The organism is Photorhabdus noenieputensis, assembly GCF_018448935.1.
GTDB classification, from domain to species: domain Bacteria; phylum Pseudomonadota; class Gammaproteobacteria; order Enterobacterales; family Enterobacteriaceae; genus Photorhabdus; species Photorhabdus noenieputensis.
The window spans coordinates 1-57671 of sequence record NZ_RCWC01000002.1; the positions used below are offsets into that span (position 1 = coordinate 1).

Below are 57671 nucleotides of genomic sequence, written 5' to 3' on the forward strand. Positions count from 1 at the left end.
ACGTTTAAGACGAAGACGTGGATAGGCTGGGTGTGTAAGTGCAGCGATGCATTGAGCTGACCAGTACTAATGAACCGAGAGGCTTAACCTTACAACGCCAAAAGGGTTTTGGTGTTCGGAAGACAGCGGTCGGAAGACAGTAGACAGTGAGCTGCGGTCAGAAGACAGCAGAGAGAAGCATTTTCAGCTTGTTGAACAGATTGATTCGGGTGGTTGTGGATGAAAGCGCCACAACGGCCGGAATAAAACCGAATATGCCTGGCGGCGATAGCGCGGTGGTCCCACCTGACCCCATGCCGAACTCAGCAGTGAAACGCCGTAGCGCCGATGGTAGTGTGGGGTCTCCCCATGTGAGAGTAGGACACTGCCAGGCTTTAATTTTAGTGTTGTGTTGCGATAGCAAGGCAGCATAAGGCACAAATAGCAGTGAGTCGGGTGAATCCGTGGGAAACGGATTTGAACGTCGCGGGTAGCGATAGCCCGAAGAGCGAATGGTAAAATAGCCATTCGTAAAGAGCCCAGATTGATATTTAAGTTTTATGTCGTAACAGCGATATAAATCAAAAAGAATTCGGTGGTGCGGTAGTTCAGTTGGTTAGAATACCGGCCTGTCACGCCGGGGGTCGCGGGTTCGAGCCCCGTCCGCACCGCCACCTTAATTTAGGGGCGTAGTTCAATTGGTAGAGCACCGGTCTCCAAAACCGGGTGTTGGGAGTTCGAGTCTCTCCGCCCCTGCCAATTATAAACTAAGTAGCGACTAAGGTAGTTCATAGTATTGTTTGTCTGTATGTGCTGCTTAGGTAAGATTATTGATAAGGCGCTGGCTTTTTGGTCAGCGCCTTTTTTCGTGAAGCTTTGTAAGAAAAATGGATTTGCCGTTACACTAAAAATCCCTTTATGCGAGCTTTTTCTCCAGAAATGATCTCGCTTAGAGAATTTATTTCCAAATATCGTCTGGTTCGTAAAATCCATGCTACTATCGATTTGAATTCATCATCGATGCTGTTACACACTTTTAGTTGAATAGTTTTTACTCAATATTATTCGATCTTGTAGCAATAAAACCTTTCTTTCTGATTATCTATTATCGAAGTGAGTTCTTATAGATAACCTTTTAGGCTTTTTGACAATCCTCATACTAGTTAAAACCCTCCTGGACTAATTATCTGGAGGATATGTGTGAAAGAATTTTAGCTAATGTTTTGATTATGAGGTTTTTTTCTTAAAAAAAGCTCGAATTGAAGGAAAGGATACCTAAAACGATAAGGTAGGTACACCACGTTTGATTCAAGTTATAGTTTCAAGCTATACGTAAAGATTACTTGGTAAATAGAGAGCTATATGTGGGAAGATAGCAAAAGTAATCCCACCTTATGCTCGATCTAAAACTTCTTTCTCTCTTACTATTTCCATTCCTGTTTTCGTATAGTATTGCTATTCATAAATTTTTCAGAACATATATTTACTAATTAAATGATTTACATGAATGCCTCTTAATCTCTTGTAGAAGTGTGTATGATAGGTATTTTTAATAGTTGTTGAATGAGTGCTTGCTGATCATTTTTTTGTAGCCATATGGCATATAATGGACGTTCAATTAGTTCAGTATTTGGGTAAGAAACTAGTTCTGAATATTCATTTTGCCAATGTATTGGTAAGAAAGCGGCTCCTCTTACGCCATTGAGCAGTTGGCGGGCTATATGTGCTGAGGTGGTTGTAATGATGGGTAGTTGCTCACTTTTTAAAATCCGTTGTTCCTGATGATGGAAATCAGCCCCCCATTCTAGTTTGATGTAATTTTTAATTTGGCATTTCAGGTTTTCTTCTGTTGTTAATAACTTCAAGCAAATATTCCCTAATAATAGGCTTTGGAACTCATCCATTTTAGGTGGCTCGGTAGTGATTAACAGATCTAATTCACGTGAATGAAGTTGTTTAACTAGGGATTGTCGTGTAGAAACACGAGATTCTAATCTTAATTCCTGATGTTTTTTATAGAAATCTTGTAACCAGGGGGTTAAATATGCTTCCCATAGTGATGCGGTAGCACCAATTGTTAATTCAGTATGTTGAGAAGCATGCATTATCTCCTTTTTAGCCAACTGCCAGGTATTCATCAGTGATTCTGCATAGGGGACAAGGCGCTCGCCCGCTGCTGTAAGACGGATGTTATTGCGGTGGCGAGTGAAAAGATGGGTACCTAATTGATTTTCTAGTTGTCGTATGCGAAAGCTAACCGCTGATTGAGTCAGGTATAGTGATTCGGCTGCTCTCCCAAAGTGACGAGTTTTACTGACTTCCAAGAAGGTTTTCAGTAATTCAGTGTCCACATATGTCTCCAATAATATTTATCGTTAAGATTTAAATTTTTTGTTTTACAGAACGCCAGGCCTATCTAATACTCCGCGCCATAATTGGCATGATAGTAACAGTACTAGAATTAGGAGTGTGTCAGATGGCCGAAAGCTTCATCACGACTAATCGTTTTTTTGATAACAAAAATTACCCACGCGGGTTCTCCCGTCATGGGGATTTCACCATTAAAGAGGCGCAATTGCTAGAGCGCCATGGTTATGCGTTTAATGAGTTAGATCTTGGTAAACGCGAGCCTCAAACAGAAGTAGAAGAGCTGTTTGTCGCTGTTTGCCGGGGTGAACGGCAGCCTGTGACAATGGAAGAAAAAGTCTGGACCAAATATCTTGCAAGGATTAGTCGTCCAAAACGTTTTCATACTCTTTCAGGCGGTAAGCCCCAGATCGACGCTTCTGATGACTATACCGACACTGATGATTAATATTATCACAAATTGTGAATATAGGGGCTTTGCCCCTTTTTCATTTCTAACCCGATTGTTTTTGTAATTGTATTAATAGTCTGTCCATACTGCGGTAGCTTAAGGCTTCCATGATATGTGGTTTTTCTATCTCTTTTTTTTCTTCTAAGTCGGCAAGTGTCCGGGACGTTTTCAGAATTCGGTGCCATGCTCGGATTGAAAGTCCCAGTTTTATTAGCGTTTGTTCTAGAAATACAGCATCGTTAGGTTTGAGCTTACAAAATGCCTCTGTCTCTTTACTATTCAGATGAGCATTAATTTTTCCACTGCGTTTCAGTTGTATTTCTCGCGCTGCCAGCACTCTTAATCTTACATCTTTACTGCTTTCGCTTGATCTATTAGGGCTACTCAATGTTCCAATGGGTAACAGAGGCACTTCAATTGAGAGATCAAAACGATCCAAAAAAGGTCCAGAAAGTTTAGCTAGGTATCGAAGTATTTGCTGGGGGTTACTTCGATTGTGAATTCCCTGATGGTAGCCTGTCGGGCTAGGGTTCATTGCTGCGATCAATTGAACTTGAGCAGGAAAACAAACTTTTGCTCTGGCCCGGGAGATAATTATTTCCCCTGATTCCAGTGGTTCTCTGAGAGCATCAAGGACTCTGCGTTCAAATTCAGGTAGTTCATCTAGAAATAGCACCCCATTATGAGCAAGTGAAATTTCACCAGGTTTTGGAAGTCCACCACCGCCAACCAGTGCTGCCATTGAAGAGCTGTGATGAGGCGCTCTGAATGGGCGTGTATGCCATTGTTCAGGTGGAAGGTAGGTATCCACCAGGCTATTGATAGCGGCAACCTCAAGGGCTTCTTTGTTTGTTAATGGTGGTAATAAACTACATAGGCGGCTTGCCAACATTGTTTTTCCTGTCCCTGGTGGGCCAAGTAGTAAAAGATTATGTCCGCCTGCTGCGGTAATTTCCAGTGCGCGTTTTGCTTGTTCCTGACCGATAATATCCTGAAGATCTGGCTGTAATGGCTCTGTTGAAGGTTTATGTTGGCTCGTTGTTGTCAGTAGTTGTTTTTCTCCCTGAAGGAAGTGGCAGATATGTAAGAGGTGTTCTGCCATTAACGTCTCATTCTGAGATAAGATTGCCAGCTCTATTGCGTTTTCTGTTGGTAGAATAAGTTGCCTTCCTGCTTCTCCTGCGCTGAGTGCGGCGGAAATTGCGCCGTTAACTTTTCGTAAACCACCGGATAGAGCGAGTTCACCAAGAAATTCATAATGATTTAGTGTATTGGTAGGTATTTGTTCTGAGGCGGCTAGAATAGCGATAGCGATCGGCAAATCATAACGGCCACCTTCCTTGGGAAGATCTGCGGGCGCAAGATTGACGGTGATTCTTTTAGACGGATAGGTAAACCCGCTGTTGATCAACGCACTTCTGACACGATCTCTTGCTTCTTTTACAGCTGTTTCAGGCAAACCAACCAGAGTTAATCCAGGTAAGCCATTACTAATATGCGCTTCAACAGTAACAATTGGGGCATGAATACCTATAGTCGCTCTGGTATAAATAACAGCGAGGGCCATTCTATTCTCCTTCGTAAGAAAGGACATATGATGGGCTGAAATTAGATAATAAATAGTTTTCTATTATTTTTTTGCGAAGCGGCTCGAATAAATATTTTGTGAAGCAACGCTAAAGATTTTTTTAAGATTATTATTATGTAATTTTTATTTTATTTGATTGATTTTTATGATTTTATTTTTTCATTTAGATTATAAAATTGATTATTTTTATATTCACATTGTGATGTTTTATTTAATTCGTTTTTTTAGATTGGTTTTATTGAAATAGTTTGTTTGAAATTAAAATTTATATATTTTTCACAGTGAATAAATTTAGTGTGTTATATCATTCTGCTTTATTCTTAATGAGGAGTTTTTATCACCTAGGTGATTAATAATAAGATCTTTATTTTTGGTTATAGTTGAATGATTTGTTTTTTATGTTACTGCTTTATGTGTTGTTTTGTTTATATTTAATCAGTTAGTTTTTATCACTTAAATTGTAGTATTTAATGGATAAATAATCTAAATTACAGATATTTAATTGAAAATAAACAGTATTTTTTCATATTGAGTAATAAAACAAAATAAATGTTGTCAAGCTATGAAGAACGTGATAACTCTTAAATATAGATTAAACAAACGAATTAAACGACTAAGATTATGAACACATTTGTCCTAGTGATTAGCCTAATTATTGTCAGCGTGGTGGTGATTATTATCCCACCGTGCGGGGCTGCACTTGGACGAAGAAAGGCTTAGAAGAACAGCCAGATCTCTCGAAGACCCCCGCACCGAAAGGCGCGGGGGTTTTTTTTCGACAAGCAAAATCAGATTAGAGACGGAAACATACACCAGAACAAAATCTTGTCTCACAGGGTAAACACAGGGGATATGAAAAATGAACGGGGCGCAGTGGGTTGTAAAAGCATTACGAACGCAGGGTGTTGATAAGGTTTTCGGCTACCCTGGTGGTGCGATCATGCCGGTTTATGATGCTTTGTACGATGGTGGTGTGGAGCATTTGCTTTGTCGACATGAACAGGGTGCAGTTATGGCTGCAATCGGTTATGCGAGAGCCAGTGGTAAGCCGGGAGTTTGTATCGCTACATCGGGACCGGGAGCAACAAACTTAATCACTGGATTAGCCGATGCGTTGTTAGATTCTGTTCCTGTTGTTGCTATCACTGGTCAGGTTGGTTCTGAATTGATTGGAACTGATGCCTTTCAGGAAGTCGATGTTTTAGGTCTCTCACTTGCTTGTACCAAACACAGTTTCTTAGTGGATTCATTGGAAAATTTACCTCAAATTATGGCGGAAGCCTTTTCTATTGCCACTAGTGGTCGACCTGGCCCAGTTTTGATTGATATTCCTAAAGATATTCAGTTGAAAGAGGGGAATTTGGTACCGCATTTGGTACCCGTTGAGCAACAGGTTCCCTGCTCGGAAAGTGAATTAGAACAAGCCCGGAAGATGATTGCGGCAGCCGCAAAGCCAGTATTGTATGTCGGTGGTGGAGTAGGGATGTCTCAAGCAGTTTCTGTTCTGCGAGATTTTGTTGTGGAAACAAGTATGCCGGTTGTTTCTACGTTGAAAGGTTTGGGAGCTGCTGATTCAGAGCATCCATGTTATCTGGGAATGCTTGGGATGCATGGTTCGAAAGCGGCCAATCTTGCTGTTCAGTCATGTGATTTGTTGATTGCTGTAGGTGCTCGCTTTGATGATCGTGTGACTGGCAAACTTAATACTTTTGCTCCGCGTGCAAAAGTTATTCATTTGGATATCGATCCGGCAGAGTTGGGTAAATTACGTCAGGCTCATGTGTCGTTATTGGGGGATGTGAAGGCATTATTGCCCCGTTTGCAACAGCCATTGTCAATTATGCCCTGGCAACAGGAAGTGAAATATCTGAAAGCTGAATATCCTTGGTGTTATGACCATCAGGGGGAGAGTATCTATGCGCCTTGGTTATTGAAACAGGTTTCAGATCGTAAAGCATTTAATACGGTTATTACTACTGATGTTGGACAGCATCAAATGTGGACAGCTCAGCATATGACTTTTGATGGACCTGAAAATTTCATTACGTCTAGTGGTTTGGGTTCGATGGGATTTGGTATCCCCGCTGCGATTGGTGCTCAAATTGCTCGACCGGAAGATATGGTGATCTGTGTATCTGGTGATGGCTCTTTCATGATGAATGTTCAGGAATTGGGGACAATTAAACGCAAACAATTACCAGTAAAAATTTTATTGCTGGATAACCAGCGGTTGGGAATGGTGCGGCAATGGCAGGAGCTGTTTTTTGATAAGCGATATAGCGAAACGACATTAACAGATAACCCTGATTTTGTCACATTAGCGAAAGCTTTTGATATTCCGGGGCAACATATCACGGATAAATCACAGATTAATGAAGCGCTGAATGCATTATTTGCCAGTAAGGGCCCCTATTTATTACAGGTATCTATTGCGGAATTAGAGAACGTTTGGCCGTTGGTCCCTCCCGGTGCAAGCAATGAAACTATGTTGGAGAAATCATTATGATGCAGCATCAACTTGCAATCCATGCTCGTTTCCGTCCTGAAATATTAGAGCGTATCTTACGGGTAACGCGTCATCGTGGATTTCAGATCTGTTCCATGAATATGGATCAAACAATGGATGGCGATAATGTTAATATCGAATTAATTGTTGCCAGCCAAAAACCGGTTAATTTGTTGTCTTCACAACTGGCTAAATTAGTGGATGTCGCTGGCGTCAAGATCCTGCAACAAAAATCACAACTCATACGTGCATAACGTAGAAATAAAGGAATAAGAGAATGACGAAGCAATCCGATTACATTTGGTTCAATGGTGAGATGGTTCCTTGGGCAGATGCTAAAGTTCACGTAATGTCTCATGCTTTACATTACGGTACCTCTGTTTTTGAGGGAATTCGCTGCTATGACTCTCATAAAGGACCCGTGGTTTTCCGTCATCGTGAGCATATGCAGCGTTTACATGATTCTGCAAAGATTTATCGCATGCCATTGAGCCAGAGTGTCGATGAATTAATGGAAGCATGTCGGGCAACTCTTCGTAAAAATAATTTAGTCAGTGCTTATATACGCCCACTAGTCTTTATTGGTGATGTTGGCATGGGAGTTAATCCACCTGCTGGCTATAAAACGGATGTTATTATTGCCGCTTTTCCTTGGGGAGCTTATTTGGGAGAAGAAGCTCTGGATCAAGGGATTGATGCGATGGTTTCTTCATGGAATCGCGTGGCACCAAATACAATACCAACTGCGGCCAAAGCAGGTGGTAACTACCTGTCTTCACTTTTGGTGGGTAGTGAAGCCCGTCGTCGTGGATATCAAGAAGGTATTGCACTGGATGTTTATGGTTATATCTCTGAAGGTGCAGGTGAAAATCTGTTTGAAGTAAAAGATGGCATATTGTTCACTCCGCCATTTACTTCATCTGCACTACCAGGAATTACCCGTGATGCCATTGTTAAATTAGCGAAAGATTTGGGGCTGGAAGTACGTGAGCAGGTATTGTCGCGTGAATCTCTGTACTTGGCTGATGAAGTTTTTATGTCTGGTACAGCGGCTGAAATTACACCTGTTCGCAGTGTTGATGATATTCAGGTTGGTATCGGTAAGTGCGGGCCTGTTACTAAGAAAATTCAGCAAGCTTTCTTTGGCTTGTTTGATGGCACGACAGACGATAAATGGGGCTGGTTAGATCCAGTCAATCCTTAATAGAACTATATCTTTCATAGAACTATAAATAATTTAACAGGCGGTTCGTTCCCCGCCTGTTTTGATAACACGGGAGTGAAGATAATGCCTAAGTACCGTTCTGCCACTACGACTCATGGTCGCAATATGGCTGGAGCTCGCGCTTTATGGCGTGCGACAGGGATGACCGATGCAGATTTTGGTAAACCGATTATTGCGGTAGTTAACTCATTTACTCAGTTTGTTCCGGGGCATGTTCATTTACGGGACTTAGGTAAACTGGTTGCTGAACAGATTGAAGCATCAGGCGGTGTTGCAAAAGAGTTCAATACCATAGCGGTGGATGACGGTATCGCAATGGGGCATGGTGGTATGCTCTATTCTCTGCCGTCACGTGAATTAATTGCTGACTCTGTTGAATATATGGTGAATGCACATTGCGCGGACGCGATGGTGTGTATTTCCAATTGTGACAAAATTACCCCAGGTATGCTGATGGCAGCATTGCGTCTGAACATTCCGGTGATTTTTGTTTCCGGTGGGCCGATGGAGGCGGGTAAAACTAAATTGTCAGATCAGATTATCAAATTGGATCTGATCGACGCCATGATCCAAGGTGCAAACCCGAATGTCAGTGATGAGGATAGCAGTCAGATTGAACGCTCAGCTTGCCCAACCTGTGGTTCCTGCTCAGGAATGTTTACAGCTAACTCTATGAATTGTCTGACAGAAGCACTGGGTTTATCTCAACCGGGGAACGGCTCATTACTGGCGACTCATGCAGATCGCAAGGTGCTGTTTCTGAATGCAGGCAAACGCATTGTTGAGCTGACCAAGCGCTATTATGAACAAAATGATGAGAGTGTCTTGCCGCGTAGTATTGCAGCGAAAGCCGCATTTGAAAATGCGATGATGTTGGATATTGCAATGGGTGGCTCAACTAATACCGTGCTTCACTTACTGGCGGCAGCGCAGGAGGGAGAAGTTGATTTCACTATGGCGGATATTGATCGTTTGTCTCGTCAGATCCCTCATCTATGTAAGGTTGCACCAAGTACACAAAAGTACCATATGGAAGATGTTCATCGTGCTGGTGGTGTGATCGGTATTTTAGGTGAATTGGATAGAGCGGGTTTGTTGAATCGTCAGGTTAAAAATGTTTTGGGTCTGGATTTGTTACAAACACTTAATCAGTACGATGTGATGCAAACGGCGGATGAGTCAGTAAAAGAGATGTATTCGGCAGGCCCTGCGGGTATCCGTACTACCCAAGCATTTTCACAGGATTGTCGTTGGCCTTCGTTGGATACCGACCGTGTAGAAGGGTGTATTCGCGACATTGAACATGCCTATAGCCGGGATGGTGGTCTCGCTGTTCTATTTGGTAATTTGGCTATAGATGGTTGTATTGTAAAAACTGCGGGGGTTGATAAGGGTAGTTTGCTGTTTCGTGGGCCAGCCAAAGTTTACGAAAGCCAGGAAGATGCGGTTGATGCGATCTTGGGTGGAAAAGTTGTTGCTGGTGATGTGGTGGTCATTCGTTATGAAGGGCCAAAAGGTGGGCCTGGCATGCAGGAAATGTTGTATCCGACGACTTATCTAAAATCTATGGGGTTAGGTAAAAGTTGTGCATTGATTACTGATGGGCGGTTTTCGGGTGGTACCTCGGGTTTGTCGATTGGTCATGTTTCTCCGGAAGCAGCTAATGGTGGGCTAATCGGTTTGGTTCAAGATGGCGATATTATTGATATTGATATTCCACTGCGGAAAATTCGACTGGATGTGGATGAAAGGGTACTTGCTAGCCGTCAAGAAGCCGAATTTGCTCGTGGAGATAAAGCGTGGACACCGAAAGCTCGTGAACGTCAGGTATCGTTTGCCCTGAGAGCCTATGCGTCATTGGCGACTAGTGCGGATAAAGGTGCTGTTCGTGATAAATCTAAGTTAGGGGGATAATCGCATGGCTGCATTTCTTCCCTTAACTTCCACACCAAATGGTGCAGAGTATTTGAAGGCGGCATTAAGTGCGCCGGTTTATGAAGTTGCTCAGGTGACTCCCTTGCAGGAAATGGAGAAAATTTCTGCCCGCTTAGGAAATACTATTTTGGTAAAGCGGGAAGATCGGCAACCTGTGCACAGTTTTAAGCTTCGTGGTGCGTATGCCATGATTGCGGGTTTGTCTGAGGAACAAAAAAACCGGGGAGTGATTACCGCGTCAGCCGGTAACCATGCTCAGGGGGTTGCACTTTCTGCCAATCGTGTGGGAATAAAATCTCTGATTGTTATGCCGGTTACTACCGCGGATATTAAAGTCGATGCAGTCCGTAGTTTCGGTGGTAAAGCTCTGTTGTATGGCGCTAATTTTGATGAGGCTAAAGCTAAAGCAATAGAAATGGCACAACAGGAGGGCTATACCTTTATTCCTCCGTTTGATCATCCCGCTGTAATCGCAGGTCAGGCAACACTGGCGATGGAACTTTTGCAACAGGATGTGCGCTTGGATCGCATCTTTGTACCTGTTGGTGGCGGTGGCTTGATTGCTGGAGTGGCAGTGTTGATTAAGCAACTGATGCCAGAAATTAAAATCATTGGGGTGGAAGCGGAAGATTCAGCTTGCCTGAAAGCGGCAATGGAAGCTGGACATCCGGTAGATTTACCACGAGTTGGCTTATTTGCTGAAGGTGTAGCTGTTAAGCGTATAGGTGATGAGACATTTCGTTTGTGTCAGCAATATGTGGATGGTGTTATCACGGTAGACAGTGATGCCATTTGTGCGGCAGTAAAGGATCTGTTTGAAGATGTACGTGCGATTGCGGAGCCATCCGGTGCATTGGCGCTCGCTGGATTGAAAAAGTATGTTCAGCAGCATCAGCTTAAAGGTGAACGGCTAGCCCATATTCTTTCTGGCGCTAATGTGAGCTTTCACGGGTTACGTTATGTCTCTGAGCGTTGTGAATTGGGCGAGCAGCGGGAAGCATTGCTGGCAGTGACTATTCCTGAACATAAAGGGAGTTTCCTGAGTTTTTGCCAGAAATTGGGCGATCGGGTGGTAACCGAATTTAATTATCGTTATACGGATGCAGATCCTGATCAGGCTTGTCTTTTCGTTGGTGTTCGCTTGAGCCGTGGTGAGGTAGAGCGACGGGAAATTATCGAGGAATTGCGTACCGCAGGATATCAGGTTGCTGATCTTTCAGATGATGAAATGGCGAAATTACATGTTCGTTATATGATCGGTGGTCGTCCATCTAAGCCATTGAAAGAACGCTTGTTTAGTTTTGAATTTCCTGAATCACCGGGTGCGTTACTCAAGTTCTTACAAACTTTGGGAACTCATTGGAATATTACGTTATTCCATTATCGCAATTATGGTACAGATTATGGCCGAGTGTTAGCCGCATTTGAATTGTCAGAAGCGGAAGTGCGTTTTACGCGTCATCTTGATGCATTAGGCTATGCGTATCACGATGAGACGGATACCCCCGCGTTTAAATTCTTTTTAATGTGCCAGGCATCTGAAGCAGCCGGAGGTTGATCGGTGTTTTGGTAATGAAAAAACATGTTCTATAAAACGGCAAAATAGCGCCTGGATAAGGTGCTATTTTGGCAAGATGTAATATTCGCCTAGGCTCCATTAGAAAGAGCTCGATAATAAATTCTTTGATCATTGTGCTATTTCTTTTCTCCGACGGTGGGTTTTGCCAACCAGATAAAGATCAGCAAGATCAGAAAAATAAAGCCAAATAGCCAATAAATCTCGTTAGCAGCAATAATCAATCCCTGATTAGTGATTTCACGTGCCAGAGAGTGGCTGGCTTGGGCTTGTGACATCCCTAATTGTCCCATTTTCTCATAGGCTTGTTGGGCAATAGGACTATGGGGAGTTATCGATTCAGTTAACTGAACGTGGTGGACAGCTTCGCGACGGGACCACATGGTGGTGGTAATTGAAGTCCCTACGGATGTTGCCAGAGTGCGTAAAAAGTTGAACAAGCTACCGGCAGAGGCGATTTTAGCGGGTTCAACGTCAGATAATATAATGGCTGTTAGTGGCATAATTAAACAGGCGATAGCAAAGCCCTGAATAAATTGTGGCCAGGCAGCGGTGGCAAAGTCCATTGATAGCTCAAAGGTATTCGTTCTCCAAAAGAAACAGAGTGCAAAAATGATAAAGCTAGACATAACTAAATAACGCATATCAATTTTTGAACTAAAACGACCAATGAGTGGGACGAGCATTATCGGCACTATCCCTAATGGAGCCATTACCAATCCAGCCCAAGTAGCAGTGTAACCAAATACCATTTGCAATAATTGAGGTTGTAAAACCAGCGTGCCTATGTGGAGTAGGAAAGCCAAACTGATACATAAGGTACCGATAGTAAAATTACGAGATTTAAATAGTGACAAGTCAATGATCGGATCATCATCGGTGAGTTCCCAAATAATTAGGAAAGTTATGGCAATGACGGCGGTAATGGCTAATACAATAATTTCTGTTGAGTTGAACCAATCAAGCTCTTTTCCTCTATCAAGTAATAGCTGAAAACAACCAACACCGATGACCAATAAAATCAGCCCTATGACATCAATTGACCTAGCCGTTGTTTCAGTTTCCCGGTCTTTTAACAGCATCCAGGTGATAGCAATGGCAACAAAGCCAACCGGAACATTGATGAGAAAGATCCATCCCCAATGGTAATTGTCGCTGATCCAACCGCCGAGTATCGGACCACAAACCGGAGCGATAACGATAGTCATTGACCACAGTGCCAATGCCATATTGCGTTTTAGCGGAGGATAGTTGTTGAGTAGCAAACTTTGCGAAAGGGGCATAATTGGCCCGGCTGAGATACCTTGTAGAACGCGGGAAATAATCAACATTTCCAAGCTATTAGCAATACCACATAACCAGGAAGTGATCACAAACAAGAGCATTGAAATTAAGAAAACCCGGACTTCCCCAAACCGTTTTGCTAACCAGCCAGTTAATGGGATAGAAATCGCGTTAGCAACAGCAAATGAAGTAATTACCCAAGTACCTTGTGATACTGATGAACCCAGATCGCCAGCAATGGTTGATATTGCAACGTTAGCAATAGTCAGATCCAATATTTGTAAAAAAGCGGCTAATGCTAAAGCCAGGGTTAGCCAGCCAAGTTTGGCTCCTGATAATGGCTCTTTTAGCATGTTAACCTCACTTATTTTGACTGGTATTAACTTGAATGATTTCGTTAATTAGCTGATCAATTTCTCCGGTGTTGTAAGTTAAAACGTTGGTTTCATAAATAATGCCGTTACGAGGCGTGTCGGCAAGCACCAGACCATCCCGATTTCGGGTATCAACCGTGGCGTGCATGGATAAACCGATGCGTAAAGGATGATCGATAAGTTGTTGTTCTGCTAGTTCAACACGGACAGGTAAACGTTGAACCACTTTGATCCAGTTACCGGTGGCATTTTGTGCTGGTAATAAAGAAAATGCACTGCCAGTTCCCATATCAAGACCAACGATCCGGCCTTTATAAATGACATCATTGCCATAGAAATCGCTAATCAGTGTTACGGGTTGACCAATACGGACATTGGCGAGTTGAACTTCTTTGAAGTTAGCTTCGACCCAAAGTTGGTCAGCGGGTACGATAACCATCAGTGGAGCGCCACTTTTTATTTGTGAGCCTACTTGAACACTACGGCGTGAAATGTAGCCTGTTACCGGCGCTACAATCTGGGTGCGCTGTAAGGTTAACCATGCATCGCGGAGCTGGGAGGCCGCCAGTTTAATAGCAGGTTGTTGATCTAGTGGGGTGTCTATAACTAATGCTTTATTGGCATAATATTGTTGTCGGGCAACATTCAGCTCAGATTTTGCCATTTGCACGCTATTACGGGAATGAATCAGATTTTCTTTAGCAATAGCACCTGTGAGTCCCAAATGTTCACGTCGTTTTAAATCATCTTGAGCCTGTTGTAATGCTGTTTGTTTGAGATCAATGTTAGCCAATAGTTTTTCATTATCAATAATGGTTTGGTGAGTTTGCCTGACATTATTAGCCAATGTATTTTTCGCTCGTTCAAAAGCATGTTCTGCATTAATAGAGTCCAAACGTAGCAAAATATCGCCTTGTTGAACGAAGTCGGTATTATCGGCATAAATGGCGGTTACGCTGCCGGTGATCTGGGCCATCACTTGTACCTGATTACCAACAACGTAAGCATCATCAGTCGCTTGATAATGACGTAATGAAATAAGCCAATAGGTGAAGTAACCCAACCCGGTAAAAACAAATAAGAGAGTTACGAGGATCAGTGCTAACTTACGTTTTGACTTTTTCTCATTAAGCGGAGGTGAGTGTATTTCTCCGGCCATGTGTTTTCTCCCATCACGGTGATTAAAAATAAATTCGTCTTAATTAATGTGTTTATATTTGATTAAACACCTTGGAGTCGACTACAAGGTCAAGCCCTTCTCATCTGATAAAATGAAAATTGCTAATATTTAGCACTTAACGCCAAAAGCATGATTTAATATTAAAATTGTTTATTATCGTTATTAATATTGATCAGATAGGCTGGATTATCTATCTGACAATGATTAACGGTATTTTGTGTCAGTACCCAGAATATTTATCTGGGTACAAATAATCACAGAATAGGGATACGAAGCCATTGATATTAATTATTTAACTGAATTAGGCAGTCATTCCTCCATCAATAACGAATGTTTGCCCGGTGATGTAGCGTCCTCCGGGGCTGAGCAGAAAATTGATTGCCAGAGCAATATCTTCCACTGAACCTAAACGGCCTAATGGGATGTTAGATAATAGTTTTTTCCTGTGTGATGCAGGGATATGATCCAACATTTCAGTATCAATCAAGCCTGGTGCAACGGTATTGACTCGAACATTAAATCGGCCAACTTCAACCGCTAATGAGCGGGTAATACCGATCATAGCGGCTTTGGTTGCAGCGTAGTTAACTTGCCCTGAGTTGGCTTTAAACGCAGTGACTGAGCTCATGTGGATAATGCAGCCTTCTCCCGCAGTAATCATTTCGGGGAGAAAAGCGTGATTGACGAAATAGACAGAAGAAAGATTGGTAGAAATTACATTGTGCCACTCTTCTTCTTTCATATTTATCAGCAATGCATCTTGGGTAATGCCGGCGTTATTGATGATGGCATAGGGAGAACCATATCGTGAGATAAGTTCTGTTGACAATGTTTGAACTTCTTCGGCGTTTGAGACATCACATTGATAGCCCTCACAGCGATAACCTTGCTGTTCAATTTCCTGACACAATGTTTGAGCTTCATTTGTGCTTGATTTATAGGTAAAAACCACATGATAGTTCTGAGCAGCCAGCATTTTTACTATGCCTTTGCCGATACCACGTGATCCTCCCGAAATAAAAACCCAAGGGGTGCTGATACTCATTAAGTTATTCCTCTAAATTTTTGCCATCCGTCTGCTAATAGGCTAATAGCGCATTTATTAAATCTTAGTTGGCAATCTGCTTTCTTTTTGTTGTTCCCATCAGGCTCATTTCAACAACTAAAGAAATTTCTCCATCCAGCCAGATTGGGATTTCCAATGTACCGTATAACGAGCCATCAACGTCGAATGTATCTTTTGGCAGGATGGTATATTCGATATTCGGCATTTCATCTGGGATTGGGCGATTGAGCAGTGCTGGAGAAAAACTCACGGTATGCATGACATGCAGGACAATAAGGTCTTTGAGGCATGTTTCATCATGTTCTTGTTTGCCAAAATAGGTTTTAAATTCTGTTGCGAGTGCAGTTTTGGCACTTTGCTGCATGAAAAGATAAAACATCAGAGCATCGAGAAAGATCCAGAACTCATTGATTTCTGGAAAGGTATGTTTGAATTCGATGGATTTTCTTATTGTCTCTTGTATAGGAACTTGGCAACGTGGTTTTTCTGGGAAGTCAGTTTTTTGTGAAAAATCGAAACAGCTATAGTGACCAACCAGAGGTTTCAGGTTGGTTGTTTCGTCTTGCAGATTAAAGGTCGTTTTCCCATTCAGGTCAGTGTGCTTAGTTTTGACACAATAGCAGGCATCCAGAGGTACGGGATTGCGTAAATTAACGTGCCACTGTCTGCCCATTTCCCTATTTGGTTGTGACAGATAATCGTATCCGCTTTTGAGCGGGATCATTGCCAGCATGCCGTGTACTGCAATACCTCCCAACCCGACTTCTCTAGCGATTTTTTCATCAAAATGGATAGGATTGTAGTCGCCAGAGAATTTAGCCCATTGACTGAGATCTTCTTTACTAAATTGAACGTTCATCTGTCGGCTTTCCTAAAAATAAGTGCACAGTTTGTACCACCGAAGCCATAGTTAACATTTAAAGCAGTGTCGATAACTTGGTGAGTCCGGTGGATGTTGGGGACATAATCCAGATCACATAGCGGATCAGGATTATTCAAGTGCATAGTTGCGGGAATCGTTGCTGTTTCTATCGCTTTGATACAGAAAATAGATTCAATGGCTCCGGCTCCGGCAATAAGATGACCTGTATAGGATTTTGTACTGGAAATAGGAATATGGTAAGCGTGATCGCCTAGGCTCATTTTTAGAACATCGGTTTCGTTAATATCGTTGAGTGGGGTTGATGTTCCATGAGCATTAATATAGTGAATATCTGAGGTAGAGAGTTTGGCCTGTTCCAGCGCCATCTGAATCGCCATGACTCGTCCTTTGCAATCAGGTGCCGGGGCGGTCATATCTGACGCATCAGAATAATTGCCATAACCAATCACTTCCGCCAATATATTGGCACCTCTGGCAACAGCGCTGTCGTAATCTTCAAGACATAATATTGCTGCACCTTCCGACATAACGAAACCACTACGATCTTGACTAAATGGACAGCAGGCTTTTTCGACAGATTCCTGTTCTTTACTCAGTGCCCCAAGGATGTCGATACTCCAGACGATGAATGGATCTCTGATGCTTTCACCGCCACCTGCCAGCATCATTTTAGTGCGTCCACTGCGGATAAGTTCAAACGCATCACCTATTGCCATACTGCCGGTTGCACAAGCGGCAACCGGGGTATTTTGATATCCACGTAAGTTCCAGTTCATTGAAATCGCTGCTGTCCCTACGCTATGCATAGACATGATATTGGTCATCGGTGAGGCAATGCCTTGATCAGTATAAGAACGGCTGTTTTCAACAGTTGCATCTTCTCCTCCCCAGCCAGTACCAAAAATGACTCCACGTTCAAAAGGGGAGTAATTTTCGTCAAGAGCGGCCTTGTTGTTACCAAATGCCATCTTGATTGCTTCATCCGCCGCAATTAGTCCCAGTTTGCTGAATTTGGGCAGGTTCTTTAATAACTTTTTGGAAAACCGTGATACATCAGGCGAGAAAGGGATATTGCCGAAAAATTTAGCTACAACAGAAGCGTCTGGGTGTTCTTCCTTTTTGTAGCCTACACGATAGCTTAGGATTGCATCCCAAATTTCCTGGGTGTTTTGCCCAAGAGAACAGATAGAACCATAGCCTGTGACGGCAACGCGACGATAGCTCGTTTGAATATTCATGAAACATTATCTCCAAAATTCATTTCCTGGTGACATGCTTTATTTTTTAATACAACCAAATAATAGGATTGGTAGATAAAAGCATCATAAAAATGAATGTTAGCTGTGTTGTGATATTGTCATAGACAGCTATACCCGTCGTCTTTCAAGTTGCCTTTTTGTTGGCTGTACTCACTCACCCCGGTCACATAGTTATCTATGCTCCCGGGGATTCGCTCCCTTGCCGTCGCGATGCATCTTGAAATCCATTGGGTATAATATCCCAGTGTATTAGTGATGATTATTTTGCTAATTCACCGACGTAATTGACAAAATCACCGATTGTCGTCGTGTTGTCTCGCTGAAACTTATCGAAATTCAGTTGAATTCCCATTTCTCTTTTTAAAGCGACCTGAATAGAAACGAAATCCAGACTTACCAAATGAATATCATCAAGTAGGGTATCAAGAGTAATATCTTCTGGTTCGATGTCAGTTAATTCAGTAATTTGAGATTGAAGTAATTCAAACAGTTTCATATTAATGTCCCCTAAAAATTTAAATAATGTTGGCGGAGCTTAGGTGCCAGAATATAGGTATCAATTAATAAATTCGTTATTCCAGCCACACCGTCTTTTAACTGTCGTTTTGCTATTATTCCTGGGTGATTAAAGATTTCCCTGAAATTTTAAGTAAGTTATACGTTTCTTGTTTGATGGCGCTAGCCAGTATCTCAATATCATCTTGGCTTGTGATATATCCGAAGCTGATGCGTACTGCACTATCAATACGATCATCGGGTAACCCCATAGCAGCCAGAACGTGGGAACGTTGTGTTGATTTGTTATTGCTACAGGCTGATCCTAGAGATAAAGAGATGCCGTGACGTAAATCTAGCCTGCTGGCTAATGATTCAGCACGAATACCAGGGAAACTTACATTGAGTGTCCAAGGTGCCTGAAACGCTGGATTGGTATTGCCATTAATTAGGTAGTTAACACGATGTTGTTCTAACAGAGATAGTAGGGCTTCTCTGAGTGTTTTGTAAGTATTGAAACGTTCTTGCAATCCGTTCAGTGATTCTTTAGCTGCCGCCGCTAGTCCCGCTAGGCCCAAGGTGTTCTCAGTGCCGCTGCGTACTCCTTGTTCTTGCCCTCCGCCATGTAGTAAGGGATTTAATTGAATCCCTGGTGCATGGTAGAGCCCGCCAATACCTTTCGGACCGTTAAATTTATGGCCGGAGAAAGATACGGTTGTTACGCCAGACAGTGTGTCACAGTTAAAAGGAAGCTTACCAATAGCCTGTACTGCATCGATATGCAGGTAAACACTGGCCTCTTTTGCTAAAGAGGCGACAGCTTCATAGGGCTGGATCACACCGGTTTCGTTGTTAATTGCCATCAATGTGATCAGACGGGTTTGTGGCCGTAGGTTTTCCCGGATACTTTGTACACTTATCCGCCCTTGATTGTCGGGGTTGATCAGCGTTAGCTGAAGCCCGCGTTGCTGATACCAGAGTAACGGTGCCAGAACAGACGGATGCTCAATGGAAGAGCTAATAACATGATGGGCGGACAGATCCGAACCGGGCAGCGTTGCTAACAAGCTGGATAAGGCTTGGTTATTACTTTCGGTTCCTCCTGATGTAAACAGGATCTGCTCTGGGACTGTGCCCATTAATGCCGCCATCGATCTTCTAGCGTCAGTGAGCAACTTTTTAGCCATGCCGCTTAAGCTGTAGTGGCTAGATGGGTTAGCAAAAATAGACATCGCATCTTTAATCGCCAACTGCGCTTTAACACTTAGCGGTGTTGTGGCGTTGTAGTCGAAGTATAGACTTGTCATATTTTTCCCTTTAGCTGCTCAAATAACTTATGCAGCATATCAAGACAGTGTTGCTGTGCTGGTTCTAACTCACCTAATAACGCATCAATGCCCTCAGGTGATAATGCGCTTAATTCTTCGAGAGTTTTACCTTTAGCATGGCGACAAAATTGATTAGACATTGCCAGGGAGGCGGTACATCCCCATGCACGAAAACAGGCATTATCTACTCTCCCTTGGTTATCCAGTGTCAGGTCGATATCAACCTTGTCACCGCATACAGGGTTACCTAATGCCAGTTTAATGGTGGGGGCGGATAACGTCCCCTGGCAGTCAGGATTGCAAAAGTTGTCAATAATGATGTTATTAAACATAATTTCACCTTGCTATTTATACCGCGGGTGTAGCTGAGGTACCTTCATCGTCTGACATTTTTCTTTCAAGATTGACTGCACAGCAACCAAACTCTTTAGCAGCAGCGGTACGCATAACAAACTGAACTCGCTGAGAATTACGCCAGGATTTATTAGGATCGGTACGCAAGTAGACCAAATCTTCTGTCAATAACATGCCGGGGGTGGAAACAGAAAGTGGATCTAAGATCACTAATTGTCCGGTTTCACCATCGGGTAGCTCACGTGTTAAATCATTAGGATCACGAACGGAGAAATGAATATAAGGAGGAACATGTTTATGGTTATATTCATCTTCGATGGCAAGAAGGTTTGCTTCAACCAGACCATACATATCACGTGTCCGGGAAGCTGGAATGCCCAGCCATTCTTCAATATCTGCATTCAATTCGCCGCGGGAGATCATATCTCCGGTAAAACGTTTCCAGCCGCCCATAGTAATTACCATACTATCGCGATCTAAAGTGAGCTTGGTATTATTCTCTTTTAGGAACGTGATAAAACGATGGATCATGAATGGAGGGCCAATTAAATGACGAGTGAACTTGCCTTTCCATTGGATTAATTGGTCCAGTGCATCTTCTGGGGAAAAGTGGTCCTGATTAATCATATAGCGTCGGGTATCTAATAAACCGGTCAGGAAATTAAAGATTTTAACCAGCGCCATTTCTGGAATATCTTCGGTTGATGGGCATAAACATAGGCCGGCGCCGCCAGATACTTTGAACATACTGCGATAATTAGAATAAACAGCCAATACGGTATGATCCATCGTATCGTGACAACGACGATAAACGCTAGGAATTCCACTGGTACCTGTTGAGCGCATTTCATGTTCGATTTCAGATAATGGCTTGCTTAATAAACGGTGACTTTCGGCTGATTTATAAGTTGCAACGGGTATCAATGGGATGCGAACTAAATCATTATAATTTTGGATGTCTTCTGGCTTAATACCTTGTTTTTCACAAATATCTCTATAGTAAGGGTTATTATGATAATGGAAATGAAAAGCGTCCTTAAGTAAACAGGTTTTTAGTTCTTGTTGTTCTTCTTTAGACAGCTTATAGAGCAGATCGACATCGGCTATTAACCATTTCAGCGGATTTCCGCCACGAGATTTTATGCCGTCATATATATTTCTGATATTTTCCATTTTTTTATCTCCGATAGGGTAAAGAGTAGATAAATTAATCTTTGTTTATTATATGTTATAGCAATAAAGCATAAGTTACGTAGGCAAAAAGGATAGTCATTTATAATTTATTTTTATTGAATAAATTGGCTATATTATTGCTTTGATCATTATATGGATTTGTCAATATTGTTAAAATTATGCTAAAAATAGCAGGTTTATTCAAAATATTCACTTTAGCGTGAATATGACCAGTTAATTCAAGTAAATTTTTAAATTGTCTTTTATATTTTTGTGAGGTTCATTGTTTTTTGAACGGTTGAATGTTCTTTTGGGCAGTTTTTCATTGTCCTAAGATTTCGATAATGATAAAAATAAAATATAGATGAATACCAAATTAAAAAATGAGTACGCATGATGAAAATGGATTGCTTAATTGTGGGTGCCGGTCAGGCCGGATTAAGTTTAGCTGCTATCCTTGCGGCTAAGAATATTAATGTCTGCATATTAGAGCGAGAAGCGCGTATTGGTGATGTGTGGCGCAGGCGTCCTGATAATATGCTGTTATTCACGTCACGCGGTATGACTCAGCTTCATGGCTTACCATTTCCCGGAATTAAAGATGGCTATCCAGATAAAAATGAAGTTGCTGATTATCTTGAACGTTATGCTTCACATCATAACCTTGTTATACATACCCAAACTGAAGTGGTTGAGGTGAAGCATGATAAAAATGGCTATCGTGTTAAAACAAAAGACGGAAGAGTATTTCATGCGCCTTGCTTAGTTAATGCAACAGGCGCTAATCAATTAGCTGATATTCCAGTGCTTGCTGAACAGCTTGCTACCGATATACAGCAAATCTCAGCAGATCAATATCGGGAGCCTAAGCAAATTAAAGCGGGCAGCCGAGTCGCTATCGTTGGTGATGGTGCAAGTGGCCGTCAGATTGCTAAAGATTTGGCAGCAACGACGAAGGTGACGTTATTTTGCGGTTCTTCCCGTCCTCTCTTACCTAATAGAATACTAGGCAAAGATATCTTTTGGTGGTTAAGCAAAAGTGGTCTGTTGTTTGCCAATTATGACAGTTTGGTCGGGAAAATTATGCGGCGGCGTAATCCTATTCCTTGTGGCGATCTGAAAAACCATCGATTAGCTGCTTTGGATATAAAAATAGCGAATAGGTTAGTTGATATAAAAGACAATAAATTATGTGATTTGTCTGGTAATCAATATGAGGCAGATATGGTTATTTGGTGTTTGGGGTATAAAGATGATACGGCATGGTTAACGCTTGCTGGTGCTGCGGATGCTAATGGATTCGTTTGTAAAAATGGCCATGCGGAAGGCGGGAAAACCCCTTATCCTGGGTTATTTATCGTTGGGCGAAAATGGTTGAGTAGCCGAGGTTCTGAACTGATGTTAGGGGCTTATAAAGACACCTGTCGGGTCGCTAAATGGGTAGAAAATTATCTGAAAGAGCATGTATCATTAAAATGAATGATTAATACAGAATAGTGATATTTTACTCTGTATGTTTTATTTGTCGAGAATTGAGGATTTATTGGGTAGTATTGTTATGGTGTTGTTCTGAATTCTGTATCATTACTAAGAGTGCATAATATAGTCAATGTGCTATTAGGAATAAAATGATACAGAATCTCTAACATACTGGCTTTGATAATAACGGTTATAAATAGAAATTATTTATTTTAGGTAATTTATCAACAATATTATTTATTCATAACACAGATATTTTGCTTTGTAAAATTTAGACCTGTTAATGCTGATGATAAATTGAAATATTTTTGTTGTGCTTGTTGTATTCTGTTTTTACTGGCATGTTTTAATTCAGATGGCCTTAATCCATATAGTGTCATGCAGGTACGACTGAAGTGTGCGCCATCGGAAAATCCACTATTACAAGCTAATAAAGTCAGTGAATCTGATGAATGTATCTCATCAATAGCATGATGTAGACGTTTCCATAATAGATAACTACGGAAATTAGTGCCCATTTTTTCTCTAAATAGATGTAAGAATCGACTTTCGGATAAATAAAGTTGATTTGATATTTCACGAGAAGATATACATTTAACCGGTAATTCAGTAATAAGAGAGGCTGCTTTCATGATTCGTTTGTCCTGATAACAATGGCAATCTTCTATTTTACCTAAAAGGTTATTTAAGATGAAAATATCTGGAGAGGTTTCTAACTGTAAACAATTAGTAAAGTAATTTGCTATTAAACTGGATGATTCTTGATTTAAGTATATTATATCTGAGCCTCTCATTTGATGTAGTAATAAATGACATAGTGGATTGGCTAGGTCTATCAATAGATTAAAACAGAGTTGCTCTTCCGAGTGTAATCTATGTTTAATATTAGAAGAAATAATGAATCCATGTGCTTGTCTCGATTCATTCTCGGTATCAATCCTCATGAGTGAATTATGTGGTGATACACTTAATTGGATGCAAGGATGATGATGCCATTCTGTTTGCATATTATAAGAGAAGACCAGATCTTGTAGATGGAATTTATAGAATTTAATAAAATACGGTGATTTGTCTATTTTGTGTAACATAATGGTGTCCTTTATTAAATTGTTGTGTGTATTTGAATTAATTGTTTTATTTAATTATTATAAGTTCTTGGTGTTATTTTTTAATTAAATTATATTAACTCATTAAATAATTGGTATTAGTTACTATATCGTCACAATACCATTAAATAATTATTATAAAGCTTCCTCCTTTAGTATCTGGAAAAAATAATTTCACCATTGGAAAATATCGGTATGATATGGCATAAAGAATTATTTTCCACTCTGTTTTTTGCTGGTGGAATATTCGATCTTTGCTAGCCAGTCTTAACGATATCTGAATTGTTTAACGTCAAATAGCTATTATCTACTTGATATGATTAAAAGTATTTTCTTTCGTAACATAATTAATGACCAAAAATTTAATGTGGAGCCAATATTTTTATATGATTATTTTAATTGGTTATAACTTATATTAAACATATTATCATGAGAACAATATGGTTATATTTTTATGTTCTTTGTGAATTAGGTCACGTAAACTATAAGTATATTGGCATAATACCGAAAATAAGTTGCATCAGGCTTGTAATGAATAAAAAGACCTGTTAGAGCAGTTTGTTATAACAATCCCCAAAACGCTTTAATTAAGGGTTCATTAAGCCGTTTTCTCTGTACACATATACCCAATTCGAACGGTTCTACTAGAGAGATGTTGCCCAGTAGAGATATGCGATTGCGTACCGGTTCAGGGCTATTTTCTACAACGACATTAGGAATTAATGCCACTCCACAACCCAATGCAACCATAGAAACAATAGCTTCGTGACCGGACACGGTTGCGTAAATCGAAGGATTGTTAATTTTATGGTGACGGAACCAGCACTCAATGCGCTTACGTGAAGGGCCGTGTTCCGGCAAAATAAAGGGAATGTTATTCCAGTCAGGGGACTCTTGTATGACGAGTGCGCGTACAGAGCAGGGAAGGGAAGGTGCAATCAGTACCAGTGGGACTTCACCGATTTTGGTGAAGCTAACATTATCTGGTAGTTTTTCCGGCTTACCGGCAATACCTAAATCGGCATCATTAGACTGTATCTTATTGACCGCATCTGCGGCATCACCGGTGGTGAGTTTGATTTCAACCATAGGATGTTCTGCACGAAAACGGTCTAGGATCTGTGGTAAGTGACTGTAGGCCGCTGTGACTGAACAAAACAGACGTAACTCGCCATATAGCGATGGGCTTTGTTGATTCAATGAGTGTTTTAGTTGCTGGTATTGCAACAGTGTCTGTTGGGCGAATTGTTTAAATTGCTCGCCAGCAAAGGTTAATTTTACAGTGCGATTATCCCGTAAAAATAATGGATGCCCCAAAATATCTTCAATGCGCTGAATCTGGCGAGATAATGTGGATGGACTGACATGCATCGCTTTTGCTGTACGACCAAAATGACAGCTTTCAGCCAGATGTAGAAACAGTTTGAGGTCGCGTATATCCATAGCCTATTCTCCTTTTCCTGTCTAATAATCTGTATTGCATAAAATGCAATGTAGTATTGTTAATATATCAATTTAAGCAATAGCTTTCATGTCATATATTGAAAGTATATAAACACCTCACAGGGTGAGGAAATCTAAAAAACAGTCACAGCACTTCATTGCTGAGCGCTGAGCACAACATGATAACGGAGTCACTAATGGCTAATTATTTTAATACGCTGAATTTGCGTCAGCAGTTGGCGCAGTTAGGTAAATGTCGTTTTATGGTGCGGGAAGAGTTTGTTGATGAAGCAGGATATTTAAAAGGCAAAAAAGTAGTTATCGTCGGTTGCGGAGCGCAAGGGCTGAATCAGGGCCTGAATATGCGTGACTCCGGTTTGGATATCGCTTATGCCTTGCGTAAAGAGGCTATTGAAGAAAAACGTGCTTCATGGCGTAAAGCAACAGAAAGTGGTTTTCAAGTCGGCACTTATGAGGAGTTGATACCGCAGGCTGATCTGGTAATTAACCTGACGCCCGACAAGCAACACTCTTCTGTTGTTCGCGCAGTTCAACCTTTGATGAAAGAAGGCGCTGCACTGGGTTATTCTCACGGTTTAAACATTGTTGAAGTTGGTGAACAAATCCGTAAAGACATCACTGTTGTGATGGTAGCGCCTAAGTGTCCCGGTACCGAAGTGCGTGAAGAATACAAACGGGGTTTTGGTGTGCCTACTTTGATCGCAGTTCACCCGGAAAACGATCCGAAAGGTGAAGGTATGGCAATCGCTAAGGCATGGGCCGCGGCGACGGGAGCGCATCGCGCTGGTGTTTTGGAATCTTCTTTCGTGGCAGAAGTGAAATCTGACCTGATGGGAGAACAAACTATTCTGTGCGGTATGTTACAGGCTGGCTCACTGCTGTGTTATGACAAACTGGTGGCAGATGGCGCGGAGCCGGGCTATGCAGGAAAATTGATCCAGTTTGGCTGGGAGACTATCACAGAAGCTCTGAAACAAGGTGGCATCACTCTGATGATGGATCGTCTGTCTAACCCGGCAAAACTGCGAGCGTATGCGCTGTCTGAACAGTTGAAAGAGCTGATGACGCCACTGTTCCAGAAACATATGGATGATATCATTTCTGGTGAATTTTCTTCCGGTATGATGGCTGACTGGGCCAATGATGATAAGAAACTGTTAGGTTGGCGTGAGGAAACGGGTAACACTCCGTTTGAGAATTCACCTGAATATGATGGCAAAATCAGTGAACAGGAGTACTTTGATCACGGCGTTTTAATGGTTGCTATGGTGAAAGCCGGGGTTGAACTGGCATTCGAAGTTATGGTTGATACCGGTATTATTGCTGAATCTGCCTATTATGAATCTCTGCATGAATTACCGCTGATTGCGAATACTATTTCTCGTAAACGTCTGTACGAAATGAATGTTGTTATTTCTGATACAGCAGAATATGGTAACTATTTGTTCTCTCATGTTGCGGTCCCTCTGCTGAAAGAGAAGTTTATGGATTCGCTACAGGCGGGCGATTTAGGTAAGTCGGTTGCTGATAACGGTATTGATAACGCCCAGTTGCGCGATGTGAACGAAGCTATTCGTAACCACCCAATTGAAGTTGTTGGCCAAGTATTACGTGGTTACATGACAGATATGAAGCGCATTGCAGTTGGCGGTTGATATTGATAAAGATAAGGGGGAGAAATCCTCCCTCTTTGCATCCAATAAATATGGTTGCTGAGACCGTTTGCTAAAGTTTTGAGGGATAAGTCACGATTTACCAACTAATAGAGTGCTTTTCCTTCATAAAGAAAACGGCGTTTCCTTTCCTCCCTTTCTGCTACAATTCTATCCCCTGAGATACTGTCCTGATATAACTTATTAAACATCATGCGATTAAATCCTAGCCAACAACAAGCTGTCGAATTTGTTACCGGTCCTTGTCTGGTCCTGGCAGGGGCGGGTTCTGGCAAAACGAGAGTGATCACCAATAAGATTGCTCATCTTATCCGTACTTGTGGCTATCAGCCTCGTCATATTGCCGCTGTGACGTTTACTAATAAAGCTGCGCGGGAAATGAAAGAGCGTGTAGCACAAACTCTGGGGCGCAAAGAGGCTAAGGGGTTGATGATTTCTACTTTCCACACTTTGGGATTGGAAATCATTAAGCGCGAATACAAAGCTCTAGGAATGAAAAGCAATTTCTCGTTGTTTGATGATCAGGACCAGATGGCTCTGTTGAAAGATTTAACAGCCGATTTACTGGAAGAAGATAAAGATCTATTACAGAAATTGATCTCTACCATTTCAAACTGGAAAAATGATCTACTTTCTCCACAGCAAGTTTTAGCATTAGCCCGTTCTGCTCAGGAGCATCAGTTTGCTGAATGTTATCGCCGCTATGATTTACATCTGGCGAGCTGTAATGTATTGGATTTTGACGATTTAATTACCAAACCGACCTTGCTGATGCAGCATGATGAAGAAGTCAGGGAGCGTTGGCAAAACCGTATTCGTTATCTGTTGGTCGATGAATATCAGGACACCAATACCAGTCAATATCAACTGGTTAAGTTGTTGGTGGGACAAAGGGCTCGTTTTACGGTGGTGGGTGATGATGACCAGTCGATCTATTCATGGCGTGGCGCAAGACCTCAAAATTTGGTGCTGCTGAAAGAGGATTTCCCGAAGCTTAATGTGATCAAACTGGAACAGAACTATCGTTCCTCTGGCTGTATTCTGAAAGCGGCTAATATTTTAATCGCCAATAACCCCCACGTGTTTGAAAAACGGCTCTTTTCTGAATTGGGGTATGGTGATCCATTGAAAGTGATTACCGCTAATAATGAAGAGCATGAGGCGGAAAGGGTTATTGGGGAGCTGATGGCACATCATTTTATCAATAAGACCCAATATAAAGATTACGCTATTCTCTATCGAGGAAATCATCAATCCCGCGTGTTTGAAAAGATGCTGATGCAAAACCGCATTCCTTACCGGATTTCTGGTGGCACTTCTTTCTTTGCCCGCCCTGAAATTAAGGATGTGTTAGCTTATCTGCGGGTGTTGACTAATCCTGAAGATGACAGCGCATTCCTAAGAATTGTCAATACACCAAGACGTGAAATTGGTGCGGCTACCGTTCAAAAACTGGGTGAATGGGCGAATCAGCGCAATAAAAGTCTCTATCAGGCCAGTTTTGATCTTGGTTTGGAACAAAGTTTGACCGGCCGCGGTCTGGCGGCGCTACAGCGTTTTACTCACTGGATGGATGAGATAACTCGTCAGGTTGAACGAGATCCTTTGCTAGCTGTGCGTGATCTGCTACATGGTATGGATTATGAAAGCTGGCTGTACGAAACATCACCGAGCCCAAAAGCGGCCGAGATGCGGATGAAAAATATTAATCAGTTGTTCACTTGGATGAGTGAAATGCTGGAAGGTGATGAACTGAACGAACCAATGACTTTATCTCAGGTGGTCGCGCGTTTCACATTACGGGATATGCTGGAGCGAGGCGAGGACGGTGAGGAGTTTGATCAGGTGCAATTGATGACTCTACATGCTTCCAAAGGGTTGGAGTTTCCCTATGTATTTCTAGTCGGCATGGAAGAAGGATTGTTGCCTCATCAGAGCAGTATTGATGAAGAAAATATTGATGAAGAGCGACGATTGGCTTATGTAGGGATCACCCGAGCTCAACGGGAGTTATTCTTTACTTTATGTAAAGAACGTCGTCAATATGGCGAGTTAATTCGTCCAGAACCAAGTCGTTTTTTGCATGAGTTGCCACAGGATGATTTGCATTGGCCACAAGATAAAAAAATAGTGACTGCCGAAGAAAGAATGCAAAAAGGGCAATCGCGTATCGCGGATATCAAATCGCGTTTAGGACTTGGACAAAAAAATAAGTCGTAAATATATTGAAGACCCCCCTGTATCACAGAGATAGAGATACAGGGAAAACAATTTTATTCAGGTTTGAGTATCCTGCTCGTCTAAAGCAAGTGGCCATTGAGCATGGCTTTGCCACTGAATTTCCTGTTGTAAAGACTCTGCCCGCAGAGGGTGTTGCGTTAGCCAGCCATGAGGTAACGTTATTGTTAACGTTTCACCGTTCACTTTTAAACGTAGAGCCGGGAGCGTGTCATCTCGACGACGGTTGGCGAAGATGATAGCTAACCGTAACAGACGACATAAACGTTGAGCTTGTATCAGAGGTAAGGCGTTTTGTTGATTAAAGGAAAACAAATCGATGGGGCCACTTTGGTTCTTTAGTAATGTGGCTAAGAGTTTTTTCTGTGCGGGCGTATAACCGGGGAGAGCGAGATAATTGATAAGATAGGCTGCATGTGATGGAGCTTGGTGGAAATCAATACTCAGGCCAATTTCATGTATCAGACTGGCACTTTGTAATAATTCATGACATCGGCTATCAAGTTCCCAAGGTTTCGCAATTTGTGGTAGGAAGTGTTCAGCCAATTGTTTGACCCGTTGAGACTGTTCAACGTCTAACTGAAAACGGCGCTGTATATTACGTAGTGTTCTGGTACGAATATCGAGTTCTATTGGTAAATCCAGCATGCCGTAAACAAGACCTTCCCGTAAGGCACCACCCGCAAGGATCATGCTTTCAATATTTAATGCCTGGAAAATTGCTATTAGGATAGCCAGACCACTTGGAAAAACCAAAGCCCGTTCCAGCGTCAACCCTTCTATTTCCAATTCTTCCAGCTTACCGCATTCAATCGCTTTATGTTTGAGCTCTTGAAGTTTCGGCAAAGTGATCAGCTCATCCATACCCTGAGCAATCATGATTTCTTGCAGAGCCTGAACAGTGCCGGAAGCGCCTACACAAATCTGCCAGCCTTGTTCGGTAAGCTTTGGCGCAATGGGTTTTAACGTTTCATGTGCGGCAGCTTCGGCTTTAGCGAAATTTTCTGCCGTCAGGCTACGGTCATTAAAGTAGTCTTCAAGCCAGGTAACACAGCCCATACTTAGGCTGGATAACTGAGTGGCTTTTGCCCCATTCCCCGTAACCAATTCTGTACTTGCACCGCCAATATCGACAACCAGACGTTTTTCAGGGCCGCCGGTTGTATGGGCAACGCCTTGGTAAATAAGCCGAGCTTCATCTTCGCCACTGATTACTTTAACCGGGCAATCAAGGATTTCTGCTGCTTTTTCCACAAATTCGTCTGAATTTTCAGCGATACGTAAAGTTGCCGTAGCAACAACGCGGATTTGTGATGGTGGTATATCCTGTAAGCGTTCAGAAAAAATCCTGAGACATTGCCAGCCTCTCTCCATCGCCTGTTGAGATAAGCGGTTATTTTTATCTAATCCGGCAGCTAGCCTGACTTTACGTTTGATTCGTGCCAGTATCTGCATGCTGCCGGATACTTCACGCACAACCAGCATATGAAAACTGTTTGAACCCAAGTCGATAGCCGCATAGAGCGAAGAAGAACTCAGCATCATTATTCAGCCTGAACGTTTACGGTTATTACGTGGTGTATTATTACGATGCGACAAATTGTTACGGCGCTGATGGTTTCCTGAACGCGAACGGTAGCGGCGTTTAGGAACCGGTAAGTCTTGCAGCAAGGCTTGACTGTTATATTTGCTGACCGGGATAGGGTGCTGAATATAACTTTCAATCGCTGGCAGGTTTAGCGCATATTCTTCACAGGCCAAACTGATCGAGTGGCCGCTTTCACCTGCACGACCGGTACGGCCAATGCGGTGGACATAATCCTCGCAGTCATCGGGTAAATCATAATTAAAAACATGAGTGACTGAAGGAATGTGCAAGCCACGGGCTGCGACATCAGTTGCAACCAGAACATCAATATTGCCGTTGCTGAATTCTTCCAGGATGCGTAACCGTTTTTTTTGTGCTACATCACCGGTTAGTAACCCAACTCGATGCCCGTCAGCAGCCAGATGCGACCAGATATCTTCACAACGATGTTTTGTATTGGCGAAAATGATGCAGCGATCAGGCCACTCTTCTTCCAATAACGTTTGAAGCAAGCGCATCTTTTCTTCATTAGAAGGATAAAACAGCTCTTCACGGATACGGTGTCCCGTCTTCTGGAGCGGTTCCACCTCGACATACTCTGCATGATTCATTTGTTCAAATGCCAATTCTCGGACGCGGTAAGAGAGTGTGGCAGAAAACAGTAGGTTCATACGTTCGTTTGCTGGTGGCATCCGGCGGAATAGCCAGCGGATATCTTTGATAAAACCGAGATCGTACATGCGATCAGCTTCATCAAGAACCACAACTTGAACCGCATTCAGATTAATGTACCCCTGTTTGGTATAGTCGATCAGACGTCCGGTAGTGCCGATAATAATGTCAACACCAGATTCCAGTACTTTTAGCTGTTTGTCGTAACCATCGCCGCCGTAGGCAAGACCCATCTTTAAACCCGTTACCTGTGCCAAATTTTCTGCATCAGAGTAAATCTGTACAGCAAGTTCGCGGGTAGGAGCCATAATCAGCGCCCTTGGCTGATTGGTTTGACGCTCCTCCGCTGCGGGATGAGTCAGTAAATAATGAAAAGCAGACGTTAAAAATGCTAGCGTCTTCCCCGTACCGGTTTGCGCTTGCCCCGCGACATCACGGCCTTCAACAGTGAAAGGCAATGTCAGTGCTTGTATCGGTGTACAATTAGAAAAACCCTTGTTATCAAGAGCTTCTATAACCTTGGGGTGCAAGGCGAAGTCGGAAAACTTCTTTTCTGTCAAGTGTGTTTTACTCATAGTGTGGTAGAATATCAGTTAACCATTGTCTTACGAAAGTGTATCCGCTGAAATAAAGGCAACCTTATATCAGTAATGTTACACTAGCATGGTAAAAAATTATTCTTTGGAGTAAAAAATGAGCGAAAAAATTATTCATTTGAGTGATGCTAGCTTTGATACTGACGTTCTTAACGCAGCAGGTCCAGTTCTTGTCGATTTTTGGGCTGCCTGGTGTGGACCATGTAAAATGATTGCACCTATTTTGGATGAAATTGCCCCAGAATATTCAGGCAAACTGACTATTGCTAAATTGAACATTGATGACAACCCGGCAACGGCTCCTAAGTATGGTATCCGTGGTATTCCTACGCTGTTGCTGTTTAAAGATGGTCATGTTGCTGCTACTAAAGTGGGAGCGCTGTCAAAGACTCAATTGAAAGAATTTTTGGATACTAATCTCTGATTGAAGTGAGCTCACATTAATACTGGGCGTTTAGCGTATATTATTATTTATTTCATTGACCGCTAGACGTCCGTAAAGAAGCGTGATAAGTTAGCGCCACTGCTTGTATCACATACATCATGTTAGAAGTATGTTGCATACTGAATAATCTGTAGTGTCTGATAAGTCTGTTATCTCTGGATAGTCTAAAATATCCAATGGGTTATACGGGAATAATCTGGCGTATAGCTCGTTACGTTGAGATAGTTTTTATCGAAATCAGTAATGTTTCAGCATTATCTCAACAGCGTTTTTGACAGCCTGTCAGTCTTATTTGAGCTCAATCTTAGTACTTCAAATTATTACCTTTTTATATGAATAACGTATTAAAGGTCTGATTTGTTTTTTGTACAAAATAAACAGGCACCGATCGATGACGCTGCCATACTATTCACGTTCATAGTTCGAGATATACCCCGAGTTTAAGAACCCACCATTATGAATCTTACCGAATTAAAGAATACGCCGGTATCTGAACTGATTACACTTGGCGAAAATATGGGGCTGGAAAATCTAGCCCGTATGCGTAAACAAGACATTATCTTCTCTATCCTTAAGCAACATGCGAAAAGCGGAGAAGATATCTTCGGTGATGGCGTGCTGGAGATATTGCAGGATGGATTTGGATTCCTCCGTTCAGCAGACAGTTCCTACCTTGCCGGCCCCGATGATATCTACGTTTCTCCTAGCCAAATCCGTCGTTTTAACCTCCGCACTGGTGACACAATTTCAGGTAAAATTCGTCCACCTAAAGAGGGTGAACGCTATTTTGCCTTGTTGAAGGTTAACGAAGTTAATTTTGACAAACCAGAAAATGCCCGCAGTAAAATTCTTTTTGAAAACTTGACCCCGTTGCATGCTAATAGTCGCTTGCGTATGGAGCGTGGTAATGGTTCCACTGAGGATTTGACTGCTCGTGTTCTGGATCTGGCTGCACCGATTGGCCGCGGACAACGTGGTTTGATTGTCGCGCCACCGAAAGCGGGTAAGACGATGTTGTTGCAAAATATTGCTGCTAACATTGCTCACAATCATCCAGATTGTGTATTGATGGTACTTCTGATTGATGAGCGTCCAGAAGAAGTTACTGAAATGCAACGTCTGGTAAAAGGTGAGGTTATTGCTTCTACTTTTGATGAGCCTGCTTCTCGTCACGTTCAGGTGGCAGAGATGGTTATTGAGAAAGCAAAACGTCTGGTTGAACACAAAAAAGACGTGATTATTTTGCTTGATTCCATTACTCGCTTAGCACGTGCTTATAACACTGTTGTCCCTGCATCCGGTAAGGTATTGACTGGTGGTGTGGATGCTAACGCGTTACATCGTCCGAAACGTTTCTTCGGTGCTGCGCGTAATGTGGAAGAGGGCGGAAGCCTGACCATTATTGCGACTGCGTTGGTGGATACGGGTTCCAAGATGGATGAAGTGATTTACGAAGAGTTTAAAGGCACTGGTAACATGGAGCTGCATCTCTCCCGTAAAATCGCTGAAAAACGTGTCTTCCCAGCTATCGATTACAATCGTTCTGGTACACGTAAAGAAGAGTTACTCACCACCTCTGAAGAGCTACAGAAAATGTGGATTCTGCGCAAAATTATTCACCCGATGGGAGAAATTGATGCGATGGAATTCCTTATCAACAAACTGGCTATGAGCAAAACGAACGACGATTTCTTTGACATGATGAAACGTTCATAGTTTTAGCTCAGTTCATGATCATTATCAGCGCCACAGTTTCGTGGCGTTTTTTGTATCCGCCGTACTATTATCGCACTATATATGGCATGTATTTTGCATAATACTGTTTCCCAATAGTGTCATACATATGATGTAAAGGTTATTAATTTTTCTACAGTGAATAAATAAAGAAGAATACCCTCACGAAGCGAAGAATTTATGAAGTTGGTTCCTGGCCAGAAAAACCATGTACCTGTGGATAATAAATAACCAGGCTATATTTGTTTTTCACGGAGAATTTTTATCGTGAATATTCCCAGTATGAGTATCGAAGTTTTTTGCATTTTCCTGTTTTCGTTTGTGTTTTTATTTATGGCGCGTATCGTGGGAAAGAAGATCGGCCTCGTTGATAGACCTAATTATCGTAAGCATCATCAGGGATTAGTACCTCTGGTTGGTGGGATTTCGGTATTTGCTGGGATCTGTTTTACTTTTGTTATAACAAACGAGTTTATACCTCATAAATGGCTGTATTTAATTTGTGCCACTTTACTGGTATTTATCGGCGCATTGGATGACCGTTTTGATATCAGCGTTAAGGTCCGGGCAACTATCCAAGCTCTGGTTGGTATTGCGATGATGTATTTTGCTGGCTTGAAATTAGATAGTCTTGGTTATGCTTTTGGTCCTTGGGACATGACACTTGGGCCGTTTAGTTATGTTGTGACGCTATTTGCTGTCTGGGCTGCCATCAATGCATTCAATATGGTTGATGGGATAGATGGATTATTAGGTGGATTATCCTGTGTCTCCTTCGGTGCTTTGGGGATCTTACTGTATCAAAGTGGTAATACGGCGCTAGCATTATGGTGTTTTGCATTTATTGCTGCCATTCTCCCTTATATTGTTCTTAATCTTGGTTTATTAAGCCAACGCTTCAAAGTATTTATGGGAGATGCGGGCAGTACACTGATTGGTTTTACCATTATCTGGCTGCTCATTGAATCTACTCAGGGGAATGAACATCCTATTAATCCAGTTACTGCGTTGTGGGTTGTTGCCATTCCATTGATGGATATGGTTGCTATTATGTACCGCCGGTTACGGAAAGGGATGAGCCCATTTTCTCCTGACAGGCAACATATTCACCACCTAATTATGCGGTCTGGATTCTCATCACGTCAGGCTTTTATTTTAATCACTGTTGCTGCCGCTTTATTCGCCGCTATTGGCATTATCGGAGAATGGCTGGAATTTGTGCCTGAGTGGGTAATGTTGGCATTGTTCTTGCTTGCATTTGTGTTGTATGGCTATTGCCTCAAGCGTGTATGGAAGGTAGCTCGTTTCATTAAACGGCAAAAGCGTCGTATGCACCGTTCAGCTAACCATTAAACATCTATTATCAGCAGAGGTTTTGTGCAGTGATAAAATCAGAAACGAAATCTATTCAGAATGAACAAGCTCTGGAGCATGAGCTGGATATCAGAGCCTTGTGCAGTGCGTTATGGCGTGGAAAGATATGGATTGTTGTACTGGCAATAATTTTCGCAATCGCGGCGCTAGGGGCATCTTATCTGATGCAACAAAAATGGAGCGCTACAGCAACCACTGAGCTGCCTACGATTAATCAGTTGGGAAGTTATTACTCTCAGCAGCAATTTTTGCGTAATCTGGATACTCACATTAACATTTCACCGGAAACTCAGTTACCGTCTATTTCAGAAGAAGCCTATAAGGAGTTCATCACCCAGGTTGCAGCATATGATACTCGCCGTGAATTCTGGTTGAAATCTGATTATTACAAGCAGCGGCAGAAGGGCGATGCCAGAGCTGATGCGGCCTTATTAGATGAATTAGTCAATAATATTCAGTTTATTCCTCATGATGATAAAAAAGTGCTGAATGACAGCATTAAACTGACCGCGGAGTCTTCTGAACAAGCAAATCAACTCCTGCGCCAGTACATTGCTTTTGCTAATAGTCGTGCTAGTACTCATTTAAATGATGAGTTAAAAGGTGCATGGGTTACCCGTGCCCAATCTATGGATGCACTGGTGAAGCGACAGGAAATGGTCGCTAAAGCGGTTTATAACCGCGAAATGAATGTATTGCAGCAGTCCCTGAAAATTGCGGAAAAACAAGGAATTCGGCGCAATCAAACGGATACGCCGGTGGAGCAGTTGCCCGATTCAAAAATGTTTATGTTAGGGGCACCGTTGTTACAGGCTCAACTTGAGACTTTGGAAGCCACAGGGCCTAAGTATGATGTGGACTATGATCAGAATATTGCAATGTTAGCAGTATTGGATGTTCTTCCGACACAGGATCAATTCCAGGTTTATCGCTATTTGAGAACACCAGAGGAGCCTGTTGCCAGAGACAGCCCCCGCAGAATGTTTTTGATGATTATGTGGGGGGCAGTGGGCGCTTTAGTGGGAGCTGGCGCGGCATTGGTTAGATGTTCGCGTAAAGAATCAGATCATTATTAGGAATAACTGCTTCTGAGGGATCTCTTCTGCAACTCCAGCAGCAGGAGTAAATAGCATTAAGAGTATTGTTTGCAGGAAAATCTGCAAGTTACTGACTATAAGAGAGTCACTGTGAAAGTGTTGACTGTGTTTGGTACTCGGCCGGAGGCTATCAAGATGGCACCGCTAGTACACGCGTTGGCAAGGGATGAAGCCTTCGAAGCGAAAGTATGTGTCACCGCCCAACATCGGGAAATGTTGGATCAGGTGTTACACCTTTTTGAGATCACGCCCGATTTTGATCTCAATATTATGCAATCAGGGCAAGATCTAACGGATATTACCTGTCGTATTTTGGCAGGATTGAAGCCCGTTTTAGCAGAATTTAAGCCTGATGTTGTATTAGTTCACGGAGATACGACAACAACAATGGCAACCAGTTTGGCTGCATTCTACCAACGTATCCCTGTTGGCCACATTGAAGCAGGATTAAGAACGGGTGATCTTTATTCCCCTTGGCCGGAAGAGGCAAACCGTAAGATTGCCGGTCATCTGGCAATGTATCATTTCGCTCCGACAGAAAATTCCCACAATAATTTATTGAAAGAGTCCATTGCAGATAATCGGGTTTTTGTTACCGGAAATACCGTAATTGATGCGTTGCTGTGGGTACGTGATCGCATAATGAATGACGAGGCTATGCGGAGTAAGCTAGCGAAGCACTACCCGTTTATTGATACTAATAAAAAAATGATTCTGGTGACGGGGCATCGTCGAGAAAGTTTTGGTGGCGGATTTGAGCGAATTTGTGAAGCTTTGGCACAGATAGCCCGCGCTCATCCAGATGTGCAAGTAGTCTATCCGGTTCATCTAAACCCGAATGTCAGTGAACCAGTAAAGCGCATTTTGCATGATATTGATAACGTTATTCTTATCGAACCCCAGGATTATTTGCCATTTGTTTATCTAATGAACCATGCCTATATGATCCTGACTGATTCCGGTGGCATTCAAGAAGAAGCGCCTTCTTTAGGAAAACCGGTATTGGTAATGCGTAACACTACTGAGCGGCCAGAGGCAGTTGATGCTGGAACGGTACGTCTGGTAGGGACAGAAACAAAAACTATCGTGGAAGAGGTGACTCGATTGTTGACAGACGATGCTGCCTATCAACAAATGAGCCGCGCTCATAATCCTTACGGGGATGGCGATGCCTGTCAACGTATTCTCGACGCTTTGAAAAAAATCAGGTGACACTATGAGCTTTGAAACTGTGAGCTTTGAAACTATTTCTGTTATTGGTCTTGGTTATATTGGTTTGCCAACGGCGGCAGCGTTTGCATCCCGCAATAAGAAAGTCATTGGTGTGGATGTTAATGAGTATGCAGTAGAAACCATCAACCGTGGGGCAATTCATATTGTAGAACCGGATCTAGACAAAGTGGTGAAAGTTGCCGTAGAAAGTGGTTACCTGAAAGCCGTGATTGCTCCGTTACCAGCAGATGCTTTTCTGATAGCTGTTCCGACGCCTTTTAAAGGCGATCATGAGCCGGATATGACATACGTCCGTTCCGCAGCCGAATCTGTAGCACCGGTGCTAAAAAAAGGTGATTTGGTTATTCTGGAATCTACCTCACCAGTAGGCGCGACGGAGCAGATGGCGGAATGGCTGGCCGCAGAGCGTCCTGATTTAACTTTCCCACAACAGGTTGGAGAAGAATCCGATATTGATATCGCTTATTGTCCTGAACGTGTGTTGCCAGGACACGTTATGGTTGAATTAATCAAGAATGACCGTGTTGTTGGCGGTATGACGTCAAAATCTTCGGCCAGAGCCAGCGAGCTGTATAAAATTTTTCTTGAAGGTGAATGTGTTGTCACTAATTCAAGAACAGCAGAAATGTGTAAGCTGACAGAAAACAGCTTCCGAGATGTAAACATTGCATTCGCCAACGAACTTTCCTTAATTTGTGCTGATCAAGGTATCAACGTGTGGGAACTGATTAGTTTGGCAAATCGTCACCCGCGCGTAAATATTCTCCAACCAGGCCCTGGCGTGGGTGGTCATTGTATTGCTGTTGATCCGTGGTTCATTGTTTCTCAAAACCCAAAACAATCACGTCTTATTCATACAGCACGTATGGTTAATGATGACAAACCATTGTGGGTTGTGAATCAAGTAAAGTCGGCTGTTGCGGATTGTTTGGCTGAAAGTGGAAAACGCGCAAGCGAAGTGAAAATTGCCTGTTTTGGTTTGGCATTTAAACCAAATATTGACGATTTGCGTGAGAGTCCTGCGGCACATATCACCGGTATGATTGCGCAATGGCATGCAGGTGAAACGCTGGCTGTAGAACCTCATGTTCATGAATTACCTGCTTCCTTGAAGGAAATAACTCGATTAGTTAATCTGGAAAAGGCGCTGGAAGAAGCAGATATCCTGTTGATGCTGGTGGATCATAATCAGTTTAAAGCTGTAAACAGTCATGAAATTAAACAGAAGTGGATTGTGGATACAAAAGGAGTCTGGCATTGAGACGTATTCTAATCACAGGTGGTGCAGGTTTTATTGGCTCCGCGGTTGTACGGCATATCATTAATAATACAGAAGACAGCGTGGTTGTGGTTGATAGCCTGACTTATGCCGGTAATCTGGCATCTCTTGCCCCGGTTGCGGATAGCCCTCGTTATGCGTTTGAACAGGTTGATATCTGTCAACGTGGAGCGCTGGATCGGGTCTTTGAACAATATCAGCCGGATTGTGTGATGCATTTGGCGGCAGAAAGCCATGTGGATCGCTCTATTGATGGCCCTGCGGCATTTGTCGAAACCAACATTGTGGGTACTTATACTTTGTTGGAAGCTGCGCGTGCTTTCTGGCAGAAACTCAGTGAAGAGAAACGGGCTGTTTTCCGTTTTCACCACATTTCAACAGATGAAGTGTATGGTGATTTACATGACGAAAAGGGCTTCTTTACCGAAACAACACCTTATGCGCCAAGTAGCCCATATTCGGCGTCCAAAGCATCCAGCGATCATTTGGTGAGAGCATGGCACCGGACTTATGGTTTACCGGTTATTATCACCAATTGTTCAAATAACTATGGTCCTTACCATTTCCCGGAAAAACTGATCCCACTGATGATCTTAAATGCATTAGCAGGAAAATCTTTACCGGTATATGGTGAAGGGAAACAAATTCGTGATTGGCTGTATGTGGAAGACCATGCCAGAGCACTCTATTTGGTTGTGACAAAAGCTGAACCCGGCGAAACCTACAATATTGGTGGTCATAATGAACGCAAAAATATTGATGTGGTTTGTGCGATTTGTGAACTTCTGGAAGAATTTTGTCCTGAGAAACCTGCGGGCATTGCGTATTATCGAGACTTGATTACTTATGTTGCGGATCGCCCAGGCCATGATATGCGTTATGCCATTGATGCGGCGAAAGTTGAGCGTGAGCTAGGCTGGAGACCACAAGAGACATTTGAATCAGGTATTCGTAAAACAGTTCAATGGTATTTGGAAAATGAAAACTGGTGGCGTAAAGTTCAAGACGGCTCTTATGCCGGTGAACGCCTTGGATTAGGTAAAAACTGAATGACGATGGGGGCAGTAAATATGAAAGGGATCATTCTGGCAGGTGGATCAGGAACCCGGTTGCATCCGATAACACAGGGTGTTTCCAAACAATTACTGCCAATTTATGATAAACCAATGATTTACTATCCTTTGTCAGTACTCATGTTGGCAGGGATACGTGATATTCTGATTATCTCTACACCAGAAGATTTACCTTCTTTCCGTCGGCTGTTAGGTGATGGCGACAGATTTGGTATTCACTTAAGCTATAAAGAACAGCCATCACCGGATGGTTTAGCTCAGGCATTTTTAATTGGTGAGGAGTTCATCAACGGCGGGCCTTGCTGTTTGGTATTGGGGGACAATATTTACTTTGGGCAAGGGTTCAGTCCAAAACTGAGAAATGTTGTTTCCCGTGGCAAAGGGGCGACTGTTTTTGGTTATCAAGTGATGGACCCTGAGCGATTTGGGGTGGTGGAATTTGATGACGCATTCCGTGTTCTTTCTATTGAAGAAAAACCAGAAAAGCCAAAATCCAACTGGGCGGTAACAGGTCTCTATTTCTACGACAATCAAGTAGTAGATTTTGCTAAGCAGGTCAAGCCTTCTGCCAGAGGTGAACTAGAGATTACCAGTATTAACCAGATGTATTTGGAACATGGCGAACTAAATATTGAGTTGTTAGGGCGTGGTTTTGCCTGGTTGGATACTGGCACTCATGACAGCTTGATTGAGGCCAGTACTTTTGTGCAGACCGTTGAGAAGCGTCAAGGTTTTAAAATCGCCTGTCTTGAAGAGATCGCTTGGCGTAATGGTTGGCTGGATGATGCACAGCTAAGAGAAACAGTAAAATCCTTGTCAAAAACTGGCTATGGCCAATATCTGCTGGATCTGCTCCATGTCCGTGCGCGCCAGTATTGAGCCACTAGAGTGGGATAGCCACTATTTTGGGTTGTCCACCGCTCGCCTTGATTTCACGCCTGATGCCGGTCTGCTAACCTCATCTCAGTTAGAGCAGTATGCTTTAGTGCAAGCTAAAGTACCTGCGCAGCGATTGGATCTTATTGATGGATTATTCGCGTTGGGCTTTTCGTTAGTGGAAGGAGAAGTAGACCTTTCCTTAATAATTGGCATAGAAAGTGCTAATAACGACAACTCTGAGAGTAAGTTGCTTTCGGCTGAGCGGCGAGATATCCCGATGTTGAAGGAGGTAGCTTCCAACGTATTTCCTTTGAGTCGTTTCCGAACCCCGTGGTATCAACCGCAAGATAGTGGTCGTTTTTACGCGACTTGGGTTGAAAAAGCGGTATTGGGGACATTTGATCATCAATGTTTGCTGGTAAATGGAGATAATGGACAACCCGCAGGGTTTGTTACCTTACGAGATATAGGAGCAGGAGAAGCTCGTATAGGTTTGCTGGCGGTATTCCCAGGAAATATTGGCCGTGGGATTGGCTCAAAATTGATGTTGGCGGCGCAGCAGTGGTGTCAACGCCACAAAATACGGCAGTTAAGGATTGCGACACAAACCAGCAACATTGCTGCTTTGCGCCTTTATACACGCAGTGGTGCGTTTGTTGAAAGCACCGCGTATTGGTTATATAGGGGATGAAATGATTCCATTTAACAAACCACCAGTAGTTGGCACTGAATTAGATTACATGAAGCAGGCGATGGAGAGCGGTAAGCTTTGCGGGGATGGTGGTTTCACCAAACGTTGTGAAGAGTGGATGGAACAGCATTTCAATTGCCCGAAAGTGCTATTGACACCATCCTGTACCGCGGCACTGGAAATGGCGGCTATTTTGCTGAATATTCAACCCGGTGATGAAGTTATTATGCCGAGTTTCACTTTCGTTTCCAGTTCTAACGCGTTTGTGCTGCGTGGAGCAACCATTGTATTCGTGGATATTCGCCCGGATACCATGAATATTGATGAGACCAAAATCGAAGCAGCAATTACAGCTAAAACACGCGTGATTGTTCCGGTGCATTACGCTGGCGTGGCCTGTGAAATGGATACCATTATGGCTCTGGCCGAGAAATATAACCTGTTTGTTGTGGAAGATGCTGCACAGGGAGTAATGTCTACTTATAAAGGGCGTGCACTGGGAACTATCGGGCATGTTGGTTGCTACAGTTTCCACGAAACCAAAAACTACTCTTCTGGTGGTGAAGGTGGGGCAGCGCTTATCAATGATCAATCGCTGATTTCCCGTGCGGAAATTGTTCGCGAAAAAGGGACTAATCGTAGCCAGTTTTTCCGTGGTCAAGTTGATAAATATACTTGGCGCGATATTGGTTCGAGTTATCTGATGTCGGAGCTTCAGGCTGCTTATTTGTGGGCGCAATTGGAAGAAGCTGAAAAAATCAATGAGCGTCGCCTTGCCTTGTGGAATACCTATTATCAAGCATTAAAACCGCTGGCTGATGCTGGTCTCCTGACATTGCCTGTCATACCGGAAGGGTTGGAGCATAATGCTCATATGTTCTATATCAAGCTGAAAGATGTTGAAGAACGTTCGGCATTCAATAGCTATATGAAGGACGCGGGTGTACTAACGGTATTCCATTATGTTTCTCTGCACACCAGCCCCGGTGGTGAAAAATTTGGCCGCTTTCACGGGGAAGACCGTTTTACTACTTGTGAAAGTGATCGTCTAGTGCGTTTGCCGATGTTTTACAACATAACAGACGCTGAACAGCAGATGGTCATCAAACATATTCGGGAATACTTCGCCTGATATGTCGTTAGCTAAAGCATCAATATGGACTGCGGGCTCCACACTGATAAAAATCGGTGTGGGGCTTTTAATCGTTAAATTACTGGCGGTTGCTTTTGGCCCCAGTGGAGTTGGGCAGGCGGGTAATTTTCGCCAGCTTATCACTGTGCTTGGAGTGTTGGCTGGTGCCGGTATTTTTAATGGTGTGACTAAATATGTTGCTGAGTATCATCAGCAGCCAGAAAGATTGCGTGCGGTACTGGGAACATCTTCTGCCATTATTCTTGGGTTTTCCACGCTGTTGGCAGTGATTTTTTTGCTGTTTAGCGGATCTATCAGTATTGGATTATTTGGTCATCAAGATTATGAGCCAGTTGTGCAGGCACTCGCCTTTATTCAAATGGGGATTGTTTTTGCCAACTATTTTTTGGCTATTTTGAAAGGGTACCGGGATGCACAGAGAAATGCGCTGGCGATTATTGTTGGTAGCGTGATTGGCGTGATGGCCTATTATCTCTGTTTTGTCCTTGGTGGGTATGAAGGCGCTTTGGCGGGTTTGGCTTTAGTGCCAGCATTAATCATATTTCCTGCGGGATTGATGGTTTGGCGTCTCAAAGCGGTATCGATTTCAAGTTTTAAGCCTATGTGGGATAAAGTACTGGCTGGTCAGCTTGGCAAGTTTACCCTTATGGCCCTGTTGACTTCTATTACTTTACCCGTTGCTTACATTATGATGCGAAATCTGTTAGCAGAGCATTATAGTTGGCACGATGTGGGGATTTGGCAAGGTGTAAGCAGTATTTCCGATGCTTACCTGCAATTTATCACAGCATCTTTTACTGTTTATCTGTTGCCAACGCTTTCACGATTGCAGGGTAAGAACGAAATATCAAATGAGATAATTAAGGCGCTGAAATTTGTTTTGCCTACGGTGGCTGTTGCAAGTTTTACTGTATGGTTGCTACGTGATTTTGCTATTTGGTTACTTTTTTCTGACAAATTTACTGCTATGCGTGATCTATTTGCCTGGCAGTTGGTGGGTGATGTTCTGAAAGTGGGTGCTTATGTTTTTGGCTATCTGGTGATTGCCAAGGCTGCGTTGCGTTTTTATGTGTTGACAGAAGTTAGTCAGTTTTTATTGCTTACTGGTTTTGCCCACTGGCTGATTCCTGTAAACGGAGCGTTAGGTGCAGCACAAGCCTATATGGCAACTTACATTATTTATTTCACCCTTTGTTGTGGTGCATTTCTTATTTATCGTAGGCGAGCATGACAACCCTAATTCACGTTTTGGGATCTGATATCCCACATCACAATCGAACAATATTGCGCTTTTTTAATGACGTCTTAGTACAAGAAATTGGTTTTTTAGCCAAACCGAAGTTTATGGTAGTGACCGGGAATCGCGCTTTATTAGATGATTGTCCGGCATTGGATATGGCATTCTTCGACAGTAAAAAATCTTTGGCGCAAGCTGTTATTGCTCAAGCGCGTTCAGATAGAGATTGTCGGTTTTTTTTTCATGGCCAATTTAATGTGAGTTTGTGGTTGGCGCTGTTGTCAGGAAAAATCAAACGTCATCAGTTTTGGTGGCATGCCTGGGGAGCTGATCTGTATGAGGACTCCAGTCAGTTAAAATTCCGTCTATTCTATTTCTTGCGTCGCCTGGCACAGCGCCGGGTAGGGCATGTGTTTGCGGTTCGTGGAGATCTCTATTTTTATTCTCAACATCATCCAGACGTACCAACATCATTGCTCTATTTTCCAACCAGAATGGAACCTGCTTTGACAATTGCAGAAAGAATACCTGTTGAAGATGGCAAGATGACAATTTTGTTGGGGAATTCCGGTGATCGATCGAACCGCCATATTACGACCTTGAAAACTATTCATCAGCAGTTTGGCGATAAGGTGCGAATCATTATCCCAATGGGTTATCCTGAAAACAATCAGGTTTATATTAATCAGGTTGAACAGGCTGCTTTATCGCTGTTCCGGCCAGAAAATTTGAACATTATTAAGCAAAATATGGCGTTTGATGATTATCTGGCATTACTGCGCTGTTGTGATTTAGGGTATTTCATGTTTAATCGCCAGCAGGGGATTGGAACGATTTGTCTGTTGATACAATTTGGCGTGCCATTTGTACTCAGTCGTCAGAATCTTTTTTGGCTAGATTTGACAGAACAGCAAGTGCCGGTATTTTTCTCTGGAGATCCTTTAGATAGTCAACTGATTGCGGAAGCACAACGGCAGATGTTCTCTTTGGACAGGAATGCGATAGCTTTCTTTAGCCCGAACTTTATTGATGGTTGGCGGCAGGCGCTGGCGAAAGCGGCGGGAGAGCAGCAATGACTTTAACGCAGTTTGGCGGATTATTTGCTGTTTACCTCATATCGCTGGTTTTCATCCTGACGTTGACCTATCAGGAATTCCGGCGTGTACGTTTTAATTTTAATATATTCTTCTCATTGCTTTATTTGCTGACGTTCTATTTTGGCTTTCCACTGACGTGTTTGTTGGTTTTCCAATTTGATGTTGAAGTAGTGCCTGTAGACGCCTTACTACACGCTTTACTGGCTTCGACCTGCTTTTATGGTATTTATTACGTCAGTTATAAAACCCGGCTAAGAAAGTCGTCTATGCAGCCTAAAGCACCGGTATTTACCATGAACCGGGTAGAAACCAACTTTACATGGTTATTACTGGCATCAGTTGCGGTGGTGACAGTGGGGCTGTTCTTTATGCAAAACGGTTTTCTATTGTTTAAATTACAGTCGTACAGTCAAATTTTTTCCAGTCAGGTTTCCGGCGTTGCTCTAAAGCGATTCTTTTACTTCTTTATTCCTGCCATGTTGGTGGTTTATTTCTTGAAGCCGACACAGTTACGCTGGCTGTTTTTTCTGATAAGCACAGTGGCTTTTGGGATACTGACTTATGTCATTGTTGGCGGAACACGGGCTAATATTATCATTGCGTTCGCGTTGTTTCTGTTTATTGGCATTGTGCGTGGCTGGATAACCTTGTGGATGTTGGTAACGGCGGGAGCAATAGGGATTGTTGGCATGTTTTGGTTGGCACTCAAACGTTATAGTTTGGATGTCAGTGGTGCAGAAGCGTTTTATACTTTTCTCTATCTTACAAGGGATACTTTCTCTCCGTGGGAAAATCTTGCGTTACTGCTGAATAACTACGACAAAATTGATTTTCAGGGATTAGCGCCGATTATCCGTGATTTCTATGTCTTTATTCCAAGCTGGCTTTGGCCTGGACGTCCTGATGCTGTGTTGAATTCTGCGAATTATTTTACCTGGGAAGTACTGGATAACCACTCTGGTCTGGCAATTTCTCCAACTCTGATAGGCTCTCTGGTTGTAATGGGGGGCGTGTTATTTATTCCGGTTGGTGCGATTGTTGTTGGATTGATAATTAAGTGGTTTGACTGGATTTATGAATTAGGGAAACAAGAGACTAATCGTTATAAGGCCGCCATCTTGCAGGCATTTTGCTTTGGTGCGATCTTCAACATGATTGTGTTAGCTCGCGAAGGAGTGGATTCATTTGTTTCCCGTGTGGTGTTTTTCTGTATTATTTTTGGCTTATGTCTGGTCATTGCTAAGTTATTGTACTGGTTATTTGAGAGTGCGGGGCTGATTAAAAAGTATCTGACTAGCAACCGAGTAGTATCACAAAAACGTCCGCTGCAATGTGAGGAAAGAAAATGGAGCTAAACAATATTCCTAAATACAGTATTCGTGGTTTGAATATTTGGGGCTTCCGCGATATGGCGCACTTTCTTGACCATATTTTTCAACGCGGGCAAGTAAAGAGGGGTACTCTGGTTGCGATTAATGCGGAAAAAGTGCTGACGGCAGAGGAAGACCGCGCTTTAAGTACACTGCTGAGTGACGCAGAATATCTGTATGCTGATGGTATCAGCATTGTACGTGCGATTCGCCGTAAATATCCTGATGCTAAAGTTTCTCGTGTAGCGGGCGCTGATTTATGGGAAGCCATCATGGAGCGTGCCGGTAAAGAAGGCACGCCTATTTTTCTGGTTGGAGGTAAACCAGAGATATTGGAACAGACGGAAAGTAAACTGCGAGCTCAGTGGAACGTCAATATTGTTGGCAGTCAGAACGGTTATTTCACACCAGAAGAACATCATGCTGTTTTTGAACGGATTCATGCCAGCGGTGCGGCGATTGTGACAGTTGCAATGGGATCGCCTAAACAAGAAATTTTTATGCGTGACTGTCGGAAAATTCATTCGGATGCGTTGTATATGGGGGTTGGCGGTACTTATGACGTATTTACCGGCCATGTAAAACGTGCGCCAAAAGCATGGCAGAATTTGGGGCTTGAATGGCTTTATCGCCTATTATCACAACCAAGTCGTATTCGTCGGCAGTTTAAGTTATTGAGATTTCTTGGATATTATTACAGTGGTCGTTTGTAAATCTACGTTTTGCCTGTCGTGTGAATTTTCGTCAGGCGATACTTTCGTCAGTCGATATAATGAATTTATTCCACAATATTTATCTAACAGTTTGATCCGGCCGGATTTTCACTATTTGTAGTTAATTATTGGATAATTTTTTATTCCACTCAATGGAAAAACATGTTTTGATCCCTGACCTTTTTATGGCTGATTAACATCAGTCTTGTATGTTTTTGTTACTACACATTACAACAATATAACAATGGACAGGGAATTTATGGCAGATCAACAACATAGCTTGCAACGGGGTTTAGAAGCCCGTCATATAGAGCTGATAGCATTAGGCGGCACAATTGGTGTCGGTCTGTTTATGGGCTCGGCCAGTACATTGAAATGGGCTGGTCCTTCCGTTTTGCTGGCTTATATTATTGCCGGAATTTTTGTTTTTTTCATTATGCGATCGATGGGAGAAATGCTGTTTCTTGAACCTGTCACAGGTTCTTTCGCCTCTTTTGGACATAAATATCTCAGCCCATACTGGGGATGCCTCACTGCTTGGGGCTATTGGTTTATGTGGGTGGCGGTAGGAATATCAGAAATAACGGCTATCGGGGTTTATGCTGAGTTTTGGTTCCCTGAACTTCCTCAGTGGGTATCAGCATTGATTGCGGTGGCACTGGTCGCTTTGGCTAACCTCGCGGCGGTACGTCTTTATGGTGAGCTGGAATTTTGGTTTGCGATGATTAAGGTGACCACAATTATCGTCATGATTCTGATTGGCTTGGGATTGATATTTTTCGGTATTGGTAATCAATGGCAGCCTATTGGGTTGGATAATCTGACTGCGCATGGCGGTTTCTTTGTGGGTAATTGGCAAGGATTCTTGTTTGCGCTCTGTATTGTGGTTGCATCTTATCAGGGTGTGGAGTTGGTTGGTATCACTGCGGGGGAAGCGAAGAACCCTCAGGTGACATTGAAAAAAGCGATTAACAATATTCTCTGGCGTATCCTGATTTTCTACGTGGGCGCGATCTTTATTGTAGTGACATTATTTCCGTGGACAGAAGTGGGTTCACAGGGCAGCCCGTTTGTCATGACATTTACCAAAGTTGGGATCACCTCAGCGGCAGCCGTGATTAACTTTGTTGTATTGACGGCCGCGCTTTCCGGTTGTAACAGTGGTATGTACAGTGGTGGGCGGATGCTTTATGCGTTGGCGCAAAACCGTCAGCTACCTTCATCATTGACTAAATTGTCAAAGAATGGGGTACCGGTAATTGGTATTGCTATCACTATTTTGTGTTTGATTGTGGGCTCTAGTTTGAATTACTTGATCCCGAATCCGCAGGCGGTTTTTGTTTATGTGTATAGTGCCAGTGTGTTGCCAGGAATGGTACCGTGGTTTGTTATTCTGATGAGCCAATTGCGTTTTCGTCAGTATCATCAACAATCACTGAAACAACATGGTTTTAAATCTATCCTGTTCCCCTATGTAAATTACCTGACATTGGCATTTTTATGTTGTGTGTTGATAGGTATGGCCATTAACCCGGATACCCGTTTTTCATTGCTGGTAGGTGGGGGATTTTTGTTGATAGTGTCGCTGATTTATTGGTTGGTGAAGCTTTTTAACGGTAAAAAACTCAAAGCCTGATCGATTGATTTACTGTCACGGTGGTAGTGAATAGGGAAGTTAAGGGCTGGCTTTATCTACGAAATGAACAAGGTGTAATCAAACGCATCATTTCTTTAAAAAAGCACTGGACAGTAGATCATTAAATCCGTACTATCCCCATCCGCAACGGCGTTAAGCGCCCGTAGCTCAGCTGGATAGAGCGCTGCCCTCCGGAGGCAGAGGTCTCAGGTTCGAATCCTGTCGGGTGCGCCATTATTTGCGTGCAAGAGCTGCGGTGATGTATTACGCTGTTGGTAGTTAAGTATTTAGCAGTAAATAGCTGTTATGGTGGCTATAGCTCAGTTGGTAGAGCCCTGGATTGTGATTCCAGTTGTCGTGGGTTCGAGTCCCATTAGCCACCCCATCTTTTTTATGACACGCGAGGGTGGCGGAATTGGTAGACGCGCTAGCTTCAGGTGTTAGTGTCCTTACGGACGTGGGGGTTCAAGTCCCCCCTTTCGCACCATAAAAAAGAGAATAAAGAATAAAAAATTTCGGCGAGTAGCGCAGCTTGGTAGCGCAACTGGTTTGGGACCAGTGGGTCGGAGGTTCGAATCCTCTCTCGCCGACCAAATTCTAAAAGAACCCTGCACAACGCAGGGTTTTTTGCGTTTTATCCCTTTTTGTTCCCCTAACTTTTTGTTTCCTTTCCTGTCCATGTACCTTCAAGTTGTTCTCTGCTGATGCAAATTTAGTGGATTGTTTTTTTGAAAATAACTATTTGTTTTATATGTAAATTTCTCATTTTTTGTATTTTGACGACAATTGATATATTAGCTGTCTCAAATAAGAGACTTATAACAAATTGAATTATAATGAAAATAATAAATACCTTATGTTTTGTCTCAAATAAGAGACAGTGCATAAAATGAATTTTGTGATGATTCGATTTGTTGTTGTAATAAATAGAGAAATAGCTGATGAAGCGAGGCAGCTTTCATTTGCATAAAAGTTGGCACACTAAATGCATTATTATAAACGTAGATGCTCATCCTATTTCTTATGATTGCGTATGCTTCATAAACCCAGGGATGATGCAGAGCCGATTATCGGTGCCTATTGTCCATGTCACAGATGAGTAAGATATAACCCTCTTTTCATCGCCGACCGGACTCAACGTTGAGTGAGGCACTATCCGTCTGTAGACCTGATTGTATTTGTACACCTATCTTTGTTTTTAAGGTAGGTGTTTTTTTTATTTCTGAAAGGTATATCTGGCAGGTTTATATACTGTTTAGGTATTACTGTCTAATATAAACAGAACTGAAAATATGATGGTTAGTTTTTTGGCTATAAAATTAATTTAGTTACTTCGTTCCTAAACTTATCTTAAGGGGAATATTGATGTCAAAAATGATAGGATGCTTTGGTTGTGGTCGAATGTTGCATGAGTCTGCACAATCGTGTCCACATTGTGGCGCGATGATAAAGGCTTATTCTTCTGGTAGTAAAAACCGAATTGTTGCTGCACTGTTGGCGTTTTTTCTTGGTTACATTGGCGCTCATAAATTTTATCTGGGCAAAATCGGTATGGGGATTTTATATCTGCTATTTTGCTGGACATTAATCCCTGTACTTATCGCATTTATTGAATTTATTATTTATCTTTGCACTTCCGATGAAGATTTTGCCAAGAAATATGGTTAGAAAAATGCCCCGTGTGGGGCATTTTTAATCAGAGGTATGAAGACTTGCTAATAAAGATGGCGATGGATGAGAGATCACGACGTTACAGTGTTAGTTGACACTATTGCTATTAACTAAATCACTCTTCACGACATTACTCTCGCGCTTCAAAGTGAGCATTAATCCCTCGCGCCGAACTTGTGCGGCCTCTTCTGGTTTACGCAGTTTATCCAATGCATCTGCTAACCAGGCATAATCATGTGCATCAGGACGTTGAGCTAATGCGGTTTTAAAGTCTTTTACTGCTTTTTCCCATTCTCTGTGGCGCAAAGCAACTTGTCCAAGCGTACTGTTTAGCAGGGGAGTTGAGCCATGTTGTTTTAACTGATAATCCAGCGCGTTTTGTATCGGCTTTGGATCTTCGCTTTTTAAGCGTGGGATCAATAAGAGTAAACGTTCGTCATATTGACGTTTTAAGCTTTCCAAGATGATCTTTTGTGCAGTTTCATGGTCATCACATTCGATTAAATGTTCAGATATTGCAACTTGTAAAGCCACATCATGGCGAATTTTTCGGCTTTGATCGTGCCACCAACGTTTTAAGCCTTCGCTACCTTGTTCTGCCATGTACTGATTCATCAGGCCGATATAGGCTTGCTGGCGCAATTTGTGAATTTGTAACTCATCATGTAGATGGATTTTTTCCATTACTGGTAGTATATCAATCAGTGACTGGTAAGCTCCTGACTTCATATAAGCCTGTTCAGCCAGGCGTAAGACTTCTGGATGGCGTGAAGCTTGATTTAATAGCTTGTCTACACCATGACGGGCTGCATGAATTTCACCTTGCGTGAGTTGAATACGTACACGGGTAATATCCACGGGCAACTGGTTATTATCTGCGACTTCTGCCGCACGTTGCAGATATTGATTGGTACGGAATTCATCCCCGCGTTGTTGAGCTGCTTCAGCCGCTAGTAAATAGTTGACCACAGGTTGTTCTGCATGGTCAGCGTTACGGGTCAGTAATTGCTCAACTTGTTTGAAATCGCCTTCTGCCAGTTTGATCAGCGCTGCTTTTGTTTGAGCATGGGCACGGCTGCGTTTGCGTCCAAGGAACCAGCCACGGGTACGTGAGCCTGTGCGTATAACTCTACGGTAGCACCAGCCAAGGAGGCAGAGTACCAATTGTAAAAGAACAAATATAATGAACAGGCCGGTAACACTGGTTTCAATGTTGTAATTGTCAGTTTGAATCAGCACATATCCTTGATGACCGGCAACGATTGGACCAAGCACAATACCAACAATGAGTACCACAAACAGTAATAGAACTTTCAGCATAGCTCTCAGCCCTCCTGATTGGTTTCAGAAGATTGGGAAAGCAAGTTGCGAACCCGGGTTTGCATCAGTTTTTCCAGTAAAGGCTGGCTTGAAAGTTGGTCCGGCGCAGTGATGGAAACAGGCTGCTGGCTTAATGAATCAATTTCGTCCAAGAATGCTTTGGTATTGGGATCGTTGATATCAAAGTAAGCTCTAACCCAAGTTGAAACCGTTTCTAATGACTGTTTAAAAACTTCACCTTGATGACGCGGTATTGCCTGGGCGGCAATCAACAGTCGGGCGCGAATATTCTCTCGTAGATAGATATCTTGATTTGGTGCCAGTAATGGTTCTGCTGTGGTATCCCGGCGACGGATGGTAATGAAATTATCCATGAAACTCTTCCAGCTTTTGCTCAAATTCTGGTGCCATTCAGATAACGTACCGGTTAATTCATCATTATCTTCGTCCATTGGCGAACCATCAGTTGTATTGTCAGCCAGACGCAGATTATCTACTTGGTTAGAAAGCTGATTAACTCGCAGGATAATGCCGTCAAAATCAATCTGACTAATGGCGGATAATGTACTGATGTCTTGTGTAATTGCCCGACGAATTTCAATCAAGCTTGGATCATTCATTTCAGCGAGACTGGCATCTGCATTTTTCAACAGAGCAGCGGCAGTGACTATATCTTGATCATTCCATAATTTCCGGCCTGCCATTTTGACCAGAAAATCAGCTTGTGCCAGTAGCCAGCTTTTTACATCAGAACTGGATAACGCAGAGATTTTGGCCTGTAACTCTTGTAGACTATTACCTAGTTGCTTATTTTGTGCGGCGAAATGGCTTAAAGTCTGTGATTGTTCTTTAAACAGCGCTTCAATATGCTGTTTATCCTGTGATTGCTGTTGTTTCAGTGATTCCAGTTGTTGGCGTAGCTCGTGGTTCTCGGTACTCAGTAAATGGCTTTGCTGCTGTCCGTAGTAATAAAGACCGCCACCAATTGCCAGCATGATTGCAATAGCAATAATGTTTTTTAGCGTGCCAGCACGTTCTTGCTTTTGAGGCACTGTTTCGGGCTGTTGCGAGTTTTCAACCGTAGTTTTTGTTTGTTCAACTGTCTCGGAGGACTGTTTTTGCTCCGTCATAGTGGGCATCCCATGTCAGTTTATTCTAGTGCCTGAATTAAGGCGTCATTATCTGCACTTTTTGCAACTTTAACATCCTGCCAGCCCAAGTTACGGGCGGTATGTGCAAGACGCTCGCTTACCACAATCAGGCGGCAATGCAATAACCACCTGTTTCGATCACTTTCGGGTATTAAGTTATATAACAGTTGCAGTATTTCGCCACTGGTTACAACTAAAGTTTGTACTTCATACTTTTGCCAGTGGGCACTGAATTCTGCTGCCGGGTAGTCTACTGGCTGACGGAAATAACATTCACAATAATTAACTGTGGCACCTCTTTCTGTCAGCGTCCGGGCAATAAGTTCACGTCCGCCATTTCCCCTAAGCAGCAAAGCCTGTTTATTTTCAACCTGATATAGTGATGGTAGTGTTAGCAGGATTTCGCTGGTCTCACCCTCTGATGACCAGATAACATTCATACCCGTTAGTTGATGAAAAGCCAGAGCGGTTGATCTGCCAATAGCATAATAAATCAGCTTATCGGGCCATGACAGATTAATTTTATTTAACTGCGAGTTTGCATAATAAACTGCATTTTTTGACAACAGAAATACCATATCACCGGTATTTAAATGGCTAAGCTTCTCAGCTAGCTGTGGCAGCTCTGAACCAGGGTGAATATTGATTAAAGGCGCGCTGAAAGCTGTTTTTCCCGCAGCCTGTAACTTTCTGACTAGTTCCTCTCCGGCAGGAGCGGGGCGAGTCACCAGAATGCTCATGTGGGGGGATTTCCTCGATAAATTTCGGTGAGTATTTTCCGCGCGCCCCGCTCTAGCAACTCTTCTGCCAATTCAACGCCTGCCTGGCAAGCATCTTTTGGTAAAGCTGTTCTCTCACCGCGAATAATAACACTACCATCAGGTGCGCCAACCAATGCCCGTAACCAGATTTTCCCATCCTGCCAAACGGCATAGCTACCTATTGGTACTTGGCAGCCTCCTTCTAGCCGGGTATTCATCGCACGTTCGGCAAGAACACAGATTTCTGTATCATAGTGATTTAATGGCGCTAGCAGCGTTTGTGTTTGTTGGTCGTCAAGGCGGCATTCAATTCCTACTGCTCCTTGACCAACGGCAGGTAATGATTGTTCTGCTGTCAATGGCGTACGGATACGCTCATGCAGTTTTAACCTATTCAGTCCTGCGACGGCGAGGATGATTGCATCATAGTGACCATTATCCAACTTGCTCAGGCGGGTTCCGACATTGCCCCGAAGGTCACGGATAATCAGATCAGGACGTAATTCACGGAGTTGACACTGACGGCGTAAGCTCGATGTGCCAACAATGCTGCCGGTTGGCAATTCATCAAGAGAAGGATATTTGACAGAGACGAAAGCATCATGAGGATCATCGCGTTCACAAATCGTGACCAGACCTAGCCCTTCTGGAAAAGAGACTGGGACATCTTTCATTGAATGGACCGCGATATCGGCTCGGCCTTCAAGCAGAGCTAATTCTAACTCTTTGACAAACAGCCCTTTTCCGCCGATTTTTGCCAGAGGCGTGTCCAGAATGACATCGCCTTTGGTTACCATCGGAACCAGTTGAACTTCCAGATCTGGGTGACATTGTTGTAGTTTTTGCTGAACATACAGCGCTTGCCACATAGCCAGAGGGCTTTGTCGGGTTGCGATACGGATGGTTTTAGTTGACATAGATGTTTGTATTTCTCGGGCTTTTCAGCCGTCATATATAATGAAAAACATAGCACTCGTTTTAACACTTCAGCACTTTTTTTTCCAGCTAGGGGCTAAGAAGAAGGTATGCTGGTTATGTTAAATTATAAAATAAATTTTAATTTTTAAATTATTTTTATGGCAATGAAACTAGATTGATTTAATTATGAATTAACTTTTTCAGTAAATTATTTCTGTAATTAAGAAATTCTGAATGAAAAGAATCGTTAATTAAAATATAGCCAATGGAGTCATTTTCATCGGGTTGATGATAACAAGGTATTATGCGTATTAGCTTGAAAAAATGGACGGAGAAAATTTCTTTCGTATAAGAAAGTATAAACGGTATGGGTTTTTTGATTATTTCCTTATATAACAACGTATTATTTGATTTTTCGTACGATAGGACATCGCAATTCAATTGCTTTACTGACTTTACGGTTTATCGACAAGGTGTTAAATTGATCACGTTTCCGGTAATAAATTGGTAAAAATCATTCTAAATAATTCCATCAAGCTATAACAGCCGGAAACGGGGGATTTATCTGGTCACTGGAACTCAATTGGGCGAGACGTCTTGTACCTTTATATCGAAACACTGAAGCAGAGACTGGATGCGATAAACCAACTCAGGTTAGAACGCGCCTCTACCGCCATGAGTGCGGAATTTAAACAGGTATACAGTTTACTGCCAGTATTATTGCATTATCATCATCCGATGATGCCAGGTTACATTAACGGTAATGTTCCCTGCGGCGTATGCTTTTTCGTGCATGATGAAGCACAAAAATCGTATCTTAATGATTTAGAAAGTAGATTAGATCACTTCATAGAACAGTCTGCCAATGGTGAATTGCCTATTACTGGTATTTACTCAATGGGCAGTACCTCATCAATCGGGCAGAGCGGTTGTTCTGATTTGGATATCTGGGTATGTCATCAGTCATGGCTTGATAATGATGAGCGCCTTTTGCTGCAACGTAAGTGCACGCTTATTGAACAGTGGGCGGCAGCGCTTGGTATTGAAGTCAATTTTTTTCTTATTGATGAAAACCGCTTTCGCCATAATGCGAGTGGTAGCCTCGGTGGTGAGGACTGCGGTTCTACCCAACATATTCTATTACTTGATGAATTTTACCGCACCGCTGTACGTATGGCGGGTAAGCGTTTGCTATGGGAAATGGTGCCCGTAGAAGAAGAACGCCATTATGATGAATATGTTTTATCCCTTTATGCGCAAGGTGTCTTGACGCCGAATGAGTGGCTTGATCTTGGTGGACTGGGTGAACTATCCGCTGAAGAGTACTTTGGTGCTAGCTTATGGCAACTCTACAAAAGTATCGATTCCCCTTATAAAGCCGTATTAAAAAGCTTATTACTGGAAGCCTATTCCTGGGAATATCCCAATGGTAAGTTACTGGCAATGGAGATGAAACAGCGCCTACATGCTGGTGAAATCGTCTCCTTTGGCCTTGATGCATACAGCATGATGCTTGAGCGTGTTACCCGTTACCTGACGGAAATTAATGATACGACCCGTTTAGATCTAATACGTCGATGTTTTTATTTAAAAGTTTGTGAAAAGCTCTCTCTTAATCAAGATGATAAAGGTTGCATTGGCTGGCGACGCCAGGTTCTAACCCAACTGGTCTATGAGTGGAAGTGGGAGCCAGAGCGGTTGAAAATTTTGGATAACCGCAACTCATGGAAAATTGAACAGGTTCGTGATGCGCATAATGAACTGCTTGATACCATGATGCAGAGCTATCGTAATCTAATCCGTTTTGCCCGCCGTAATAATCTGAGTGTCAGTGCCAGTCCACAGGATATTGGTGTGCTGACGCGTAAACTTTATGCTGCATTTGAAGCATTGCCAGGCAAAGTAACGCTGGTTAATCCGCAAATTTCGCCAGACTTATCAGAGAAAAATTTAACATTTATCTATGTTCCTCAAGGACGGGCAAATCGCAGCGGTTGGTATCTTTACAATCAGGCACCGAATATTGGATCAATTATTGGTCATCAACCTCTGGAATATAATCGTTATCTCAATAAACTGGTGTCGTGGACCTACTTTAATGGCTTGTTAACAGAAAAATCATGTGTCCATATTCATCATGGAGGCACCCAATGTGATGAGTTGAAACTGCATGAATTGATTAATGATATTTCTGCTCATTTCCCCATCCGTCTGCCAGCACCGACACCGAGAGCGCTTTATAGTCCGTGTGAAATTCGCCATTTGGCGATTATTGTCAATCTGGAGAAAGATCCGACGGCTGAGTTCTCCAATCAGGTTGTACATTTTGATTTCCGTAAGCTTGATGTATTCAGTTTTGGTGAATCGCAACAGTGTTTGGTGGAAAGTATTGACTTACTTTACCGTAATTCATGGAATGAAGTGCGGACCTTACACTTTAGTGGTGAACAATCTGTACTGGAAGCGTTGAAGACCATATTGGGCAAGATGCATCAAGATGCCGCACCGCCAGCGGCGGTTGAAGTGTTCTGTTACAGCGAACATTTACGAGGGCTTATTCGAACTCGGATTCAGCAACTGGTATCTGAATGTATTGAATTACGTTTATCCAGTAATCGTCAGGACCCAGGTCGTTTTAAAGCATTGCGCATTGCCGGCCAGACTTGGGGGCTGTTCTTTGAACGTCTTAATGTATCTGTGCAGAAATTGGAAAATGCCGTGGAATTCTATGGGGCAATTTCTAATAACAAATTGCATGGGTTGCCGGTGAAAATTAATACCAAAGAGACACATTTGCCAGCGGTGGTTGATGGTTTTGCCAGTGAGGGCATTATTCAATTTTTCTTCGAAAATACGCAAGATAGTAAAAGTTTTAATATCTATATTCTGGATGAAACCAACCGGGTAGAAATCTATTCTCATTGTGAGGGGAGTAAGGAAGAATTGGTACGCGACGTCAGTCGGTTTTATTCTTCATCTCATGATCGGTTTACCTACGGA

Annotated in this window: 46 protein-coding genes, 6 tRNA genes and 2 rRNA genes (1 of these 54 running past the window's edge); 35 read left to right on the forward strand and 19 right to left on the reverse strand. The window is 42.6% G+C overall.

Going from position 1 to position 57671, the window contains the following annotated elements; translation table 11 throughout:
- The 4 genes from EAE91_RS02070 to EAE91_RS02085 form a co-directional block, all read left to right on the forward strand.
- Positions 1–91, forward strand: a 23S ribosomal RNA gene (locus EAE91_RS02070); the annotation flags it as partial.
- A 166-nt stretch (positions 92–257) separates the two neighbouring features.
- A 5S ribosomal RNA gene (rrf, locus tag EAE91_RS02075) occupies positions 258–373 on the forward strand.
- Positions 374–576: 203 nt separating this feature from the next.
- Positions 577–653, forward strand: a tRNA-Asp gene (locus EAE91_RS02080).
- 9 nt (positions 654–662) lie between these two features.
- Positions 663–738: transfer RNA gene (locus tag EAE91_RS02085), tRNA-Trp, on the forward strand.
- A 755-nt stretch (positions 739–1493) separates the two neighbouring features.
- On the opposite strand, the gene hdfR is transcribed toward EAE91_RS02085, so the two are convergent.
- Positions 1494–2330: an HTH-type transcriptional regulator HdfR gene (gene hdfR, locus EAE91_RS02090; protein ID WP_214087047.1), complete on the reverse strand. Its 837-nt coding sequence runs from the start codon at positions 2328–2330 to the stop codon at positions 1494–1496.
- 125 nt (positions 2331–2455) lie between these two features.
- On the opposite strand from hdfR, the gene EAE91_RS02095 reads away from it, so the two are divergent.
- Positions 2456–2794, forward strand: coding sequence for a MaoP family protein (locus tag EAE91_RS02095; protein ID WP_036779611.1), 339 nt, complete (start codon positions 2456–2458; stop codon positions 2792–2794).
- A 46-nt stretch (positions 2795–2840) separates the two neighbouring features.
- Here the strand turns inward: EAE91_RS02095 and EAE91_RS02100 are convergent, their stop codons facing one another.
- Positions 2841–4364 (reverse strand): YifB family Mg chelatase-like AAA ATPase, encoded by a 1524-nt coding sequence (locus tag EAE91_RS02100; protein ID WP_214087048.1) that lies wholly within the window; start codon positions 4362–4364, stop codon positions 2841–2843.
- Positions 4365–5006: 642 nt separating this feature from the next.
- Between EAE91_RS02100 and ilvL the strand changes: the two genes are divergently transcribed.
- From ilvL to ilvA, 6 genes are all read left to right on the forward strand, one after another.
- Positions 5007–5105 carry an ilv operon leader peptide gene (ilvL, locus tag EAE91_RS02105; RefSeq protein ID WP_071647081.1) on the forward strand — a complete coding sequence of 33 codons (99 nt, stop codon included), beginning with the start codon at positions 5007–5009 and terminating at the stop codon, positions 5103–5105.
- 139 nt (positions 5106–5244) lie between these two features.
- The gene (ilvG, locus tag EAE91_RS02110; protein WP_214087049.1) at positions 5245–6891 is read left to right on the forward strand and encodes an acetolactate synthase 2 catalytic subunit; all 1647 of its coding nucleotides are present in this window, start codon (positions 5245–5247) and stop codon (positions 6889–6891) included.
- Positions 6888–7145: an acetolactate synthase 2 small subunit gene (gene ilvM / locus EAE91_RS02115; RefSeq protein WP_036779619.1), complete on the forward strand. Its 258-nt coding sequence runs from the start codon at positions 6888–6890 to the stop codon at positions 7143–7145. Before ilvG ends, ilvM begins: the two co-directional genes overlap by 4 nt.
- Before the next feature lie 23 nt (positions 7146–7168).
- A complete protein-coding gene (locus EAE91_RS02120; protein WP_214087050.1) occupies positions 7169–8095 on the forward strand; it encodes a branched-chain amino acid transaminase in 927 nt (308 codons plus the stop codon).
- 84 nt (positions 8096–8179) lie between these two features.
- Positions 8180–10030 (forward strand): dihydroxy-acid dehydratase, encoded by a 1851-nt coding sequence (ilvD, locus tag EAE91_RS02125; protein WP_214087051.1) that lies wholly within the window; start codon positions 8180–8182, stop codon positions 10028–10030.
- 4 nt (positions 10031–10034) lie between these two features.
- The gene (ilvA, locus tag EAE91_RS02130) at positions 10035–11609 is read left to right on the forward strand and encodes a threonine ammonia-lyase, biosynthetic (protein ID WP_214087052.1); all 1575 of its coding nucleotides are present in this window, start codon (positions 10035–10037) and stop codon (positions 11607–11609) included.
- A gap of 137 nt (positions 11610–11746) precedes the next feature.
- Here the strand turns inward: ilvA and EAE91_RS02135 are convergent, their stop codons facing one another.
- The 9 genes from EAE91_RS02135 to EAE91_RS02175 all read right to left on the reverse strand — a co-directional run bounded on the left by EAE91_RS02135 (position 11747) and on the right by EAE91_RS02175 (position 21023).
- Complete coding sequence (locus EAE91_RS02135; protein WP_214087053.1) at positions 11747–13264, reverse strand: DHA2 family efflux MFS transporter permease subunit; 1518 nt, start codon at positions 13262–13264, stop codon at positions 11747–11749.
- A gap of 7 nt (positions 13265–13271) precedes the next feature.
- Entirely contained in the window at positions 13272–14444 is a 1173-nt protein-coding gene (gene emrA / locus EAE91_RS02140) for a multidrug efflux MFS transporter periplasmic adaptor subunit EmrA (RefSeq protein WP_214087054.1), read from the reverse strand.
- A 322-nt stretch (positions 14445–14766) separates the two neighbouring features.
- Positions 14767–15510 (reverse strand): 3-oxoacyl-ACP reductase FabG, encoded by a 744-nt coding sequence (gene fabG, locus EAE91_RS02145; RefSeq protein WP_214087055.1) that lies wholly within the window; start codon positions 15508–15510, stop codon positions 14767–14769.
- A 64-nt stretch (positions 15511–15574) separates the two neighbouring features.
- Positions 15575–16390 carry a MaoC/PaaZ C-terminal domain-containing protein gene (locus EAE91_RS02150; protein WP_214087056.1) on the reverse strand — a complete coding sequence of 272 codons (816 nt, stop codon included), beginning with the start codon at positions 16388–16390 and terminating at the stop codon, positions 15575–15577.
- Complete coding sequence (locus tag EAE91_RS02155; RefSeq protein WP_214087057.1) at positions 16387–17652, reverse strand: beta-ketoacyl-[acyl-carrier-protein] synthase family protein; 1266 nt, start codon at positions 17650–17652, stop codon at positions 16387–16389. The genes EAE91_RS02150 and EAE91_RS02155 overlap by 4 nt, the downstream gene beginning before the upstream one ends.
- A 280-nt stretch (positions 17653–17932) precedes the next feature.
- Positions 17933–18169: an acyl carrier protein gene (locus EAE91_RS02160; protein WP_214087058.1), complete on the reverse strand. Its 237-nt coding sequence runs from the start codon at positions 18167–18169 to the stop codon at positions 17933–17935.
- 115 nt (positions 18170–18284) lie between these two features.
- Entirely contained in the window at positions 18285–19475 is a 1191-nt protein-coding gene (locus tag EAE91_RS02165) for a cysteine desulfurase family protein (protein ID WP_214087059.1), read from the reverse strand.
- Positions 19472–19828 (reverse strand): iron-sulfur cluster assembly scaffold protein, encoded by a 357-nt coding sequence (locus EAE91_RS02170; RefSeq protein WP_214087060.1) that lies wholly within the window; start codon positions 19826–19828, stop codon positions 19472–19474. The genes EAE91_RS02165 and EAE91_RS02170 overlap by 4 nt, the downstream gene beginning before the upstream one ends.
- 16 nt (positions 19829–19844) lie before the next feature.
- Positions 19845–21023 carry a LuxE/PaaK family acyltransferase gene (locus EAE91_RS02175; protein ID WP_214087061.1) on the reverse strand — a complete coding sequence of 393 codons (1179 nt, stop codon included), beginning with the start codon at positions 21021–21023 and terminating at the stop codon, positions 19845–19847.
- Positions 21024–21416: 393 nt separating this feature from the next.
- Between EAE91_RS02175 and EAE91_RS02180 the strand changes: the two genes are divergently transcribed.
- On the forward strand, positions 21417–22502 hold the full coding sequence (locus tag EAE91_RS02180; protein ID WP_214087062.1) for a flavin-containing monooxygenase: 1086 nt from the start codon (positions 21417–21419) through the stop codon (positions 22500–22502).
- A gap of 233 nt (positions 22503–22735) precedes the next feature.
- Here the strand turns inward: EAE91_RS02180 and EAE91_RS02185 are convergent, their stop codons facing one another.
- Both EAE91_RS02185 and ilvY read right to left on the reverse strand, forming a co-directional pair.
- Complete coding sequence (locus tag EAE91_RS02185) at positions 22736–23590, reverse strand: AraC family transcriptional regulator (RefSeq protein WP_214087063.1); 855 nt, start codon at positions 23588–23590, stop codon at positions 22736–22738.
- 579 nt (positions 23591–24169) lie between these two features.
- Positions 24170–25051 (reverse strand): HTH-type transcriptional activator IlvY, encoded by an 882-nt coding sequence (ilvY, locus tag EAE91_RS02190; protein ID WP_214087064.1) that lies wholly within the window; start codon positions 25049–25051, stop codon positions 24170–24172.
- 197 nt (positions 25052–25248) lie between these two features.
- Between ilvY and ilvC the strand changes: the two genes are divergently transcribed.
- Together ilvC and rep are read left to right on the forward strand one after the other, a co-directional pair.
- Positions 25249–26727 (forward strand): ketol-acid reductoisomerase, encoded by a 1479-nt coding sequence (gene ilvC / locus EAE91_RS02195; RefSeq protein ID WP_214087065.1) that lies wholly within the window; start codon positions 25249–25251, stop codon positions 26725–26727.
- A 210-nt stretch (positions 26728–26937) separates the two neighbouring features.
- Positions 26938–28965 carry a DNA helicase Rep gene (rep, locus tag EAE91_RS02200; protein ID WP_214087066.1) on the forward strand — a complete coding sequence of 676 codons (2028 nt, stop codon included), beginning with the start codon at positions 26938–26940 and terminating at the stop codon, positions 28963–28965.
- A gap of 57 nt (positions 28966–29022) precedes the next feature.
- On the opposite strand, the gene gppA is transcribed toward rep, so the two are convergent.
- Both gppA and rhlB read right to left on the reverse strand, forming a co-directional pair.
- Complete coding sequence (gene gppA, locus EAE91_RS02205; protein ID WP_214087259.1) at positions 29023–30525, reverse strand: guanosine-5'-triphosphate,3'-diphosphate diphosphatase; 1503 nt, start codon at positions 30523–30525, stop codon at positions 29023–29025.
- Positions 30526–30531: 6 nt separating this feature from the next.
- Entirely contained in the window at positions 30532–31818 is a 1287-nt protein-coding gene (gene rhlB, locus EAE91_RS02210) for an ATP-dependent RNA helicase RhlB (protein ID WP_214087067.1), read from the reverse strand.
- Between the two features lie 118 nt (positions 31819–31936).
- On the opposite strand from rhlB, the gene trxA reads away from it, so the two are divergent.
- The 20 genes from trxA to EAE91_RS02310 all read left to right on the forward strand — a co-directional run bounded on the left by trxA (position 31937) and on the right by EAE91_RS02310 (position 50518).
- Positions 31937–32263, forward strand: a complete 327-nt coding sequence (trxA, locus tag EAE91_RS02215; protein ID WP_214087068.1) for a thioredoxin TrxA — start codon at positions 31937–31939, stop codon at positions 32261–32263.
- A 477-nt stretch (positions 32264–32740) separates the two neighbouring features.
- Positions 32741–34000, forward strand: a complete 1260-nt coding sequence (rho, locus tag EAE91_RS02220) for a transcription termination factor Rho (RefSeq protein WP_011148733.1) — start codon at positions 32741–32743, stop codon at positions 33998–34000.
- Between the two features lie 285 nt (positions 34001–34285).
- A complete protein-coding gene (gene wecA, locus EAE91_RS02225) occupies positions 34286–35371 on the forward strand; it encodes a UDP-N-acetylglucosamine--undecaprenyl-phosphate N-acetylglucosaminephosphotransferase (protein WP_214087069.1) in 1086 nt (361 codons plus the stop codon).
- A gap of 29 nt (positions 35372–35400) precedes the next feature.
- Positions 35401–36468, forward strand: a complete 1068-nt coding sequence (gene wzzE / locus EAE91_RS02230; RefSeq protein WP_214087070.1) for an ECA polysaccharide chain length modulation protein — start codon at positions 35401–35403, stop codon at positions 36466–36468.
- Positions 36469–36579: 111 nt separating this feature from the next.
- On the forward strand, positions 36580–37701 hold the full coding sequence (wecB, locus tag EAE91_RS02235; protein WP_214087071.1) for a non-hydrolyzing UDP-N-acetylglucosamine 2-epimerase: 1122 nt from the start codon (positions 36580–36582) through the stop codon (positions 37699–37701).
- Between the two features lie 19 nt (positions 37702–37720).
- A complete protein-coding gene (wecC, locus tag EAE91_RS02240; RefSeq protein ID WP_214087261.1) occupies positions 37721–38983 on the forward strand; it encodes a UDP-N-acetyl-D-mannosamine dehydrogenase in 1263 nt (420 codons plus the stop codon).
- Positions 38974–40050 carry a dTDP-glucose 4,6-dehydratase gene (gene rffG / locus EAE91_RS02245; RefSeq protein ID WP_214087260.1) on the forward strand — a complete coding sequence of 359 codons (1077 nt, stop codon included), beginning with the start codon at positions 38974–38976 and terminating at the stop codon, positions 40048–40050. Before wecC ends, rffG begins: the two co-directional genes overlap by 10 nt.
- Before the next feature lie 21 nt (positions 40051–40071).
- Positions 40072–40953 (forward strand): glucose-1-phosphate thymidylyltransferase RfbA, encoded by an 882-nt coding sequence (gene rfbA / locus EAE91_RS02250; protein ID WP_214087262.1) that lies wholly within the window; start codon positions 40072–40074, stop codon positions 40951–40953.
- Complete coding sequence (rffC, locus tag EAE91_RS02255; RefSeq protein WP_214087072.1) at positions 40931–41644, forward strand: dTDP-4-amino-4,6-dideoxy-D-galactose acyltransferase; 714 nt, start codon at positions 40931–40933, stop codon at positions 41642–41644. Before rfbA ends, rffC begins: the two co-directional genes overlap by 23 nt.
- A gap of 1 nt (position 41645) precedes the next feature.
- Positions 41646–42776 (forward strand): dTDP-4-amino-4,6-dideoxygalactose transaminase, encoded by a 1131-nt coding sequence (gene rffA / locus EAE91_RS02260; protein ID WP_214087073.1) that lies wholly within the window; start codon positions 41646–41648, stop codon positions 42774–42776.
- 1 nt (position 42777) lies between these two features.
- Entirely contained in the window at positions 42778–44028 is a 1251-nt protein-coding gene (gene wzxE, locus EAE91_RS02265; RefSeq protein ID WP_214087074.1) for a lipid III flippase WzxE, read from the forward strand.
- Positions 44025–45110, forward strand: coding sequence for a TDP-N-acetylfucosamine:lipid II N-acetylfucosaminyltransferase (locus tag EAE91_RS02270; protein ID WP_214087075.1), 1086 nt, complete (start codon positions 44025–44027; stop codon positions 45108–45110). Before wzxE ends, EAE91_RS02270 begins: the two co-directional genes overlap by 4 nt.
- Positions 45107–46486, forward strand: a complete 1380-nt coding sequence (gene wzyE, locus EAE91_RS02275; protein ID WP_214087076.1) for an ECA oligosaccharide polymerase — start codon at positions 45107–45109, stop codon at positions 46484–46486. Before EAE91_RS02270 ends, wzyE begins: the two co-directional genes overlap by 4 nt.
- Positions 46477–47214 (forward strand): lipopolysaccharide N-acetylmannosaminouronosyltransferase, encoded by a 738-nt coding sequence (wecG, locus tag EAE91_RS02280; protein WP_214087077.1) that lies wholly within the window; start codon positions 46477–46479, stop codon positions 47212–47214. The genes wzyE and wecG overlap by 10 nt, the downstream gene beginning before the upstream one ends.
- A gap of 259 nt (positions 47215–47473) precedes the next feature.
- On the forward strand, positions 47474–48850 hold the full coding sequence (gene thrP, locus EAE91_RS02285) for a bifunctional threonine/serine APC transporter ThrP (RefSeq protein WP_214087078.1): 1377 nt from the start codon (positions 47474–47476) through the stop codon (positions 48848–48850).
- Between the two features lie 157 nt (positions 48851–49007).
- A tRNA-Arg gene (locus EAE91_RS02290) sits at positions 49008–49084 on the forward strand.
- A 75-nt stretch (positions 49085–49159) separates the two neighbouring features.
- A tRNA-His gene (locus EAE91_RS02295) sits at positions 49160–49235 on the forward strand.
- Positions 49236–49250: 15 nt separating this feature from the next.
- A tRNA-Leu gene (locus EAE91_RS02300) sits at positions 49251–49337 on the forward strand.
- 29 nt (positions 49338–49366) lie between these two features.
- Positions 49367–49443: transfer RNA gene (locus tag EAE91_RS02305), tRNA-Pro, on the forward strand.
- Positions 49444–50215: 772 nt separating this feature from the next.
- Positions 50216–50518: an NINE protein gene (locus EAE91_RS02310; RefSeq protein WP_214087079.1), complete on the forward strand. Its 303-nt coding sequence runs from the start codon at positions 50216–50218 to the stop codon at positions 50516–50518.
- A 90-nt stretch (positions 50519–50608) separates the two neighbouring features.
- On the opposite strand, the gene hemY is transcribed toward EAE91_RS02310, so the two are convergent.
- The 4 genes from hemY to hemC are packed head-to-tail and all read right to left on the reverse strand — an operon-like array spanning position 50609 to position 54670.
- The gene (gene hemY / locus EAE91_RS02315; protein WP_214087080.1) at positions 50609–51841 is read right to left on the reverse strand and encodes a protoheme IX biogenesis protein HemY; all 1233 of its coding nucleotides are present in this window, start codon (positions 51839–51841) and stop codon (positions 50609–50611) included.
- Positions 51842–51846: 5 nt separating this feature from the next.
- On the reverse strand, positions 51847–52971 hold the full coding sequence (gene hemX, locus EAE91_RS02320) for a uroporphyrinogen-III C-methyltransferase (RefSeq protein ID WP_214087081.1): 1125 nt from the start codon (positions 52969–52971) through the stop codon (positions 51847–51849).
- Between the two features lie 20 nt (positions 52972–52991).
- Positions 52992–53732: a uroporphyrinogen-III synthase gene (hemD, locus tag EAE91_RS02325; protein ID WP_214087082.1), complete on the reverse strand. Its 741-nt coding sequence runs from the start codon at positions 53730–53732 to the stop codon at positions 52992–52994.
- Positions 53729–54670 (reverse strand): hydroxymethylbilane synthase, encoded by a 942-nt coding sequence (hemC, locus tag EAE91_RS02330; protein WP_214087083.1) that lies wholly within the window; start codon positions 54668–54670, stop codon positions 53729–53731. The genes hemD and hemC overlap by 4 nt, the downstream gene beginning before the upstream one ends.
- A 598-nt stretch (positions 54671–55268) precedes the next feature.
- Here hemC and EAE91_RS02335 point away from each other — a divergent pair.
- Positions 55269–57671, forward strand: partial view of a class I adenylate cyclase gene (locus EAE91_RS02335; protein WP_214087084.1) — the 5' portion only. The gene runs 174 nt beyond the window's last position; only the first 2403 of its 2577 coding nucleotides appear in the window; its start codon is at positions 55269–55271; its stop codon lies beyond the right edge, outside the window.

What these genes read in the sequence shown, in the direction of transcription:
- thrP (WP_214087078.1), top strand. Translation starts at nt 47,474, where the DNA reads ATGGCAGATCAACAACATAGCTTGCAACGGGGTTTAGAAGCCCGTCAT.
- emrA (WP_214087054.1), bottom strand. Translation starts at nt 14,444, where the DNA reads ATGGCCGGAGAAATACACTCACCTCCGCTTAATGAGAAAAAGTCAAAA.
- ilvY (WP_214087064.1), bottom strand. Translation starts at nt 25,051, where the DNA reads ATGGATATACGCGACCTCAAACTGTTTCTACATCTGGCTGAAAGCTGT.
- EAE91_RS02135 (WP_214087053.1), bottom strand. Translation starts at nt 13,264, where the DNA reads ATGCTAAAAGAGCCATTATCAGGAGCCAAACTTGGCTGGCTAACCCTG.
- rffA (WP_214087073.1), top strand. Translation starts at nt 41,646, where the DNA reads ATGATTCCATTTAACAAACCACCAGTAGTTGGCACTGAATTAGATTAC.
- gppA (WP_214087259.1), bottom strand. Translation starts at nt 30,525, where the DNA reads ATGCTGAGTTCTTCTTCGCTCTATGCGGCTATCGACTTGGGTTCAAAC.
- hemD (WP_214087082.1), bottom strand. Translation starts at nt 53,732, where the DNA reads ATGAGCATTCTGGTGACTCGCCCCGCTCCTGCCGGAGAGGAACTAGTC.
- ilvG (WP_214087049.1), top strand. Translation starts at nt 5,245, where the DNA reads ATGAACGGGGCGCAGTGGGTTGTAAAAGCATTACGAACGCAGGGTGTT.
- ilvC (WP_214087065.1), top strand. Translation starts at nt 25,249, where the DNA reads ATGGCTAATTATTTTAATACGCTGAATTTGCGTCAGCAGTTGGCGCAG.
- fabG (WP_214087055.1), bottom strand. Translation starts at nt 15,510, where the DNA reads ATGAGTATCAGCACCCCTTGGGTTTTTATTTCGGGAGGATCACGTGGT.
- EAE91_RS02150 (WP_214087056.1), bottom strand. Translation starts at nt 16,390, where the DNA reads ATGAACGTTCAATTTAGTAAAGAAGATCTCAGTCAATGGGCTAAATTC.
- EAE91_RS02310 (WP_214087079.1), top strand. Translation starts at nt 50,216, where the DNA reads ATGTCAAAAATGATAGGATGCTTTGGTTGTGGTCGAATGTTGCATGAG.
- EAE91_RS02095 (WP_036779611.1), top strand. Translation starts at nt 2,456, where the DNA reads ATGGCCGAAAGCTTCATCACGACTAATCGTTTTTTTGATAACAAAAAT.
- EAE91_RS02160 (WP_214087058.1), bottom strand. Translation starts at nt 18,169, where the DNA reads ATGAAACTGTTTGAATTACTTCAATCTCAAATTACTGAATTAACTGAC.
- EAE91_RS02170 (WP_214087060.1), bottom strand. Translation starts at nt 19,828, where the DNA reads ATGTTTAATAACATCATTATTGACAACTTTTGCAATCCTGACTGCCAG.
- rfbA (WP_214087262.1), top strand. Translation starts at nt 40,072, where the DNA reads ATGAAAGGGATCATTCTGGCAGGTGGATCAGGAACCCGGTTGCATCCG.
- rffC (WP_214087072.1), top strand. Translation starts at nt 40,931, where the DNA reads ATGTCCGTGCGCGCCAGTATTGAGCCACTAGAGTGGGATAGCCACTAT.
- ilvM (WP_036779619.1), top strand. Translation starts at nt 6,888, where the DNA reads ATGATGCAGCATCAACTTGCAATCCATGCTCGTTTCCGTCCTGAAATA.
- hemY (WP_214087080.1), bottom strand. Translation starts at nt 51,841, where the DNA reads ATGCTGAAAGTTCTATTACTGTTTGTGGTACTCATTGTTGGTATTGTG.
- trxA (WP_214087068.1), top strand. Translation starts at nt 31,937, where the DNA reads ATGAGCGAAAAAATTATTCATTTGAGTGATGCTAGCTTTGATACTGAC.
- rho (WP_011148733.1), top strand. Translation starts at nt 32,741, where the DNA reads ATGAATCTTACCGAATTAAAGAATACGCCGGTATCTGAACTGATTACA.
- wecG (WP_214087077.1), top strand. Translation starts at nt 46,477, where the DNA reads ATGGAGCTAAACAATATTCCTAAATACAGTATTCGTGGTTTGAATATT.
- EAE91_RS02175 (WP_214087061.1), bottom strand. Translation starts at nt 21,023, where the DNA reads ATGGAAAATATCAGAAATATATATGACGGCATAAAATCTCGTGGCGGA.
- EAE91_RS02100 (WP_214087048.1), bottom strand. Translation starts at nt 4,364, where the DNA reads ATGGCCCTCGCTGTTATTTATACCAGAGCGACTATAGGTATTCATGCC.
- EAE91_RS02180 (WP_214087062.1), top strand. Translation starts at nt 21,417, where the DNA reads ATGATGAAAATGGATTGCTTAATTGTGGGTGCCGGTCAGGCCGGATTA.
- ilvD (WP_214087051.1), top strand. Translation starts at nt 8,180, where the DNA reads ATGCCTAAGTACCGTTCTGCCACTACGACTCATGGTCGCAATATGGCT.
- rep (WP_214087066.1), top strand. Translation starts at nt 26,938, where the DNA reads ATGCGATTAAATCCTAGCCAACAACAAGCTGTCGAATTTGTTACCGGT.
- ilvL (WP_071647081.1), top strand. Translation starts at nt 5,007, where the DNA reads ATGAACACATTTGTCCTAGTGATTAGCCTAATTATTGTCAGCGTGGTG.
- ilvA (WP_214087052.1), top strand. Translation starts at nt 10,035, where the DNA reads ATGGCTGCATTTCTTCCCTTAACTTCCACACCAAATGGTGCAGAGTAT.
- rhlB (WP_214087067.1), bottom strand. Translation starts at nt 31,818, where the DNA reads ATGAGTAAAACACACTTGACAGAAAAGAAGTTTTCCGACTTCGCCTTG.
- EAE91_RS02165 (WP_214087059.1), bottom strand. Translation starts at nt 19,475, where the DNA reads ATGACAAGTCTATACTTCGACTACAACGCCACAACACCGCTAAGTGTT.
- wzyE (WP_214087076.1), top strand. Translation starts at nt 45,107, where the DNA reads ATGACTTTAACGCAGTTTGGCGGATTATTTGCTGTTTACCTCATATCG.
- hemC (WP_214087083.1), bottom strand. Translation starts at nt 54,670, where the DNA reads ATGTCAACTAAAACCATCCGTATCGCAACCCGACAAAGCCCTCTGGCT.
- EAE91_RS02155 (WP_214087057.1), bottom strand. Translation starts at nt 17,652, where the DNA reads ATGAATATTCAAACGAGCTATCGTCGCGTTGCCGTCACAGGCTATGGT.
- hemX (WP_214087081.1), bottom strand. Translation starts at nt 52,971, where the DNA reads ATGACGGAGCAAAAACAGTCCTCCGAGACAGTTGAACAAACAAAAACT.
- EAE91_RS02185 (WP_214087063.1), bottom strand. Translation starts at nt 23,590, where the DNA reads ATGTTACACAAAATAGACAAATCACCGTATTTTATTAAATTCTATAAA.
- EAE91_RS02120 (WP_214087050.1), top strand. Translation starts at nt 7,169, where the DNA reads ATGACGAAGCAATCCGATTACATTTGGTTCAATGGTGAGATGGTTCCT.
- wzxE (WP_214087074.1), top strand. Translation starts at nt 42,778, where the DNA reads ATGTCGTTAGCTAAAGCATCAATATGGACTGCGGGCTCCACACTGATA.
- EAE91_RS02270 (WP_214087075.1), top strand. Translation starts at nt 44,025, where the DNA reads ATGACAACCCTAATTCACGTTTTGGGATCTGATATCCCACATCACAAT.